General features: G+C 61.2%; 57 protein-coding genes, 1 tRNA gene and 5 pseudogenes (2 of these 63 cut by a window edge). 27 read left to right on the forward strand and 36 right to left on the reverse strand.

Annotation, left to right across the window (positions count from 1 at the left end; translation table 11 throughout):
- The 5 genes from pilQ to ACG33_RS14475 all read right to left on the reverse strand — a co-directional run.
- Positions 1–484 carry the beginning of a type IV pilus secretin PilQ gene (gene pilQ, locus ACG33_RS14455; RefSeq protein WP_237392639.1) on the reverse strand. The gene continues 1,742 nt to the left of window position 1, outside the view, so the window shows 484 of its 2,226 coding nt (coding positions 1–484); the start codon lies at positions 482–484; its stop codon lies beyond the left edge, outside the window.
- A 32-nt stretch (positions 485–516) separates the two neighbouring features.
- Complete coding sequence (locus ACG33_RS14460; RefSeq protein ID WP_066922227.1) at positions 517–1,047, reverse strand: pilus assembly protein PilP; 531 nt, start codon at positions 1,045–1,047, stop codon at positions 517–519.
- A 120-nt stretch (positions 1,048–1,167) separates the two neighbouring features.
- Positions 1,168–1,824, reverse strand: a complete 657-nt coding sequence (locus ACG33_RS14465; protein ID WP_066922229.1) for a type IV pilus inner membrane component PilO — start codon at positions 1,822–1,824, stop codon at positions 1,168–1,170.
- A complete protein-coding gene (locus ACG33_RS14470; protein ID WP_066922231.1) occupies positions 1,821–2,420 on the reverse strand; it encodes a PilN domain-containing protein in 600 nt (199 codons plus the stop codon). Before ACG33_RS14470 ends, ACG33_RS14465 begins: the two co-directional genes overlap by 4 nt.
- 1 nt (position 2,421) lies before the next feature.
- The gene (locus ACG33_RS14475) at positions 2,422–3,483 is read right to left on the reverse strand and encodes a pilus assembly protein PilM (protein ID WP_066922233.1); all 1,062 of its coding nucleotides are present in this window, start codon (positions 3,481–3,483) and stop codon (positions 2,422–2,424) included.
- A gap of 393 nt (positions 3,484–3,876) precedes the next feature.
- Between ACG33_RS14475 and ACG33_RS14480 the strand changes: the two genes are divergently transcribed.
- Together ACG33_RS14480 and ACG33_RS14485 are read left to right on the forward strand one after the other, a co-directional pair.
- Positions 3,877–6,387, forward strand: coding sequence for a penicillin-binding protein 1A (locus ACG33_RS14480; protein WP_066922235.1), 2,511 nt, complete (start codon positions 3,877–3,879; stop codon positions 6,385–6,387).
- Entirely contained in the window at positions 6,356–7,012 is a 657-nt protein-coding gene (locus ACG33_RS14485) for a hypothetical protein (RefSeq protein ID WP_066923533.1), read from the forward strand. The genes ACG33_RS14480 and ACG33_RS14485 overlap by 32 nt, the downstream gene beginning before the upstream one ends.
- Positions 7,013–7,017: 5 nt before the next feature.
- Here the strand turns inward: ACG33_RS14485 and ACG33_RS14490 are convergent, their stop codons facing one another.
- From ACG33_RS14490 to ACG33_RS14525, 8 genes are all read right to left on the reverse strand, one after another.
- Entirely contained in the window at positions 7,018–8,316 is a 1,299-nt protein-coding gene (locus ACG33_RS14490) for a citrate synthase (RefSeq protein ID WP_066923536.1), read from the reverse strand.
- 266 nt (positions 8,317–8,582) lie between these two features.
- Positions 8,583–10,157 carry a M48 family metalloprotease gene (locus ACG33_RS14495; protein WP_066922237.1) on the reverse strand — a complete coding sequence of 525 codons (1,575 nt, stop codon included), beginning with the start codon at positions 10,155–10,157 and terminating at the stop codon, positions 8,583–8,585.
- Positions 10,158–10,478: 321 nt separating this feature from the next.
- Positions 10,479–10,679: a 50S ribosomal protein L31 gene (gene rpmE / locus ACG33_RS14500; protein WP_066922239.1), complete on the reverse strand. Its 201-nt coding sequence runs from the start codon at positions 10,677–10,679 to the stop codon at positions 10,479–10,481.
- A gap of 449 nt (positions 10,680–11,128) precedes the next feature.
- Complete coding sequence (gene hemW, locus ACG33_RS14505; RefSeq protein ID WP_066922241.1) at positions 11,129–12,307, reverse strand: radical SAM family heme chaperone HemW; 1,179 nt, start codon at positions 12,305–12,307, stop codon at positions 11,129–11,131.
- A gap of 67 nt (positions 12,308–12,374) precedes the next feature.
- The gene (gene ilvD, locus ACG33_RS14510) at positions 12,375–14,210 is read right to left on the reverse strand and encodes a dihydroxy-acid dehydratase (protein ID WP_066922243.1); all 1,836 of its coding nucleotides are present in this window, start codon (positions 14,208–14,210) and stop codon (positions 12,375–12,377) included.
- 81 nt (positions 14,211–14,291) lie between these two features.
- On the reverse strand, positions 14,292–14,918 hold the full coding sequence (gene rdgB / locus ACG33_RS14515; protein WP_066922245.1) for an RdgB/HAM1 family non-canonical purine NTP pyrophosphatase: 627 nt from the start codon (positions 14,916–14,918) through the stop codon (positions 14,292–14,294).
- Between the two features lie 6 nt (positions 14,919–14,924).
- Positions 14,925–15,650, reverse strand: a complete 726-nt coding sequence (gene rph, locus ACG33_RS14520) for a ribonuclease PH (protein WP_066922247.1) — start codon at positions 15,648–15,650, stop codon at positions 14,925–14,927.
- 72 nt (positions 15,651–15,722) lie between these two features.
- Positions 15,723–16,466 (reverse strand): PP2C family protein-serine/threonine phosphatase, encoded by a 744-nt coding sequence (locus ACG33_RS14525; protein ID WP_066922249.1) that lies wholly within the window; start codon positions 16,464–16,466, stop codon positions 15,723–15,725.
- Between the two features lie 321 nt (positions 16,467–16,787).
- Between ACG33_RS14525 and ACG33_RS14530 the strand changes: the two genes are divergently transcribed.
- From ACG33_RS14530 to gmk, 5 genes are all read left to right on the forward strand, one after another.
- A complete protein-coding gene (locus ACG33_RS14530) occupies positions 16,788–17,654 on the forward strand; it encodes a YicC/YloC family endoribonuclease (protein ID WP_066922251.1) in 867 nt (288 codons plus the stop codon).
- A gap of 258 nt (positions 17,655–17,912) precedes the next feature.
- A complete protein-coding gene (locus ACG33_RS14535) occupies positions 17,913–18,188 on the forward strand; it encodes a type II toxin-antitoxin system TacA family antitoxin (RefSeq protein WP_066922253.1) in 276 nt (91 codons plus the stop codon).
- Positions 18,181–18,666, forward strand: coding sequence for a GNAT family N-acetyltransferase (locus ACG33_RS14540; protein ID WP_066922255.1), 486 nt, complete (start codon positions 18,181–18,183; stop codon positions 18,664–18,666). The genes ACG33_RS14535 and ACG33_RS14540 overlap by 8 nt, the downstream gene beginning before the upstream one ends.
- A gap of 569 nt (positions 18,667–19,235) precedes the next feature.
- Entirely contained in the window at positions 19,236–21,272 is a 2,037-nt protein-coding gene (locus ACG33_RS14545) for an outer membrane protein assembly factor BamB family protein (protein ID WP_066922257.1), read from the forward strand.
- Positions 21,273–21,436: 164 nt separating this feature from the next.
- Positions 21,437–22,093: a guanylate kinase gene (gene gmk, locus ACG33_RS14550; protein ID WP_066922259.1), complete on the forward strand. Its 657-nt coding sequence runs from the start codon at positions 21,437–21,439 to the stop codon at positions 22,091–22,093.
- A gap of 110 nt (positions 22,094–22,203) precedes the next feature.
- Here the strand turns inward: gmk and ACG33_RS14555 are convergent, their stop codons facing one another.
- From ACG33_RS14555 to ACG33_RS15900, 5 genes are read right to left on the reverse strand one after another with little or no spacing between them, the layout of a single operon-like run.
- Positions 22,204–22,419: a hypothetical protein gene (locus ACG33_RS14555; RefSeq protein WP_066922261.1), complete on the reverse strand. Its 216-nt coding sequence runs from the start codon at positions 22,417–22,419 to the stop codon at positions 22,204–22,206.
- Positions 22,412–22,738 (reverse strand): metal-sulfur cluster assembly factor, encoded by a 327-nt coding sequence (locus ACG33_RS14560; RefSeq protein WP_066922263.1) that lies wholly within the window; start codon positions 22,736–22,738, stop codon positions 22,412–22,414. The genes ACG33_RS14555 and ACG33_RS14560 overlap by 8 nt, the downstream gene beginning before the upstream one ends.
- Entirely contained in the window at positions 22,735–23,283 is a 549-nt protein-coding gene (locus ACG33_RS14565; RefSeq protein ID WP_066922265.1) for a DUF2249 domain-containing protein, read from the reverse strand. The genes ACG33_RS14560 and ACG33_RS14565 overlap by 4 nt, the downstream gene beginning before the upstream one ends.
- Positions 23,284–23,296: 13 nt before the next feature.
- Positions 23,297–24,685: a hypothetical protein gene (locus tag ACG33_RS14570; RefSeq protein ID WP_210399102.1), complete on the reverse strand. Its 1,389-nt coding sequence runs from the start codon at positions 24,683–24,685 to the stop codon at positions 23,297–23,299.
- Between the two features lie 28 nt (positions 24,686–24,713).
- On the reverse strand, positions 24,714–24,971 hold the full coding sequence (locus ACG33_RS15900; protein ID WP_083537028.1) for a DUF2249 domain-containing protein: 258 nt from the start codon (positions 24,969–24,971) through the stop codon (positions 24,714–24,716).
- A 222-nt stretch (positions 24,972–25,193) separates the two neighbouring features.
- Here ACG33_RS15900 and ACG33_RS14585 point away from each other — a divergent pair, with 222 nt between their 5' ends.
- Entirely contained in the window at positions 25,194–25,952 is a 759-nt protein-coding gene (locus ACG33_RS14585) for an SIMPL domain-containing protein (protein WP_083537030.1), read from the forward strand.
- Between the two features lie 23 nt (positions 25,953–25,975).
- On the opposite strand, the gene ACG33_RS14590 is transcribed toward ACG33_RS14585, so the two are convergent.
- The 4 genes from ACG33_RS14590 to ACG33_RS14605 form a co-directional block, all read right to left on the reverse strand.
- Positions 25,976–26,263, reverse strand: a complete 288-nt coding sequence (locus ACG33_RS14590; protein ID WP_066922275.1) for an NfeD family protein — start codon at positions 26,261–26,263, stop codon at positions 25,976–25,978.
- Between the two features lie 189 nt (positions 26,264–26,452).
- The gene (mnmG, locus tag ACG33_RS14595) at positions 26,453–28,477 is read right to left on the reverse strand and encodes a tRNA uridine-5-carboxymethylaminomethyl(34) synthesis enzyme MnmG (RefSeq protein ID WP_066922277.1); all 2,025 of its coding nucleotides are present in this window, start codon (positions 28,475–28,477) and stop codon (positions 26,453–26,455) included.
- 190 nt (positions 28,478–28,667) lie between these two features.
- Entirely contained in the window at positions 28,668–29,129 is a 462-nt protein-coding gene (gene azu, locus ACG33_RS14600) for an azurin (protein WP_066922279.1), read from the reverse strand.
- A 197-nt stretch (positions 29,130–29,326) separates the two neighbouring features.
- Positions 29,327–29,755 carry a PAS domain S-box protein gene (locus tag ACG33_RS14605; protein WP_210399103.1) on the reverse strand — a complete coding sequence of 143 codons (429 nt, stop codon included), beginning with the start codon at positions 29,753–29,755 and terminating at the stop codon, positions 29,327–29,329.
- Positions 29,756–30,007: 252 nt separating this feature from the next.
- Here ACG33_RS14605 and ACG33_RS14610 point away from each other — a divergent pair, with 252 nt between their 5' ends.
- From ACG33_RS14610 to gcvA, 6 genes are all read left to right on the forward strand, one after another.
- The gene (locus tag ACG33_RS14610) at positions 30,008–30,865 is read left to right on the forward strand and encodes a TetR/AcrR family transcriptional regulator (protein ID WP_066922283.1); all 858 of its coding nucleotides are present in this window, start codon (positions 30,008–30,010) and stop codon (positions 30,863–30,865) included.
- Positions 30,866–30,896: 31 nt separating this feature from the next.
- A complete protein-coding gene (locus tag ACG33_RS14615) occupies positions 30,897–32,444 on the forward strand; it encodes a TolC family protein (protein ID WP_066922285.1) in 1,548 nt (515 codons plus the stop codon).
- Positions 32,445–32,446: 2 nt separating this feature from the next.
- Positions 32,447–33,610: an efflux RND transporter periplasmic adaptor subunit gene (locus ACG33_RS14620; RefSeq protein ID WP_066922287.1), complete on the forward strand. Its 1,164-nt coding sequence runs from the start codon at positions 32,447–32,449 to the stop codon at positions 33,608–33,610.
- Positions 33,607–36,687, forward strand: coding sequence for an efflux RND transporter permease subunit (locus tag ACG33_RS14625; RefSeq protein WP_066922289.1), 3,081 nt, complete (start codon positions 33,607–33,609; stop codon positions 36,685–36,687). Before ACG33_RS14620 ends, ACG33_RS14625 begins: the two co-directional genes overlap by 4 nt.
- A 236-nt stretch (positions 36,688–36,923) precedes the next feature.
- Entirely contained in the window at positions 36,924–38,054 is a 1,131-nt protein-coding gene (locus ACG33_RS14630) for a trans-sulfuration enzyme family protein (RefSeq protein WP_066923539.1), read from the forward strand.
- 229 nt (positions 38,055–38,283) lie between these two features.
- Complete coding sequence (gcvA, locus tag ACG33_RS14635) at positions 38,284–39,237, forward strand: transcriptional regulator GcvA (RefSeq protein ID WP_066922291.1); 954 nt, start codon at positions 38,284–38,286, stop codon at positions 39,235–39,237.
- A gap of 75 nt (positions 39,238–39,312) precedes the next feature.
- On the opposite strand, the gene ACG33_RS14640 is transcribed toward gcvA, so the two are convergent.
- Positions 39,313–40,290, reverse strand: a complete 978-nt coding sequence (locus ACG33_RS14640; RefSeq protein WP_066922293.1) for a glutathione S-transferase family protein — start codon at positions 40,288–40,290, stop codon at positions 39,313–39,315.
- A gap of 326 nt (positions 40,291–40,616) precedes the next feature.
- On the opposite strand from ACG33_RS14640, the gene ACG33_RS14645 reads away from it, so the two are divergent.
- Entirely contained in the window at positions 40,617–40,985 is a 369-nt protein-coding gene (locus tag ACG33_RS14645; RefSeq protein ID WP_066922297.1) for a GIY-YIG nuclease family protein, read from the forward strand.
- On the opposite strand, the gene ACG33_RS14650 is transcribed toward ACG33_RS14645, so the two are convergent.
- From ACG33_RS14650 to ACG33_RS14660, 5 genes are all read right to left on the reverse strand, one after another.
- Positions 40,957–41,943 (reverse strand): LLM class flavin-dependent oxidoreductase, encoded by a 987-nt coding sequence (locus tag ACG33_RS14650; RefSeq protein ID WP_066922299.1) that lies wholly within the window; start codon positions 41,941–41,943, stop codon positions 40,957–40,959. The genes ACG33_RS14645 and ACG33_RS14650 overlap by 29 nt on opposite strands.
- A complete protein-coding gene (locus ACG33_RS17135) occupies positions 41,898–42,065 on the reverse strand; it encodes a DUF2726 domain-containing protein (protein ID WP_407696503.1) in 168 nt (55 codons plus the stop codon). Before ACG33_RS17135 ends, ACG33_RS14650 begins: the two co-directional genes overlap by 46 nt.
- Positions 42,066–42,114: 49 nt before the next feature.
- On the reverse strand, positions 42,115–42,333 hold the full coding sequence (locus ACG33_RS16865) for a DUF2726 domain-containing protein (protein ID WP_157071817.1): 219 nt from the start codon (positions 42,331–42,333) through the stop codon (positions 42,115–42,117).
- 21 nt (positions 42,334–42,354) lie between these two features.
- Positions 42,355–43,881: a Fic family protein gene (locus ACG33_RS14655; protein ID WP_066922301.1), complete on the reverse strand. Its 1,527-nt coding sequence runs from the start codon at positions 43,879–43,881 to the stop codon at positions 42,355–42,357.
- 95 nt (positions 43,882–43,976) lie between these two features.
- Entirely contained in the window at positions 43,977–44,318 is a 342-nt protein-coding gene (locus tag ACG33_RS14660; protein ID WP_237392732.1) for an AlbA family DNA-binding domain-containing protein, read from the reverse strand.
- Between the two features lie 108 nt (positions 44,319–44,426).
- On the opposite strand from ACG33_RS14660, the gene ACG33_RS14665 reads away from it, so the two are divergent.
- Positions 44,427–44,690: a type II toxin-antitoxin system ParD family antitoxin gene (locus ACG33_RS14665; protein ID WP_066922305.1), complete on the forward strand. Its 264-nt coding sequence runs from the start codon at positions 44,427–44,429 to the stop codon at positions 44,688–44,690.
- Positions 44,690–44,896: pseudogene (locus ACG33_RS16825) on the forward strand (type II toxin-antitoxin system RelE/ParE family toxin); the annotation flags it as partial. The gene ACG33_RS14665 and the pseudogene ACG33_RS16825, both read left to right, overlap by 1 nt.
- A 371-nt stretch (positions 44,897–45,267) precedes the next feature.
- Here the strand turns inward: ACG33_RS16825 and ACG33_RS15915 are convergent.
- A pseudogene (locus tag ACG33_RS15915) lies at positions 45,268–45,381 on the reverse strand (transposase domain-containing protein); the annotation flags it as partial.
- On the opposite strand from ACG33_RS15915, the gene ACG33_RS16620 reads away from it, so the two are divergent.
- From ACG33_RS16620 to ACG33_RS14680, 3 genes are all read left to right on the forward strand, one after another.
- The gene (locus ACG33_RS16620; RefSeq protein WP_210399105.1) at positions 45,375–45,521 is read left to right on the forward strand and encodes a hypothetical protein; all 147 of its coding nucleotides are present in this window, start codon (positions 45,375–45,377) and stop codon (positions 45,519–45,521) included. The pseudogene ACG33_RS15915 and the gene ACG33_RS16620 sit on opposite strands and share 7 nt — an antisense overlap.
- Positions 45,522–45,591: 70 nt before the next feature.
- On the forward strand, positions 45,592–45,921 hold the full coding sequence (locus tag ACG33_RS14675) for a type II toxin-antitoxin system RelE/ParE family toxin (protein ID WP_066922308.1): 330 nt from the start codon (positions 45,592–45,594) through the stop codon (positions 45,919–45,921).
- Complete coding sequence (locus tag ACG33_RS14680) at positions 45,914–46,210, forward strand: helix-turn-helix transcriptional regulator (protein WP_066922310.1); 297 nt, start codon at positions 45,914–45,916, stop codon at positions 46,208–46,210. The genes ACG33_RS14675 and ACG33_RS14680 overlap by 8 nt, the downstream gene beginning before the upstream one ends.
- Positions 46,211–46,315: 105 nt before the next feature.
- Here the strand turns inward: ACG33_RS14680 and ACG33_RS17140 are convergent.
- Positions 46,316–46,510 (reverse strand): annotated as a pseudogene (locus ACG33_RS17140) (antirestriction protein ArdA); the annotation flags it as partial.
- A 140-nt stretch (positions 46,511–46,650) separates the two neighbouring features.
- Here ACG33_RS17140 and ACG33_RS14690 point away from each other — a divergent pair.
- Positions 46,651–47,271 (forward strand): annotated as a pseudogene (locus tag ACG33_RS14690) (integrase core domain-containing protein); the annotation flags it as partial.
- 44 nt (positions 47,272–47,315) lie between these two features.
- Here ACG33_RS14690 and ACG33_RS14695 read toward each other — a convergent pair.
- Positions 47,316–47,392, reverse strand: a tRNA-Arg gene (locus ACG33_RS14695).
- Between the two features lie 153 nt (positions 47,393–47,545).
- Here ACG33_RS14695 and ACG33_RS14700 point away from each other — a divergent pair.
- Entirely contained in the window at positions 47,546–48,079 is a 534-nt protein-coding gene (locus tag ACG33_RS14700) for a c-type cytochrome (RefSeq protein ID WP_066922312.1), read from the forward strand.
- A gap of 94 nt (positions 48,080–48,173) precedes the next feature.
- Here ACG33_RS14700 and ACG33_RS14705 read toward each other — a convergent pair.
- Together ACG33_RS14705 and ubiK are read right to left on the reverse strand one after the other, a co-directional pair.
- Positions 48,174–49,665: pseudogene (locus tag ACG33_RS14705) on the reverse strand (YifB family Mg chelatase-like AAA ATPase).
- A 66-nt stretch (positions 49,666–49,731) separates the two neighbouring features.
- Positions 49,732–50,019 (reverse strand): ubiquinone biosynthesis accessory factor UbiK, encoded by a 288-nt coding sequence (gene ubiK, locus ACG33_RS14710; RefSeq protein ID WP_066923542.1) that lies wholly within the window; start codon positions 50,017–50,019, stop codon positions 49,732–49,734.
- Between the two features lie 532 nt (positions 50,020–50,551).
- Here ubiK and ACG33_RS14715 point away from each other — a divergent pair.
- The 4 genes from ACG33_RS14715 (at position 50,552) to ACG33_RS14730 (ending at position 54,637) form a co-directional block, all read left to right on the forward strand.
- Positions 50,552–51,772, forward strand: a complete 1,221-nt coding sequence (locus tag ACG33_RS14715; protein WP_407696504.1) for an ammonium transporter — start codon at positions 50,552–50,554, stop codon at positions 51,770–51,772.
- A gap of 323 nt (positions 51,773–52,095) precedes the next feature.
- A complete protein-coding gene (locus tag ACG33_RS14720) occupies positions 52,096–52,599 on the forward strand; it encodes a DUF4124 domain-containing protein (RefSeq protein ID WP_066922314.1) in 504 nt (167 codons plus the stop codon).
- A 48-nt stretch (positions 52,600–52,647) separates the two neighbouring features.
- Positions 52,648–53,736, forward strand: a complete 1,089-nt coding sequence (locus ACG33_RS14725; RefSeq protein ID WP_066922316.1) for a sensor histidine kinase — start codon at positions 52,648–52,650, stop codon at positions 53,734–53,736.
- Positions 53,737–53,899: 163 nt separating this feature from the next.
- Positions 53,900–54,637, forward strand: a complete 738-nt coding sequence (locus tag ACG33_RS14730; protein WP_066922318.1) for a LytR/AlgR family response regulator transcription factor — start codon at positions 53,900–53,902, stop codon at positions 54,635–54,637.
- A 28-nt stretch (positions 54,638–54,665) separates the two neighbouring features.
- On the opposite strand, the gene ACG33_RS14735 is transcribed toward ACG33_RS14730, so the two are convergent.
- From ACG33_RS14735 to ACG33_RS14745, 3 genes are all read right to left on the reverse strand, one after another.
- Positions 54,666–54,962 carry a YqjK family protein gene (locus ACG33_RS14735; protein WP_066922320.1) on the reverse strand — a complete coding sequence of 99 codons (297 nt, stop codon included), beginning with the start codon at positions 54,960–54,962 and terminating at the stop codon, positions 54,666–54,668.
- Between the two features lie 120 nt (positions 54,963–55,082).
- Entirely contained in the window at positions 55,083–55,484 is a 402-nt protein-coding gene (locus ACG33_RS14740; protein WP_066922322.1) for a phage holin family protein, read from the reverse strand.
- 6 nt (positions 55,485–55,490) lie between these two features.
- On the reverse strand, positions 55,491–55,796 hold the full coding sequence (locus ACG33_RS14745) for a DUF883 family protein (RefSeq protein WP_066922324.1): 306 nt from the start codon (positions 55,794–55,796) through the stop codon (positions 55,491–55,493).
- Positions 55,797–56,059: 263 nt separating this feature from the next.
- Here ACG33_RS14745 and hemC point away from each other — a divergent pair, with 263 nt between their 5' ends.
- Positions 56,060–56,678: the 5' portion of a hydroxymethylbilane synthase gene (gene hemC / locus ACG33_RS14750; RefSeq protein WP_066923549.1), read on the forward strand. It continues 323 nt past the right edge of the window; 619 of the gene's 942 nt are visible here — the first part of the coding sequence; the start codon lies at positions 56,060–56,062; its stop codon lies beyond the right edge, outside the window.

The following is a 56,678-nucleotide window of genomic DNA, read 5'->3' on the forward strand; positions in this document are numbered from 1 at the left end:
AACCGCTGCCGGCATCGACGGTCACAATGATGTCATTACCGTTGACACGGGTTTCATACGGCACCAGCGTATCGACATTCAATACCACCCGGGTGCGTCCGCCCGCCTCGGCAACGTTGACTGTATCGAGTACCCCCTGTTTCACATCGATGCGCCGCGAGGCCAGGGCCACTGACGTATCGGGCAGATCCAGCGAAATACGTGCCGGATTGTCCACGGTAAAGCTCAGCGGCGTCGGCGCCGGATCACTCAGGCGCAAGGTCAGCTCCACCTTGTTGCCCGACACCGTGTGCGCCTGGATACTCTCCAGCCGGTTGGCCCCCTGACTCGCCGCCTGAACGAGTGTGAGTGCGCCGGGAGCCGCGAGAATCAGCGCAAACGCCATGAGGCGCCGTGCGAGCACCGGCAGCATGCGAACCGACGTGCCGGAGGTTCTGCCCGCCTGGTCCCGGGGGGCGCGCATGGCAATGAAGGAGGACGACATTCTGGCTTTCTCCCTGGGCATCATTCTGGGGATCATTCTGTCAGTGCCAGCGCGGCTGGACGCTCGATGTACCCGCCAAGACCATCGGGAACGATCTCGATGATAGATATTCTGGTGTTCGTGATGCCGACGATCCGGCCATCGTTCTGTCCCATGAAATTCCCCGGCAGCACGCGGTGGACCAGTCCATCCTTGCCCTGTACCAGGGCGTAGTTGCGGCCCTGCAGCTGCAACGTGCCGACCATGCGCATGGTGTCGAGCGGAAACTGCTCCAGGAATTCGCGCGGACGCTTCACATCGGGACGCACACCCGCGGCCAGATCGTTGCGTACCGGCGCGCTGGGTGTGAACGGCGAGCGCAGGTTCGCGGCGCTGTAGGTGAACGCTTCGTAAGGCTTGATCTCCGGCAAGGGTTCGATACGCTCGCCGGGACGACTCTTGATTTCGGCCACCTGCTGCTGCAGCGCCTGCATGTCATTCGAACAGCCGCTCAGCGATGCCAGTCCCAGGGACATCAAGCCCAGCGGCATCAGTCCGCTGAAGATCCACCGGGGAATTCGCATGGGAATCCGCAACAGCGGCAGCCACGACGATGGCGTTCGAACCCGAATCTGGTGTTCAGGCGACATGAGGGCGGTCATGACTGGTTTCATGGATGACGATCCGAGTGACGTGTCCATGCTTTAGCGCCTGCCTTTGGGCTTGGCGCCAGGTTTCGCCGCAGGCGCAGCGGCAGCCAGTTCGTCCTCGTCCAGGTAACGGTAGGTCTTGGCGGTGACGTCCAGCTGCAACTCGTCCGAGCTTGCGCCCCGGGCGGCGGATGAAATCTCCACGTCGTGCAGGGTGACGATACGCGGCAGTGCAGCAATACCGCTGACGAACGCACCGATCGCGTGATAACTGCCTGTCAGGCGCATCTTGATCGGCAGTTCCGCGTAGAAGTCCCGGATCGCGAGCTGACCCGGTTGAAACAGTTTCTGATCCAGCCCTGCGCCCGCACCCTGCTGGGAAATGTCGGTCAATAGATTGGGCACTTCGGTCTTGTTCGGCAGCTTGCGCAGCATAGCGCCGAAAGACTGCTCCATTTCAGTCAGTTGAGCCTTGTAGGCGTCCAGGTTTGCGGCCTTCTTCGCCTTTTGCTCCAAAGTCGACAGCAACGTCTGCTCTGCCGCGTGCGCCGTGTCGATCTGCGGCTTCTTGGGTTTCCATGCCAGGAAATAGGCCAGGGCGATGACCGCGATCAGGAAAATGATGCTGATCGCCCCCAATCGAAAGGCGATCGGCCAGCGGCCGGGATCATTGGGATCCAGCTCGCGCATCTGTTCGATGAACGTACTCATCGCGCAGTCCTCCTGGCGGCTGGTGCAGCCGGGCTGGCTTCCTTGTCGATCGGTAGCTGCGGATTCTCCTGCGAGGCGCTGAGCGTGAATTCCGAGCCCGCATCACCAGAGCCCTTGGTCTCGAGAATGGTCAATGCCGGATCGGCCAGCCATGCCGATGCGTCGATGTTACGCATGTAGGAAGCCACACGTGTGCTGGACTGTGCCACGCCCTTGATCTGCAGCTTGCGATTCGTTTGTTTCACACCGGTCAAGTAGACGCCATCGGGAATGGTGCGAACCAACTGGTCGAACACATGCACGATCTCGGGGCGGCTGCGTTCGAGCTGCTCGATGACCTGGATACGCGCGCGCAGGCTTTCCTTCTGCTGCTCCAGCGCCAGAATCTCCGTGATCTGCTTATCCAGGCGCGCAATTTCGTCCTTCAAGTACTGGTTGCGCTCATTCTGTTTGTCCAGGGCGGCGCCCATCTGCCAGTTCACCGCCAGCGCAATAACGCCTGCCAGCACCAATGCCCCTGCAATGCCGACACCGAACTCCTGGCGCCGGCGCTTACGCTCGGCTTCCCTCCAGGGAACTAGGTTGATTCTTGGCATGTCAGTCGAAACTCCGTAACGCCAGACCGCAGGCCGTCAACAACGCCGTTGCATCCTTCTTCACGGCCTGTGCCTTGGCTTTCTGGCTGACTTTCATCTGCCCCAACGGATCGCCACGCTGCGCCTCGATACCCACTCGGCTCTGGATCATTTCCGCAACGCCCGGGATGTTGGCGCATCCCCCGCAGATCAGGATCTGCTCGGGCTGCTCGCGGCCGGCACCGGAGGCGAGGAAGAACTGCAGCGAGCGACTGACCTGCTGGCACATGTCATCGATGAACGGCCCCAATACGTCCGTTTCGTAATTGCCCGGCAATCCTCCTTCCTTCTTGGCGCGGCCCGCCTCTTCCATGCTCAATCCATAGGTACGCATGACCTCTTCGGTCAGCTGCTGACCGCCGAAGGCGAAATCTCGCGTGTAGATGACCTTAAGGTCGCGCAAGACGCTGAACGTGGTGCTGCTGGCGCCGAAATCCACGACCGCGATGACCCGGCTGAGCCCCCCATCGGGCATCTGGTGGGTCAGCAGACGGCAGGCATTCTCGAGTGCAAATGCCTCGACATCGACAATCTTCGCCACCAGACCCGCGGCGGCACAGGCTGCCAGGCGCTGCTCGACATTTTCCGAGCGGGTCGCGACCAGCAGTACATCCAACATGTCGGGATCCTTTTCCGAAGGTCCGATGACCTCGAAATCGAAGCTGACCTCTTCCATGGGGAAAGGGATGTACTGGTCGGCCTGCATCTCCACCTGACCCTCGAGCTCGTTTTCGCTCAGGGTACGCGGCATCTGGATGACCTTGGTGATCGCCGCATCGCCGCTGATAGCCACCGCCGCCTCCTTGGCGCGCGCGCCGGAACGCTTTACGGCCCGCTTGATCGCTTCACCGACTGCGCTGGCATCCACGATGGCCTTTTCGTTGATGGAGTTCGGCGGCGTGGCTTCGGCCGCATAGGATTCTACCCGGTACTGGCCGCCACTCATGCTCAATTCAATGAGCTTGACCGATGAGGTCGTTATGTCCAGCCCCAGCAGGGGTCGGGATTTTGCGGTTAAGAGCACGCGGATTCCCTTATCAGATCAGACACTTGGGTGATGATCAGAGATCGGACACGAAACACGGGCAGCAACTATATACAGCCCCGTGTTAAGTTGAATGTGAGCGGGCTCACGAAATACCATCGCGACGTTCTCGAGCAAACTCCTGAAAGTCGGCAGTTGCCTGGCGCCAAGTCGCTGTCTTTGTCGATTCAGGGGCAACCCGACCTCGGATAGGGTTCTCTCCAGAGTCCGATCCGCACGGTATGCCAGGGTACCAGGCGGAACGGCTGACGTTGATCTGCCGCTACCCGTATCATTCCCGACGCACTCCGGCGCCGTTATTTGCAAAGCAATATGGCATGGTCCCATCCGGCAAGGCAAGGATAAAGCAAGGACTTAGGATTTTTTGTTGCTATGCGACGTTACCTTTCTTCACCTCCTCGCGTCCTGGGCGCCATCCTGCTGGCCTTAGTGGGCGCTGCGGCCCTGGCTTTGCTGGGCGCCTATCAGTATCTACATCCGGCCTTGCCGGATGTTTCGGCGATCAAGGATATCCGGCTGCGCGAACCGCTGCGGGTCTACAGCCGCGACGGCAGGCTGATCGCGCAATTCGGCGAGGAACGCCGCATCCCGCTGACCTATACGGCAATTCCCAGGCAGATGGTGAACGCGGTACTGGCAGCCGAAGATGATGACTTTTTCGAGCATGGCGGAGTCGACTACCCGGGACTGGCCCGCGCAACCCTGCGCCACTTGATATCCGGTAACAAGGCCGAGGGCGGCAGCACCATCACGATGCAACTGGCGCGCGGCATTTTCCTGAGTCCCGAAAAAAGCTATCGGCGCAAGCTCCTGGAGATCTTCACCACCTTGCGCATCGAGCAGGAACTCGACAAGGAAGAAATCCTGGCGTTGTATCTGAACAAGATGTTCCTGGGTCAGCGGGCTTACGGCATCGGCGCCGCGGCCGAAGTCTATTTCGGCAAGACCGTCGACCGGCTCACCCTGCCGGAGATCGCTCTGATCGCCGGCACATTCCGACTGCCTTCGCGCGACAATCCGGTGGCAAGCCCCGCTCTGGCGAAACAACGCCGCGCCTATGTACTGCGGCGCATGCGCGAGAAGGGGTTCATTACCCAGGACGAACATGACATCGCCGTGAATGCACCGGTGAAATCGCATCTACATGGCCCGGCAGTACAGGTGGAAGCACCCTATGTCGCCGAAATGGTGCGTGCGGATCTGCTCGAGCGCCTGGGGCCGGAAATCTACACGGCGGGCTATAAAGCCATCGCGACGATCGACAGTCGCCTGCAAGGGGCTGCAGTGCGCGCCTTACGCGGCGCGCTCGTAGAATACGACCAGCGGCACGGCTATCGCGGCCCGGCGGGTCGCACCGCGCTTGAGGCCGACGCCGATGAAAAACAATGGTCGCAGGCATTGAACGAGTATTCGCGGCCGGGCGGACTGGAACCCGCACTGATCCTGTCCGTGGAGGAAAGAAGCGCGGTCGCCTGGACACGGGTGCACGGCCGCCTTGCTCTTGCCTGGAGCGGCATCAGCTGGGCGCGCACGCCGCGAGCCGATGGCAGCGTGGGCCCGGTATTGCGACGTGCCGGCGACGTTCTCGCCCCGGGCGATATCGTCTACATGATCCAGGAACGCTCGGATACATGGCGGCTGGCTCAGTTGCCGGAGGCGCAGGGAGCGTTCGTGGCCGTGGATCCGCGCGACGGCGCGGTAGCCGCCCTGGTCGGCGGGTTCGACTATTACATCAGCAATTACAACCGGGCGGTACAGGCTCGGCGACAGCCTGGTTCGGCGTTCAAGCCGTTTATTTATTCAGCGGCGTTGGATCATGGCTTCACGCCGGCAAGCCTCATCAACGATGCGCCGCTAGTCATCGAAGATGCCGCCATGGAAGGCAGCTGGCGGCCGCAGAACGTCACGCGGCAGTTCCACGGGCCCACGCGCCTGCGCGAGGCGCTGGTACGCTCGCGCAACTTGGTATCGATCCGCATCATGAATGCGCTCGGCCCGGCGTATGCCACGAAGTTCATCGAGCGCTTCGGCTTCACGCAGGCCAGCATGCCGCACAACCTGACGCTGGCATTAGGCACTGCACAGGTGTCGCCGCTGGAAATGGCGCGGGCCTATTCGGTGTTCGCGAACGGCGGCTTCCGCGTCGAACCCTATCATCTGCAGCGAATCATCGGTCCCGATGACGCAGTGATCTACGAGGCGCAGCCGCGCTATGTCTGTGCCGAATGCATGCCTATGCCGGAAATCGAAGCACTTCGGCCCGGTCTTTACCTCGATATGGCGGATGGCAGTCCATGGAACACGCCGGAGGCACCGCAGCCCGGGGTACCGGTCGGTCTGGGTCAGACGAACAGCTCGAGTTACCTGCAGCCGGAACAGTTGGCCGAGGCTGCGATCTCGCCACAGAATGCCTTTCTGATGACTGACATGATGGCCGATGTCATTCGGCGCGGAACGGGGGTACGGGCGCGGCAGTTGAATCGGCGGGATCTTGCCGGCAAGACCGGCACGACGAACGATCGGCGCGATGCCTGGTTCTGTGGTTTCAATTCAGCCCTGGTCGGCGCCGCCTGGGTCGGATTCGACCAGGAGCGTTCGCTCGGGCCGGGTGAGGAAGGCGGCCGCACGGCCTTGCCCATGTGGATCTATTTCATGGCTGACGCACTCGAAGGCCTGCCGGAGCAAAAGCGGGAGATTCCGCCCGAGCTGGTCTCGATGCGCATCTCGGCGGACACCGGGCTGGCCGCACGGCCGGGCGAACCGAATGCCATTTTCGAAACCTTTATGACGGGACATCTACCCGCTGAAGCAGCGTACGACAGCGCCTTGCCCGACCTGAATGGCAATGCCGATGAAGAGCAAAAGGAAGAATCACTATTCTGAACCGCTTCCCGCGGGCCGGCGCATTCACACCCGTGCCGGGCAGTTGCGCGCCACCCTGGCTCAGGAAGCTGCCCGGATCATGTCCGAACAGGGCATCGACGACTATGGCGTAGCCAAACGCAAGGCCGCCGAACGTCTGGGTGCCACGGATGCCTCGGTGCTGCCCAGGAACACTGAGATCGAGGCGGCGCTCGCCGCCCATCATCGCCTGTTCCGTGCCACCACTCATGCTTTGATCTTGAAGCGGCTGCGCTGCTCGGCACTGGAAGCGATGCGTCTGTTGAAGAATTTCGAACCGCGCCTGGTGGGTCCGGTGCTCAGCGGCACAGCCTCGGCACATTCCGAGATCGATCTACACCTGTTCGCCGACGGCGCCGAACCCGTCCTCATGCATCTCCTGGATCTGGGCGTGCCCTATCACATGGCCGAACGCCGGCTGCGCTACGAACCGAATCGGCAGATCACTTATCCGGTGGTGCGCTTCTCCGCGGGAGATCAGGGCGTCGATGCCGTGGTATTCCCGGTCGACGGCATCCGGCAGTCGCCGGCAAGCCCCGTGGACGGCCGACCGATGCGGCGAGCTTCGGCCGGCGAGGTCGAAGCGCTCATCGCCGCAAGCGAATAGCGGAATCAGCCGCGATCGCTCATCTCCATATAGTCGCGCTGCGCCGGACCGGTATAGATCTGGCGCGGACGGCTGATCTTCATGGCGGGATCCGCGATCATTTCCTGCCAATGTGCGACCCAGCCCACGCTGCGCGCGATCGCGAACATCACCGTGAACATGGACTGCGGAATACCGATGGCGCTGTAGATGATGCCCGAGTAGAAATCCACGTTCGGATATAGCTTGCGTTCGACGAAATACTCGTCCTTGAGCGCGATCTCTTCCAACTTCAGCGCCAACTCGAACAGCGGATTATCGGACTTGCCCAGCTTCGCCAGCACCTTGTGGCACATGGTGCGGATGATCGTCGCGCGCGGATCAAAATTCTTGTAAACGCGGTGGCCGAAACCCATCAAGCGAAAATGGTCGTTCTTGTCCTTCGCCTTGGCCAGGTACTTGGGCACATTCTCCACCGTGCCGATCTGCTCCAGCATTGCCAATACGGCTTCATTGGCACCGCCATGCGCCGGACCCCACAGGGCCGAGATGCCCGAAGAGATCGCGGCATAGGGGTTCGTCCCGGTGCTGCCGGCCATACGCACGGTGGAAGTGCTCGCGTTCTGCTCGTGGTCGGCATGGAGGATGAACAGCAAGTCCAATGCCTGGGCAGCCACCGGATCGACGCTGTACTGCTCGCAGGGCACGGCAAAAAACATGTGCAGCAGGTTCGAGCAATAGTCGAGATCGTTGCGCGGATAGACAAAAGGCTGGCCAAGGGAGTGCTTGTAGGCAGCTGCGGCGATCGTCGGGATCTTGGCAATGACGCGATGGGCGAAGATTTCGCGATGACGCGGGTTATTGATGTCCATGGAATCGTGATAGAACGCCGCCATCGAAGCCACCACACCGGACAGCATCGCCATGGGGTGCGCGTTGTACTGGAAGCCGTTGAAGAACCGCAGCAGCGATTCATTGATCATCGTGTGGTATTGCACGGCATGCGAAAACTCGCCCAGCTGTTGAGCCGTAGGCAGTTCGCCGTTGACCAGCAGGTAGGATACTTCCAGGAAGTTGCTCTTTTCGGCCAATTGCTCGATCGGAATGCCTCGATACAGCAGTATTCCTTGATCGCCGTCGATATAGGTGATCTTGCTTTCGCAGGAAGCAGTCGCCATGAAGCCGGGATCGAACGTGAACATGTCGTGATCACGCGCCAAGCTTGCAATATTAAGCACATCCGGACCCAGCGTTCCGCTCTTGATCTCGGCGATCGATTTCTTACCGGTCACCAGGTTGGTCAATTCGAATGCTTTCTCGGCCATGTACAGCGATTCCCGATCAAGATGGATATAGGGCACAAAAAATCAGGACGCGCAGACTTACATGACACTGGCGCTGAATCAAGCATGAAACTTACGCACGGAAGCCTGCTTTTCCGTAATTTTGACGGTCGATCGCCGCCGATGCAGGCCAACCGCAGGCGTTATTCGTCTACCTTATGCCGGCATTCGCCAAGCTTATCGTAGTATTTCAGAAAATCGGCCGGACGTGCCGTGATTCCTGTTTCACCGAAGAAACCTCGAGCACGCTATTGAACGATCTTGAGCAACTGGCCTGGTACCGGCTCCTTGTTTGGATACAGATCGTTCAATAGTCGCAATTGCGCCTCGGCATAGCTAACCAGTGGTGAAGACTTCGCCAGGTCCGCGATGCGGGTGCCACTCTCCACCGGTACGATCTTGATCTTGTAGGGCTCAGCCAGCGTAAACTCATTCTGCCTCAGGCGCCTGAACGTCTTGATGCTCGACATGAAGAGCGGATCCGCCGCCGGCTTACCGTTCGATCCTCGACTCGCGCCGGCAAACACGTATGCCAGATTATTGTAATAAATGACGGCATATCGAGCCGGCACTACGCCCAAGGCCGTTTTAGCCGTACGCACGACCGCCGTATATCCCTGCAGTCCGTTCACCTCGATTGCCTCGGCCGGACCCGCACTGGAGTTTGCCAGCAGGCGCGACAGAAATTCGCGTGGGCCGGTGTTCGGCGGAGGCGCCTGCGTCTGCATCTGCAATACGTGATCCTTTGCAGGAGATACCGCGATCAGGCGATCAGAAAGGTTTCCGACCTGCCAGCCGCTGGGAAAGGCGATCGTCATCCCCAGGTCGGCGTGGTAGAAACGATTGGCTTTAAGCACACCCTGGGCGCGACTTGTTCCCATCGGCAGGCCTGCGATCTGTTGCAGATAGGTCTCGCGTCCCGGATCTCGAACATCGGCCGTGCCGTGCAGCTTGTCGGCGGCCTTGACCACTTGGTTCAAACGCTGGTCGTTGTCCGGATGCGAGGCGAACAGGCCATGATAGACCTGAGGTTTGCGATTCTCCTCGCGGGCTCGCTGAATCTCGAACAATTCCTGATTCTTTAAAAGACGCACTACATCGATCATGTGTTCCGGGGCATAGCCCGCCTTCGCCAGGTACTCCGCCCCCAGACGGTCGGCCTCCAGTTCCTGTTCACGGCCATAGCCGCTGATCAATGCCGCGCCTGCATAATTGGCCAGCCCCGCCAGATCACCACTGCCAGTGGCAATCCCCACCACCGCAGAGCCGATGCCGGCAAGCGTCGATTTACTTTGCTGGCGCACCGGGTGCCGTGCCGTGATATGGCCGATCTCATGTCCGAGCACCGCCGTGAGTTCAGCCTCCGAATTCAGATAATTCATGATGCCGCGAGTGATGTAGACGAAGCCGCCGCCGGTCGTGAATGCGTTGATATCTTCGCTGTCGAGTACCGTAAACGTATATTTCAGATCGGGACGGTGGCTCACCCTGGCGGCACGCTGCCCCACCTCGTCGACGTAGGCCTGCAGCCGCGCATCGTCGTAGGCTCCGCCGAACTGCTGCAGCAGCATCGGATGCACTTCCTGGGCACGCTTGATTTCGCCTGCTTCGCTTTGGAACACCAGGTCAGGACTGCCGGTGACCGGATTCAGCGCGCAGCCGCCCAGGAAAAAAGCCGACAGGAGCAGGGCCGACAGGAGCAAGGCCTCCATGCTTATGGCCCGCCCCGCATGCATGCCTCTCGCGCGGTCCGGTACGCCAAGACGGCGGGTACAGGCAGCCCGAAAAAACACGATGCGACGATTCGGAAGACTCGGCAACATGCTCGTTACCTGAATGGGTGCGCTCACCAATCCTCTATATAGCTCCCTACTTCGGGATGTCACAAGCTTGAGTTATCGCCGAGGACAATGAGGGGCCGAAGGATTCGCATGAACGACGAAGGGCGCCTTGGCGCCCTTCGTCGTTCATGGAACTCGGCCGATCTTGCCCAAGCTCGAGTGGCCCGTCACTGCAATAGCTCATGGGCAATAGCTCATGGGCAATAGCTCATGGGCGATGGCTCATGAGTCATGGCCGTCATGCGGCGGCCGTCCATGAGCGGGCTGCATGGGCAGGGTTGCCGGATTGCAGCGTTGAAGCGATCAGCGAGCGTATTTCTTACGGAATTTATCGACTCGCCCACCCGTATCCACGATCTTTTGCTTACCCGTATAGAACGGATGACAGTTCGAGCATACCTCGATCTGCAGATCGTGACCCAGGGTCGAGCCCGTAACAAACGTGTTGCCACAGCTGCAAGTGACGGTCGTCTCTTTGTATTCGGGATGAATCGCGGCTTTCATTGGATCACGAGCGCCTGGACGGGCACCCTCACAGGGAAAAGGCGCGCAGTGTACGCACCACGCCCCCCCTTCGCAAGCTGATACCTATGGTCTGCGACGGGAGAAATGCCCCGCTCATATAGACCCGGTCCAGGATGAACTCAGAGATGTAGCGGTTTCAGGTATTTGACCTACGGTTATCCACAAAACCTGTGGATAAGTATGTGGATGATCTGGGCGTGCGTCACCTGAGCAAGCTTCAAGTCTATGGCATTGATGTGTTGGTCAATTTTTTACCATAGTATTTCTATCTATAAAAACAATAAGTTACATACCTCTGCTGAAGCTTCGCATGCAAATTAGCCATCAAGATACGGTCACATTGAAAATAGTTCCGCGTGTGAATAACCCTGACACGGCCTGTCGCACCGGGGCCATCGGGCCGATTCTAATTTTGTGCACTGATTCATTCACTTGGGCAGAAACATTTGCTGAAGGTTGTTCAGAAACCTCCGCCCAAACTCGGTCGGGCGCCAGCGGAGGGATTCTTTCTCCGATGCGCTTGGCTCGATCAATCCTCGCTGCTGCGCAGCCGCCAGTGTCGGTATTATCGCCGCGACTCCCAGGCCGGTACGCACCTCGAAATCCCTCTCCTCGAATCCTTCCATCAGCCGCAGTGCATTCAGCATGTACTCGAACGCCAAATCCTCGCCGGGCACCAGACGTCGCTCACAGCGACGCTCCGCGGGCGCCTGCTTCAGATAGGCCCGCGGCATGCGGGTCCGCAGTGTGCGTATCACCTGCACCTTCCCAGACTGAAAGATCGTCAGCTTGCCGTGCGCCCCGGCGCCGATCCCTAGATAATCACCGAACTCCCAGTAGTTCAGGTTATGTCGACTGCGCCGGCCCACTCTGGCATAGGCCGATACCTCGTACTGGTCATACCCTCGTGCAGCCAGGCGCGCCTGGCACTCCAACTGCATTTGCCAGATCAAATCCGCATCGGGCAAGCTCGGAGGGCGATGATAAAAAACCGTCCCCGGCTCCAGCGTCAACTGGTAATGCGAAAGATGGGCAGGCGCCAGTGCCAGCGCCGCCTCCAGATCGGCCAGCGACTGCGCCAGGGTCTGCCCCGGCAGGCCGTACATCAAATCCAAATTGAAGTTCTCGATCTCCGCGCTCAGCAATTCCTCGACCGACCGCGCGATGTCGCCGCTGCCGTGGATACGGCCCAGTGCTTGCAGATGGGCCGGTTCAAAACTCTGCGCTCCCAGCGACACGCGATTCACGCCTGCCGCCCGATAGGCTGTGAAACGGCCGTGCTCGATCGTGCCGGGATTCGCCTCCAGACTGATCTCGATATCCGGATCGAAGTCGATGTAGGCACGCACACCGTCCAGCAGACGTCCTAGTTCTTCGGGCGCGAACAAGCTCGGCGTACCGCCGCCGAAAAAAATCGATCCCAGGGAACGGCCCCGCACATCCGGCAGATCATTTTCCAGGTCCTGCAGCAAGGCATCGATATACTCTCGCTGCGGAATCTGCGCGGGTGCGGCATGCGAATTGAAATCGCAGTAGGGACATTTGCGCACGCACCAGGGCAAATGCACATACAGGCTCAGCGGCAGCGTGAGCGAGGAAGCATTCATCGACAAAGCATGTGCGCGTGGATAGCGGCGACACCCACGGATGCCTGGACCGCCGCCAGGGTGGTATTCAGCCCAACCCGCTGATATCGCGCACCGCACCGCGGTCGGCGCTGGTGGCCATCTTGGCGTAGGCCTGCAGCGCCGTCGATACCTTGCGTGGGCGCGGCGCGGCCGGCTTCCAACCGCGTGCATCTTGCGCGGCGCGGCGCTGAGCCAGTTCCTCATCACTGACCAGCACATCGATGGTGCGGTTGGGAATATCGATCCGGATCCGATCGCCGTTGCGCACCAGACCGATTGCGCCACCCGCAGCCGCTTCCGGCGAGCAGTGACCAATGGACAGACCCGAAGTACCACCGGAAAAGCGGCCATCGGTCAGCAGGGCGCAGGCCTTGCCCAGCCCCTTGGACTTGATATAGGAGGTCGGATACAGCATCTCCTGCATGCCGGGGCCACCTTTCGGACCTTCGTAGCGCACGATCACCACGTCGCCGGCCTTGACCTTGCCCTCGAGGATGTGCCCGACCGCCTGGTCCTGGCTTTCGGTGACGTGTGCCGGACCTTCGAATATCAGCAGCGCATCATCGACGCCCGCCGTTTTCACCACGCAGCCGTCGCGGGCGATGTTGCCATACAGCACCGCCAAACCACCTTCGCTGCTGAAAGCATGGCTTGCGGAACGAATACACCCCCGTTCTCGATCGACATCCAGGCTCGGCCAGCGCGTGCTCTGAGAAAAGGCCTCCTGGGTGGGGATGCCGGCGGGGCCGGCCTTATAGAAGGTTTTGACCGCCTCATCACCGGTCTGCAGGATGTCCCAGCGACACAGTGCTTCCTCCATAGTCTTGCTGTGTACGGTACGTACTTGAGTATGCAGTTTGCCGGCGCGTTCCAATTCGGCCAGGATCGCCATGATGCCGCCGGCACGATGCACATCCTCGACGTGGTATTCCTGGGTATTCGGCGCCACCTTGCACAATTGCGGCACACGGCGCGACAGGCGGTCGATATCCTTCATGGTGAACGACACCTCACCCTCCTGGGCCATCGCCAACAGATGCAGAATGGTATTGGTGGAGCCGCCCATGGCAATGTCGAGGCTCATCGCGTTCTCGAAGGCCGCAAAGCTGGCGATGGAGCGCGGCAGCAGCGAGGCCTCATCCTGCTCGTAGTAGCGGCGGGTGATATCGACGATGAGTCGACCGGCGCGCACGAACAGTTCGCGGCGATCGGCATGAGTGGCCAGTATCGTGCCGTTGCCAGGCAGGCTGAGGCCGAGCGCCTCGGTGAGGCAGTTCATGGAATTGGCAGTGAACATGCCGGAGCAAGAGCCGCAGGTCGGGCAGGCCGAGCGTTCCACCTCGACGACCTCCTCATCCGAGACCCCGGAATCGGCCGCCATCACCATCGCATCGATGAGATCGAGTTTGCGCTCGGCCAGCTTGGTCTTGCCGGCTTCCATCGGACCACCGGAGACGAACACTGCCGGAATGTTCAAGCGCATCGCCGCCATCAGCATGCCGGGGGTGATCTTGTCGCAGTTGGAGATGCACACCATGGCATCGGCGCAGTGGGCATTGACCATGTACTCGACCGAGTCGGCGATGATGTCGCGGCTGGGCAGGCTGTAGAGCATGCCGTCATGCCCCATGGCGATGCCGTCGTCCACCGCGATGGTGTTGAATTCCTTGGCCACGGCGCCGGCCTTTTCGATCTCCCGACAGACCAGCTGGCCCAGATCCTTGAGGTGGACGTGTCCCGGTACGAACTGGGTAAAGGAGTTGACCACGGCGATGATGGGTTTACCGAAATCACCGTCCTTCATGCCGGTGGCTCGCCACAGCGCCCGTGCGCCCGCCATGTTGCGGCCGGCGGTGGAGGTCTTGGAGCGATACTGGGGCATGATGTAAACCTTTCTTAATGGGAGCCGATCTTTGTGCAAGCCAAGCGCGTCCTGCCGTCACGCAGCCAGCGCATGGCGGCCTCAGGCCTCGTCCGCCGTCCCGGCGTCGCCACCGCCGGGTGCATCCGCAAGGCAGGCCACCAATGTCTGCAGGGCGCGTCCCCGATGACTGAGGCGATTTTTTTCCTCTGCCGAGAGCTCCGCGACCGTGAGTCCGCGGCCGGGCAGCTCGAACACCGGGTCATAACCGAACCCGCCGGCGCCGCGCGGCGTCTCGACGATCAATCCTTCCCAGCGGGTCTGGCACAACAGCGGCGCGGGGTCGAGATCCCAGCGCAGATAGGCCAGCGCGCAGCGATAACGCGCCGTACGTTGCGCAAGCGGAACATCCCGCAACTGGTCGACCAGCTTGCGCAGATTGTCCAGGTCGCTCGCCTGCGCGCCGGCATAACGAGCGGAATAAATTCCGGGCGCGCCATGCAGGGCATCGACTTCCAGCCCGGAATCATCGGCGATCGCCGGCAGTCCCGAAGCCCGGGCGGCATGCCGCGCCTTGATGATGGCGTTTTCCACGAAGCTCAGACCGGTTTCCGCCGCCGGAACCGCCGTGAACGCCGACTGCGGCAGAACTTCGAACCCCAGCGGCGCCAGCAGGGCCTGCAGTTCTTGGAGTTTGCCGGGATTGCCGGTGGCCAGGACGACGCGCACGAAAACTCAGCCTTGACCCAAGGCTTCGAGCTGCCGCGCCTGGAGTTGGCCAATGCCGATCGCCGCCAGGTTCAGCAGCTCATCCAACTCGTGACGCCGGAAGGCGTGACCCTCCGCCGTCCCCTGCACCTCGATGAAACCGCCGCCGTTGTTCATCACCACATTCATGTCGGTTTCGGCCTCGGCATCCTCGGCATAGTCCAGATCCAACACCGGCTGGCCGGCCCAGATGCCGACCGACACCGCGGCCACCTGGCCGTGCAGGGGACTGTCGCGCAGGACGCCTCGGCGCACCAGCACCTCCACGGCATCCACCAGCGCAACATAGGCGCCGGTGATCGACGCCGTGCGGGTGCCGCCGTCCGCCTGCAGGACATCGCAGTCGATCGTGACCGAGCGCTCACCCAGGGCTTTCAGATCCACGACGGCACGCAGCGCCCGGCCGATCAACCGCTGGATTTCCAAGGTGCGTCCGCCCTGTTTGCCGGTAGCAGCTTCACGCCGGTTCCGAGTATGCGTGGCGCGCGGCAACATACCGTATTCGGCCGTCACCCAGCCCCGGCCCGTGTTGCGCAGAAAACCCGGTACGGACTCCTCGACGCTCGCAGTGCACAACACGCGCGTGTCGCCGCATTCGATCAATACCGAGCCTTCGGCATGACGGGTGAAACGACGTGTAATGCGTACAGGCCGCAGCTCATCGGGGGCGCGGCCGCCGGGTCTGGCCTTCATGAGAACCTCGTCGGACGTAGGAACGCAGGGACGCCTGCGAATTTGGATCTAAAACCGATGTATCGGACGATCCTAACCCAGCCAGCGCAACACCGCCGCAGTGGCATTATCGCTGAAAGGAGCTGATGCCTGCACGGCACGCCGCCCCAGCGCCTCGAGCCAAGCGCGCAGCGGCTGGCTATCGTCCTTGAAAAAACCGGCGATGTCATCATCGCGCAAATTGGCCCAGATACCGTCGCTGCACAGTAGCAGTACGTCGCCGGATTCCAGCACCTGCCGGCGGCCGATCGTCATTTCGGGAATCGCCGGATCCCCGCCAAGGCAGCATTCCACAAAATTGCGCATGGGGTGATTGGCGACCTCTTCTTCCTTGATCTTGCCTTCGCGCAACAGCAATTCCACATGACTGTGGTCCCGCGTGCGCTGCTCGAGCTTGCCGCGGCGGATATGGTAGACGCGGCTGTCGCCCACATGCGCCCAGTAAGCCGCACCATCCTGCACCAGACATACCGCGATGGTGGCGCGCGGACGGGCGTCGATATTCTGGCCGTAGCCCAGACGCGCCACGTCATCATGCGCGCGGCTCAAGGACAGGTGCAAAAACCCCAGCGGATCGAACATGGGAAGCGGGGTTTTCTGGTACGAATCGAGCAGGCTCTGCAATGCCGCGTCCGCCGCGCGGCTGCCGTCGGCATGTCCACCCATGCCATCGATGACGATCAGGAGCGCAGCGTCGTCGTTCGCGGCGATGGCAACGCGATCCTGGTTGTCCTCACGATCACCGATGAGGCTCAATTCAGCATACTCGACGCGCAAGTTGGCCTCCGGTCTAGGACACTTTCCTCTGAATGCATGGTCGCGCCGTGGGCCGGCGCCGTCGCTCGTGTCAGCGGGGTACCCGCGTCTCGACAAGCACGAGGACGCCAGGGCAGCCCGGGAGCGGGACGGCGCGCATACCGCGCACGGCGCGCGCTTTATATCACTGCACGACGCAGCGGCGTAAGGCAGTTTTGCCTGAAGTTCACCATCCACCGGCGGCGACGGACTTGGAATCCACTTCCTGGACCCGCACGCCCGTCTCCTTTACCCTCGCACCCGACACGGCAGGCATCCGGTCACAACGAGAGTTTCACGATCATGATCCGCAGTATGACCGGTTTCGCACGCCGCGAGTGCAAAGGCTCCTGGGGCACGCTGATCTGTGAACTACGCACGGTCAATCACCGCTACCTGGAGATCTCCCTGCGGTTGCCGGACGAGCTCAAGGCGCTGGACAACGATATGCGCCGGATCATCGCCGGCGCGTTGCGCCGGGGCAAGGTGGATGCCGGCTTGTTCCTGAAGTCGGCGGCCGGTGCGCAACGTTCGCTGGATCTCGATCCGGCATTGCTGGATGCGCTGCTGGATCATATCGAACGGCTGCGCACGCGCCTCAAAGATCCCGCGCCGGTCGATCCGGTCGATCTGTTGCGCTGGCCGGGGCTGATCCGCGAAGCCGACATCGACGTCCAGCCGGTGCTGACCGCCTCGCAAGAGTTGCTGCGCGAAGCGCTGCAGGAACTCAACGAAACCCGCCAGCGCGAAGGCCGGCGCATCCAGGAGTTGCTGCTGTCACGCTGCGCCGCCATGCGCGAGCAGGTAGAGGCGGTCAAGCTGCGGCGCCCGGAGGTCATTCGCCGCATGCGCGAGCGCGTCGTCGAAAAAATCTCGCAACTCGGTATCACGACAGACAACGAACGCCTGGAGCAGGAACTCGTACTCTACGTCCACAAGCTCGACGTCGACGAGGAGCTGGACCGTCTGGCCGGGCATCTCGACGAAGTCACCTCGGTGCTGAACGCCGATCAACCCGCCGGCCGGCGCCTCGACTTTCTCATGCAGGAACTCAATCGCGAGGCGAACACCCTGTCGTCTAAGTCCCAGGACAGCGAGACCACCAAGGCAGCCGTCGACATGAAGGTGTTCATCGAACAGATGCGCGAGCAGGTGCAGAATATCGAATAGCGGCCGGTGGCTTCCGAGAACCTCCGCCAAAGTCGTTTTACTACCTGAGTTTTCGGTGTTTTTCACCGAAATCATCCACTACCGTCCAACCCACTCCGACAGCCCAACGCCGGGAAAAGCCTTAAATAAGCAATCCGCTGATATACAAATGTTTTTGCTTGCTGCCGACCGCTGTCACAAGCAATCGCTTGAATAAAAACCCACTTGCCCCGAAGACACCGATACGGTAAATTACCGTACCTTATCGGAGATTGCGCCATGACCTCCACAGTCGCCCGTTTCGATCTCAAGCTGGATTCCAGCGAAAAGAAAGTCGTCGCGCGAGCCGCTGCGCTCATGGGAACGACCATGGCCGGCTTCGTGCGCGCAGCCGCCAAGGAGAAGGCGCAGGCCCTGCTCGAACGTGAAACGCGCATCGTGCTCGGTGAACGCGACTTCGCATGTTTCGCAGCAGCCGTCAGCGGGCCTTTCGAGCCGAACGCGCACCTGTCGCAGGCGCTGAAGGAGGCGCGGCGGAAAGTCCGTCGTGCTTGAGGAGCGCGCGCTCGATGTCACTGTACATGACCGCAACGGCTTCGATTGCGGGGTTCCCGAACTCAACGACTACCTGAAACGCCTTGCCGAACAACATCGGCGCAAGAGCGTGAGCACGCCGTTCGTGCTGGTGGATACCGACACACCGAGCGAAATTCTTGGGTACTACTGCCTGAGTGCAGCCCAAGTGGATACCGCAGAGCTGCGGGAAAGTGACCGCAAGAAACTACCTCGCTACCCGATGCCATGCTTTCGCCTCGGCCGGTTGGCGATCCGCAAGGACCGGCACGGGCAGGGCATCGGGAAGTTGCTGCTCGCCTGCGCCGTCGATCGCTGCCTGAAAGCACGGAACGATGTGGCGGCTTATGCGCTGATCGTGGACGCGAAGGATGGAAACGCCAAGCAGTTCTATGAGCACCACGGGTTCGTCGCATTTGCCGACGAACCTATGACACTCTACCTCGGACTTGGCGGTTGATGGCTGTAGCCAACGCTGTAGCTGAACTGGCTCCGCCCGCCCCGGACAAGCCACCAATGAATCAAAGCGATAGCCGCGCTCCCATCGAGCAGGTGCAAAACATCGAATAGCGGCCGGCGGGAATTCTTTCCTTACGCAGGCTTACTCATCGATTTCAAGCTTTTACATCGCTATATATGGCTATATACAAGCCAACATAGCGATGATTTATACTGCGATTCAGCCGCAGTGACTCGGGCTGCTGCGACCCGGACAGCTGCGACGTGAAGCTGCAAGTCAAGCCGGCATCCCTTGAATGCTCCGAATCGAAATGAACGGCGGCTCTACCGAGAACGTCGACCCTGCGAGAAGGTGAACGGATTTTTTTCTCGAGAGCAGTACCAATGCGCTCCATCGAAGAACCTTCATTCAAGCAAGCGCTGACAGGGACGCTTCATCGCCATTGCAGCGCACACCATGCGGCCGGTTGATTCCGGCGCACGATGCGAGTCAAAGTTCCGTTGATGAGCCGCTTGAATAGATCATGGAGAAATGTTGTGGAAGGAAGAAAAAGATTACTGGCATATGTCGTGGCCTTACTCATCGGCGCCGCATTGGCGATAAACCTGGCCCAGGCCGCACCTGCCGGACAAGACCAGGAGGGTCGACAAGCCTATGACCGCTATTGCGCACAGTGTCATAATGTCAGCTTGCGCGGCAGTGCGCATGGGGCGCCTTTGTTAGGTCCTCATTTCGTTTCGCGCTGGGAGCATAGCGCCACTGTCGATCTTGCCGCCTATCTGCGCAGCAACATGTCGACCACGGTACCGCCGACGACAGGCAATGAAGTGTATGTGGCGATTGCGGCCTACCTTCAGCAAAGCAACGGGATCACACCGGACGAAGCACCGCTTCTTGCAGATACCGGCACATCCACCCCGGACCTGAAACCCGACCTGGAGACGACCGTTCCAGAGCTGGCTAAAACGGCTGGAAGATGGGTCAATCGTGTCATCCCCGAGCTCGCGCCAGTCACCGATGCCCTGCTGCGCAAGCCGCCGGATTCCGACTGGTTGAGCTGGCGACGTACCCAAGATGGCCAAGGGTATAGCCCTTTAGGAAAAATCAATCGCGGTAATGTATCTCGGCTCAAGCTTGCCTGGGTCATCACGATGTATGAAGGCAGCAACCAAGCCACACCGATCGTGCATGACGGCGTCATGTTTTTGACGCATCCGGGCAATATCATTCAGGCCATTGATGCGGCAACGGGTGAGCTTATCTGGGAGTATGCATATCCGTATCCACCCGCATCGCGCACCATGGGTGGCCCCATGCGCAACATTGCAATCTACAAGGATAAGATTTATCTGGCGACCTATGATGCCGCAGTCGTGGCCATCGATGCACGCAGCGGCGTACCTGTCTGGCGTGCCGTCCAGGCTGACTACACCAAAGGCTACACGCATACGATCGGTCCGGTCATTGCCGACGGCGTCGTCGTCAGCGGCATGAATGGCTGTGAGCGCTACAACAATGACGGCTGTTTCATTACCGGCCACGATCCGGAGACCGGCCGCGAATTGTGGCGAACTTCCACGCTTGCCTTGCCCGGCGATCCAAATGAAGCAACCTGGGGCAATGTCCCGCCAGAGCGGCGAGCCGGAGGAGACAACTGGATTCCCGGCACTTTCGACCCCGAGCTTGGCACCTACTTTGTTGGCACATCACAAGCCAAGCCATGGGTGGCCGTCAGCCGAGGTATGACGCCGCTGGATGCAGCGTTATACACCAGCTCGACACTCGCGTTGGACCCTCGTACAGGCCGCATGAAATGGCATTTTCAGCACAATGCCGGCGACTCGCTGGATCAGGATGCTTCCTTTGAGCGTATCTTGATCGATGTCGGTGCGGAAAAGCAGGTCGTGACGATAGGCAAGGATGGAATTCTTTGGAAGCTGGATCGACGCAGTGGCGCATTCCGCGGTGTAGCTGAAACCCTGCCGCAAGACATCTATGCACGCATCGATCACCAGACGGGGCGTCTGGAATATCGTCAGGACATCATCGACGCCAAGATCGATGACGCGGTCACCGTCTGTCCGGGCGCTGCGGGTGGGCACAACTGGCAAGCGAGTGCATACAGTCCCGAAACCGGCGCATTGATCATTCCGCTGATTCAATTGTGTTCCGTAGTCATTGCTGGCGAGGTCGAGCAACAAGGTAGCTACGCAGCCACTATCAATACCATCCCTATGCCTGGCAGCGATAATCAGCTGGGACGCCTGAGCAGTTGGGACGTGGAATCGCTCCAGGAACGCTGGACACATACCCAGCGCGCCATGTTCATGACGGGCGTGCTGACGACTGCCGGCAAGTTGGCTTTCGTCGGCGATGTGGACCGTTACTTCAAGGCCTTCGACGTGGACAATGGCAAGGTCCTTTGGCAGACCCGCCTGGGCGCGCCGCTGCATGGCTATCCGATCGCCTATGCGGTCGACGGCAAACAATACGTGGCGGTACCCACCGGCATCGGTCTGTTGAGGATGCTCACGGCGGAGCAAAGCCCGGAGATTTACCAGCCGATCGGCGGGAATGCTCTGTATGTCTTTGAACTCGCGGAATGAGGACTTGAGACGCACGACATCGTGAATCCGGCAGGAAAGGGTCGTCGCTTTTTCCAGGGAAGCCTATAATCGCCGGCGCCATTCGGTGTCTGCGTCGCTATGCCCGTTAAGTCCAAGATCTTATGTCTCATCCGCGCATGCCTGACGATTCAGTAAGTCAGGGGATGACCGTCTCGCCACGTTGCGCCGGGAAGGAATCGGTCAAAAAACTCCGTGGACAATTGTTCGTCATTGCCGCTCCCTCGGGTGCCGGCAAGACCTCGCTGGTGCGCGCCTTGATGCAGCACCGGCCGGATCTTCGCTTTTCGATCTCCTATACGACCCGTCCGCAGCGACCGAACGAGGTGGATAAGCGGGATTATTTCTTTGTCGATGAGCGGACCTTCGAGCAAATGGCCGCCACGGGTAAATTTCTCGAACATGCTCGCGTGTTTGACCATCACTACGGCACCTCCAAAGCACAGGTCGAGGCCCTGCTGGAACAGGGCGAGAATGTACTGTTGGAAATCGACTGGCAGGGCGCGCAACAAATTCGCCGGGCAATGCCCACATGCCATTCCATATTCATCCTACCCCCCTCACGGGAAGCTCTGGAGCAGCGACTGCGAGGCCGCCAATCGGACAGCGATGAGGTGATTGCGCGCCGACTGCGCGATTCGATCGGGGACATGTCTCACTGGGCAGAATTCGACGCGGTGGTGATCAACGACGACTTCGGTCAGGCTACGAGCGACCTTGCGGCGATCGTGGCAGGCGAAACGCGGCGCTTTTCGCGGCAACGACCCGAACTACGACCTTTGCTGGACCGCCTGCTGAGCTAAGGAATCTCCTATCGCCTGCCGGCTTGTGTCCGAATATTGCCAGGCACCCAGCATTGCCCGGCACTCGAAGCGAACAGGTTGCGTGCGCAGGCGACGTGCGGTGTCCGACCTCAATCCGGTTGCTGCTGCTGTCCGGCCCCGGCGGCGCGCCTGGCCAGACGATGCAGCAGAACATTGTATCGGCTCCAGGCCTCGACGTTCCGGCCCCGATGAAATGCACAGGCACGGCCGGCGAGCCGGCATGCTTCCTCGACCTCCCCCGCTGCGGCCAGCGCTTTCAGGCTCGCGAGCAGGATGTCATCCAGCGCAGGAATGGCCTCAATCATCTGGAATTCCGAAATGCGCCTTGGCTTCCGGCCGCATCATTCCTGGATTCCACGGCGGATCATAAGTCATCTCTACCTCGGCCGAGGTGATGTCATCGGTCGAGAGCGCCGCCTCATAAGCGCCGGTCTGTAGATAATGGGTCGCCGGACAGCCTCGCGTCGTAGTCGTCATCATGATGTGCGCGGCGCCCTCGGCATTGACATCTACGTCATAAATGAGTCCGAGATCGACGATGTTATAGCCCAGCTCCGGGTCGATAACCACGCGCAGCGCCTCCCAGACACGCTGTACCGTCTCCTCACCGGCTGCGCCGCTCACGCCGCCCCCGGCTGCACGGTACCGATGCGAATCAACATTCGGTAAGTCTTGCCGTCGGGCTCAAAGGCACCTTGCCAGCTATGGCCACGCTTGGCGAGTTCCGGAAGCAGAAACACCGGTTCGCGGCACAGCAGCGCCGCCAGCACCTCTCCCTTGGGCATTTCCTCGATGGCTGCGAGTATGCGCACCATGGGCTCGGGCGGATCCAGGTTGCGGTTATCCATCTCGCGTGCCGGGGCGGGCCAGGCATCGTGCTGCTTCGATCCGGCAGGCGCCGCGACAGTCTGTTCAGCACTCACGCCGCCGGCGGCTGGCGCCGCGGGCGTGAATTCGACCTGCCAGTCGCCACCGCTCAGTTCCGTGGCCTCATGATCGAAACCCATGGAACCGAGCACTCGAAACAGAGGTATCGGTTTGAAAGTAGCGAACAGGCGCAGTCCCTGTCCAGGTTCCAGCTTCTTGACTGCACCCAAGATTGCATCAAAAGGTTCACCGCCGGATCGCAGGATCGGACGGACATCGAGTTCAATGAAATTTTCAGACATCGCCTTTTCCTCATCAACTGGCGACTAGAGTAAACAATAGTCGCGGCTGGCGCGTGCCGGCGGGCAGACGCCGTGCAGCCTCGACATCAACAAGTCTACGGATACGCACGAGTTCCACTGCTATACCGACGCATGCAATCAGCATGACAGCCGCCGCGGCACGGAAAATCAGCGGCGTCCCGATAAATAGACACAGTACCGCTATATCGACCGCGCCAAAGTAAGCCCAGAACCATTTGCCGGCACGAGGCTCGACGACGAGATCCTGTACGCGCGGCGTCGGCGTCTTTCCCAGCACCGGTCCGTAGCATTCCAGCCATGTCATGAAGGCTGTGATCTTGTAGAGCTTGGCAAGGCCGAGCCCGCTCAGCCAGCCGAAGCACACCAGGAATACCAACGCGCCACTGTACTGCAGGATCACACCTGAGGCAGCACAAATGAGGATCAGCAACGCCGCCACGGCAAGATGCCCCAGCGCCACACCGGCCATGCGGCTGTTCAGTTCGATCACGGGCCGTACGCGCTTGCGGTAAAGCCGCAGTACATCATGTGCATAAAGCACCAGCGAGAAAAGAGCCGCCAGACCGGCGACCGCCAGCACCGGGGTCAGGCTGATGCCGGTGATCGTCGCCACAATGCCGGCACCGATCAGGATCACCATCGACAAAGCGCCCAGATACAACGTCCAGCGTGTCGGTGCGCCGTCCAGTTCCGGCGAGAGCATGAACATCGCGAGCAGTCGATGGCTGACACCCATGGCAGTGAACGTGAGCCAGCCGCCCAGCCCTGCAATCACGTGCAGCGGTACGCCGCGCGCATGGAGTTCCGCCAATAGCGGCATGTTCGCGTAACCGCCGAATCCCAGCATAAAGATGCTACCGAAGGTAACTGTTGCCGCGACGCTGCACAGACCGACGACGACAAAGCATGCTGGCAGATTCAATGGCCTCGCTCTGGCCAATGTGCAGCCGAGTATCCACAGTACGAGCAAAAATCCACTACCGAGGAGTACAGCCGCGGCAAGGAAACAGTGTCTGATGAATGGCAGAACACCGGCGAGTTGCAGGAAACCAGCCAGCAACGCCAGCAGCCCCGCAAGAATCAGCACCAGCGCCAGTAGCGGTAACGAGTTGCTGTAGATGGGTTTGGCCACCAGCACCGGTACGAACTGGAACAGCGCGCCGCACATCAGCAGACTGAGCCAGCCGAGCGTTATGCAGTGGACTAGGAATAGCGTTTGCGGCGCCCGCAGGGGGTGCGCAGGATAACCGACGCCGAAGGTCATCAGCGCTTCCGCCAGCAGCAGAAATACAAATGCGGTCGCGAAATACGACAGCGTCCATCGCGAAAGAGTCGTACCCGCCATGATGATGCTCACCGGCAACGGAGGGTGCGCTTTCAATAGCGCACCCTCCACCGCCAACAGAAACCTATTGAGGTAGTTTGCCGATCCTTACCCGCCAGGCCACCGGACCGGATTCCAAGTAGCTCCAAGAATATTGCTTTGGATGTTCGGCTTCCAGTTGATAATAGAGCGGCTTCGGATCGTGGTCATTGATGAACACGAACGCATCACCCGGCTTCAGGTTATCGACGAGTTCGAATATTTTCGCATGTCGCTGTACCGGGATAAGGCTGCGAATATCTATTTCCTGCTCCTGGTTGGCAGAGGATTGAGGGGCAGACATCACTGACTCCTTCGGGTCACATCGGGGAGCGAAAGCTTTTATTTTTAAACTGGTATTGTCAATACCTATTTGCCATGTCGTGCGTCCGCTGCGTTATATTCTCAGCCGGCTTGTACGGGCTCGCGAGATCCAGCGGCGCCTCGACGGCGATACCGAAGAAGGCGGGCCTCGAACATCCATGAATCGCTGCCCTGCGGCCCGTACCCAAAGGAACCTGTCTGTATGAACTCCAGAAGAATCGTCCACACGAGCCGCACGGCTGTACTGTTTGCGGCAATGACGGCCTGCACCATGCTTTTGTCGGGCATGACCCACGCTGCCGAGGAGGAACGCTTGCGCACAATCACGGTCACCGGCCAGGGAGAGACCCAGGCCGAACCCGACCGTGCGATCGTGCAACTCGGAGTGGAATCGCGCAAGCCTAAAATGGAGGATGCACGCGCCGAGGTAACTAAAACCGTCGATGCAGTACTCAAGCTCACGCGTGAGCTGCAGATCGAATCACGGCACGTGCGCGCCACTCGCATCAACATTCAGCCCGAATACAACTGGGACAACAGCACACGAGAACGCCACTTGATCGGCTACCACGTCTCACGTCAGATCGAAATCGAACTGCGTGATCTGGACAGATTGGGCCACCTGCTGGAGCGATCCTTCGATCTGGGTGTCAATCAGGCTGGCGATCCGCGCCTGGATTCCAGCAAGCGCCGCGATCTGGAACGCGAGGCGCTCGCCAAGGCTGTACGGGATGCTCGCCTGAATGCCGAGGCGGTGGCCAAAGCCGCGGGTGCGCGCATCGGTGCGCCACGCTCGATCTCGGCCGGTTCCGGCTACGTCCAGCCGCCGCTACCGGTACGGATGAAGGCGGTGGCCATGGCCGAATCTGTCGATGCCTCGCAAAGCTACCAGAGCGGGCAAATGACGTTCAACGGCTCGGTTCAGATCGAATACGACCTGATGCCGTTGCCGGGACAATAAATTGCGGGTAAAGGCCGGATTCGCTAGGTGGTAACGCGATCCAGCAACAGTACCGTGCCATCGACACCGGTCACCCGGACTTTGGCGCCCGCCGGCAAGTCCGGGCCGCGTACCAGCCAGTCGCGGTTGCCCAGTCGCACCCGGCCGGCACCGTTCTCCAATGCCTGCTGCAGAACGATGATCTGGCCGATATGACTATGCCCCGAACGATGACTGGCCAGGGGACTGTCAAACTCGCGCTGACGCTGACGGTACTGGCGCCAGAAGTACAGCGAAAATACGGTACAGGCAAAGATGAGGAACCAAGTCATGGAAGATTTCCTACGCTGTGCGCCCACCCTAGCAGCCCGGCAGCCCGGGAATCGATGAGGGAATTCACATCTATGCCGGCAGACTTCATCCGAGCGACGGGTTTCTGCGCCGGACTCGTCCATCCTGCCTGGTCTTGCACACCTGCCGGATCCCTCACCCGTCCGCCCCCTCGAGCACCGATCTTGCGCTCAGACGGCGGTGCGGGCGCCTCGACCGTTATTACGCTTCAAATGCACCAGCAGCAGGGAGACCGCAGCCGGTGTCACGCCCGGCAGACGCGCAGCCTGTCCCAGGGTGGACGGCCGAGCCTGCTGCAACTTCTGACATACCTCGATCGATAGACCGCGGACCTGCGCATAATCCGTATCCGGTGGCAGCTGCATTTCCTCATGCCGCCGCTGCCGCTCGATCTCTTCTCGTTGGCGATCGATATAGCCGGCGTACTTCGCCTGTACTTCCACCTGCAGTTGCACCTGCTCGACGAGTCGCGCATCGGTGCGCCCATCCGGTTCCTCCAGGTACGGATTCGACCGTCCGGCCAAACGCTGCGGATGGTTGCATGGCTGCGCGCCCGGATCATCTCGTGCTCCCGCCGCTGCGTTCATCATCCAGGCCGGCAATCCCACGGACGGGATGCAGGTCAGGGACGCATAACGCACTTCCGGCCGACGCAACAGATCAAAGCCGCACATCTCGCGGCTCAAGGTCGGGCCCAGCGGCTCGAGCGCCTGTGCCGCGGACGACAAATGATGCGGATGCACCATCGTCTGCTGCAAGCGCCGTACCTCCGCCGAAATGGCCGTGCGCTTGCTTTCAAAAAAGCGCCAGCGCTCATCATCGACCAGTCCCAGCTCGCGTCCCTTCGGCGTGAGGCGCAGGTCCGCATTGTCCTCGCGCAGCAACAGCCGGTATTCAGCACGACTAGTGAACATCCGATACGGTTCGCTGACGCCACGCGTGATCAAATCATCCACCAGTACGCCAATATAGGCTTCATCACGGCGTGGTGACCAGGGTTCACGTTCCTGCACACGCAAGGCGGCATTCAAACCGGCCAGCAGCCCCTGTGCAGCCGCCTCTTCGTAGCCGGTCGTACCGTTGATCTGACCTGCAAAAAACAATCCCTCGATGAATTTCGTCTCCAGGGTTCTGCATAGGTCGCGCGGATCGAAGTAGTCGTATTCGATCGCATACCCCGGGCGGGTGACATGGGCGCGTTCGAGCCCCTTGATGGAGCGCACCAGCGCCAATTGCACATCGAAAGGCAGGCTGGTCGAAATGCCGTTCGGATAGACCTCATGAGTCGAAAGTCCCTCGGGCTCGATGAATATCTGGTGCGAAGTCTTGTCCGCGAAGCGATGCACCTTGTCCTCGACGGAGGGACAGTAGCGCGGCCCGACACCTTCGATCACCCCGGTGAACATCGGCGAGCGATCGCAGCCGGCACGAATGATTTCATGGGTGCGTTCATTCGTCGCCGTGATGTGACAGACCACCTGCGCCGGATGATCGCTACGGCGCCCGAGGTATGAGAATACCGGAACCGGCTCATCACCCGGCTGGTGAATCAGCCCTTCGTAGTCGATGGTGCGTCCGTCGATGCGCGGCGGCGTGCCAGTCTTCAGCCGGCCCACCCGAAACGGTAGCCGGCGCAGTCTGGCCGCCAGGCGACTCGATGCCGGATCACCCGCCCGCCCCCCCTGGTAGTTGGTCAGGCCGACATGAATTTTTCCGCCCAGAAACGTACCCACGGTCAACACGACGGCACGAGCGTGGAACTCGATGCCGGTCTGAGTCACGACGCCGCACACCCGATCACGGTCGATCAGCAGATCGGCGACTTCCTGCTGGAACACGCTCAGATTCGATTGGTTCTCCAGCAACCAGCGGATGGCTTGACGATAGAGTTGCCGGTCAGCCTGTGCCCGCGTCGCCCGTACCGCCGGGCCTTTACTGGCGTTCAAGGTCCGGAACTGGATGCCCGCCCGATCCGCGGCCCGCGCCATGGCGCCGCCTAAGGCGTCGATCTCGCGAACCAGATGACCCTTGCCGATACCGCCGATCGCCGGATTGCAGCTCAGCTGACCCAGCGTCTCCACGCTCTGGGTGAGCAGCAAGGTACGCGCACCCATGCGCGCCGCGGCCAGAGCGGCCTCGGTGCCGGCATGGCCGCCACCGACCACGATGACATCGAACTCGTCCGGAAAACGCATGACAAACCGACCGCCCGGCCGAACCGGGTGTTGGGGGGCGGCTATTTTAGATCAATCCAGGCCGAATCCATCAAGGGATCTTGATGCCGACGGGTCGGAACTCTCAGCCCGGATCTAAACGACATCGAGGCATTGACGATCTCACGGGGCGGCAACTCGCAGCCGCCCCGTGATCGTCGTCAGGATCGAATCACTCGAATTTGAACTTGCCTTTCATGACCGCCCAATGCCCGGGGAAGGAGCAGAAAAAGGTGTAATCCCCTCCCTTCTTGAGGGCCGCCGTGGAAAACTTGATGCTCGTGCTCTCCCCACCGCCGACGAGTTTGGTGTGCGCCAGCACACGTGCATCGCCCTTCGGCACATAGTTTGCGGCCGGACCTGCGGAAGCACCCGCGGTCGCTACCGCCTGGAAGGCGGATGTTTCCGTCAACACCCAATTATGCCCCATGGCCGCAACCGGCAGTTTACCCGCGTGTTTGAGCGTCAGATTGACCTCGGTGCAATCTGCAGCTACGGCGATCTCCGCCTTGTCGAACTTCATCCGGTCATCGCCTTCGATGGTGACATCGCAGGTCTTGGCCATGGCCATCGAGCTGACGGCGGTCAGCAGGCTGGCGGCAATCGCAATGCGGGCAGATCGTGAATTGAGCATGTGAACACCTCGGTGTGGGAAATGAGTTCTGATTCTACGCGGTCTCGTGTGCATTGCCGGGACCGACGTCTTTGCATTCAAGACTGAATATCCACCTTCATAATCGTACAAGACACCTGCGGCCATCTAATCGCAGGTTGACTGAATGCCGCGTGAATGCGTCATTCACCCGTACCACGACCGGCAGGAAACGCAACTCAGCGGTTCGCCGCCTCCAGTGCCGCCAGCCGCTGACGCAGGGAATGCTCCTCCTGCCATCGCTGCGTCTCATCTCGAACCGTCGCCACGATCAGCCGGTCCTGTCCGGCAGCGGACATCAAAGTCACCGTGAACGCAATGGACAAGGTATGACCATCCTTGTGCACAGCCGGGACACGCAATACATCCGCACCATACTTCGTGACACCCGTGCGCATCACTTGGGCATAACCTTCCGCATGCCGCCGGCGCAAACGTTCCGGAATGATGATATCCAGGGCTTGCCTTACGGCCTCATCACGGCCATAGCCGAAAATGCGCTCCGCCGCCGCATTCCAAAAAACGATCGAGCCCACGGCGTCTGCCACAATGATCGCATCCGCCGCTGCTTCCACGAACTGATCTGGATCAAATAATGAACGATTCAATACTGCTCCCTTTGCTTGACATCCCTCAGTCCAGCGCTCTTTTTCACGAGGGCTCCCAGTATCGATCGATGCTCTGGACGGCGCATCCGCAAAGTCCGCGGCCTTCATGCGCCGCGCCGATACAAGCCCCGATGGATGGGATACCGCCATTCGACGGTAATTCTCCGCCATGGGGCGACGGCATTCAGCAGCCTATTTATAGACATCCATATATTTATTGACATACCGTCAATGAATAAATAGCATTTCAGAATGTCTTATATCGATAGGCGTCGACAGGAGGAAAAAGACCGCCGGCGCAATGAAATCGTCACTGCGGCCGAAGAAATGTATCTGGAACTGGGTTGGGATGCGGTGACGATGGACGGTATCGCGCGCCGCGCAAGGCTCAGCCGCGCCCTGGTGTACGTGTACTTCAAGGACAAGCACGATCTGCATTTCGCCATCGTCCTGCGTGCTCTGGACATTTTGCGCGGGCGGTTCGAAACCGCTATCGGCCAGGCGTGCACCGGCCTCGAAAAGATCGAGGCGATCGGGCGTGCCTACTTGGCTTTCGCTCAGGAATACCCGCACTATTTCGCTGCCTGTGCGCGCCTGGAGGCCCAGGCTCCTCACCCATCCTCGAGTCCGCCCACTCCAGCCGCCCCGTCGCCAGGCAGCCAGCCGCCTGTACATCGCCTGCAGGACGCCTTCGCCCCGCATACGCCGATCCAGGTTTCATCTTCGCGACTGCAGACCCAGGCCGCCGCCGTTGTCCAGACACCCGAGAACACCGGCGTCGATCCACGGCAGATCTCGATGTTCGAAGCGAGCCGGCCGATACACGAAATCGTGGTTGCCGTGCTTGGCGACGGCCAGCGCGACGGCACGATTCGCCAGGATATCGGTGACCTGGTGGTGACTTCACATGTGTTATGGGGATTCACCCACGGAACGATTCAAATTGCGATTACCAAGGCCGCGCAACTAGCCGAGGCGGGCATCAGCGCGGCACGGCTGATCGAACACGCCGTGGCCCTGACCCTGAAGATGCTGACGAATACGCAAACTTCTCGCCCCGTTGACCTGTCCTTCGCGGAATCCGGCCACGAAACGTTCACCGATCCCTGACGGAATTCAACATAAACGACGATCAAGACGGATGAATACCGACATCCGCCGGAAAAAGAATCCCGCACAGCCTGCCGGAGTGCACATGCCCCACCGGCGCATCGGACCGATACGACCGCGCACCCCCCTGTATGCAGGCTGTATCATCGCCGCGCTTGGCCTCCTTGCAAACCTCCGCCCGGCGAATGCCCAGGATGTGCGAACGAATGCATCGCGAACGGCGGCACCGTTCACGGGCGAGCAGGCGGTCTTCGACCAGCAGCTCGAGCGCTATGTCGCGCAAGGACTGCACAGCAACCTCGCCTTGCGCGATGAATCACTCGAGGTCGAGAAGGCCGTGCAGGCACTCGCTGCCGCCCGCGCCCGATACCTGCCGGAGCTGTCATTGCAGGCGCGCTACACACGCGCCCAGGGCGGCCGTGAATTCGAGATACCCATCGGCACGGCGCTCAACCCCGTGTACTCCACCCTCAACGACCTATTGGAGGCGCAGGACCAGCCCGCCCCATTCCCTCGCATCGAGGATACGACGGTAAAATTCCTGCGCAGCGAAGAACAGGACACTCGTCTGGTCGCGCGCCAGCCCCTATATGCACCTGCCCTGCCCGCCGCCGTGCGCGCCCAGCGCGCCCTGCTGGACGCGCGCCGTTTCAATCGTATGGCACTCGCCCGCGCCCTGCGCCGCGACATCACCCTCGCCTACATCGCCTGGCTCAAGGCGCGCAACTCCAGCGGTATCGTGGCTGCCTCGCAGGCATTGCTGAGCGAAAACCTGCGCGTCAACGAGTCGTTGTACAAAAACGGCAGGATCACCGAGGACCAAGTCCTGCGCGCCCAGGCGGAATTGCTCGAAGTGCAGCAGCAACGAAGTGAAATGGACAATCTCACGACCCGGGCACGGAGTTTGTTCAATTTCCTGCTGAACCGCGACTTGCGCGAGCCCATCATGCCCAGTGCCGCCCCCGCCAACCCTGCGGCAACAATCGCCGCTGTGGAGTTGCTGTGGTCTGCAGCACTGGAACGCAGACCGGAAATCTCCCGTCTCGAGGAACTGCGTCAGGCCAGTGAAGCGCGATTAAACGTCGCGCGCAAACAAAGATGGCCGGTCTTGTCGCTGGGTCTGGACGCCGGCACGCAGGGCGAGGAATACCGCTTCGGCGACGGCTACAACTTCGGCACCGTCTCGTTGATCTTCACCTGGAAACTGTTCGACGGCGGCGGCGACTCGGCGCGCGTGCATCAGGCGCGCGCCGAGCAACGTCAACTGGTGCTGCGCCAGGAAGGCATTGCGCAACAGATTCGCCTGGAAGTGCAGCAGGCTCATGATCGCCTGGTCAGCGCACATGAGTCGCTCGCCACCGCCGAGGCGCGTAGTCAGGCTGCACGTGCCGGCTTCCGTATCGCCAGCCGTAAACGCGACGAAGGTGTCATCAATCAGGTGGAATTCATCGACGCTCGCAGTGCATTGACCCGTGCCGAACTCAATTTGAACCTCACCCGCTTCGAGGTGCTGGAACGCCGCGCCGAACTCGAATATGCGACCTCGGCAGGCGACATTCCGCTCGATCCTGGAACCTGATCATGCATGACGACATCGATTCCGTGGCGGCGCCGTTCGAGCATGCGGCGACTTCATTCGCCGGCCGGCAACGACGGCGGAGTATGCCGGGGGCGTTGATGCCGGTGATAGTGGGCGTCGTCTTGTCCCTGTCCGGCTGCGGGCGCGATGCGACATTGAACGACGCAGCGGAAAGTACGCCAGTACGTGTTGTTCTTGCGGCCACCGGCCCCGCCACTGCGACGATACGCTCGCACGGACTGATTGCGAATCGAGACCAGGTTCGCCTGGCGTTCAAGATCAGCGGCATCGTCCGTGAAATCACCGTCGTGGAAGGCGCTCAGGTCCGTCGCGGCCAGAAACTAGCCGTGCTGGAACAGACCGAGATCGATGCGCAAGTGGAACAGGCGCGCCAGGAACACGACAAGGCACAACGGGATTTGAACCGCGGAAAGCGCCTGCATGCCGATCAAGTCATCAGCCTGGAACAGTTGCAGGATCTTCGCACACGGGCGGCGATAGCCAGGGCCGCACTCAAGACGGCACGATTCAATCGAACCCATGCGGTAATCGTCGCACCACGCGATGGCACCATTCTGCACAAGCTGGCTGAGGAACGCGAGATGGTATCGGCGGGCGAACCCGTCTTGATACTGGGCACGCAGGACGAAGGCTACATCGTGAATGCCGGCCTGGCCGACCGCGAGATCGTGCAGGTGAAATACGGCGATGTCGCGCAAGTTCGCCTGGATGCCCTCCCGGAAGCGTTGCTCACCGGCACGGTGACCCAGATTGCCGCTGCAGCGGATCCATCCGGCGGTCTGTTTCGCATCGAGGTGTCGCTCGCGCCGAACGAATTACCGCTGCGCAGCGGCATGGTTGCCCGCCTCGCAATCGTACCCTCCTCCGCGCATGCCGGCGAGCGGGTCTATGTACCGATCGGTGCGATCATCGAAGGTCGCGGCCACGATGCGCATGTTTTCGTGCTGGAACCTGGCGAAAAAAACACAGCCGGTGCGCAGGCGCACCGCCGCAAGGTTCGTATCGCCTTCATCGAGGGCGAAGAAGTGGCACTCGCCGACGGCTTGTCCGCTGGTGAACATGTGATCACCGACGGAGCCGCCTATCTCGAGGACGGTGCCGCCGTTTACATAGTCGGCCCGGAGTCTCCGGGAGCCGCTCCATGAGTTTTCTGGAGTTTCCGATACGACGCTACCAATTCACCCTGGTGGCATTCGCGATGCTGGTGGCGCTGGGCATCACCTCATTCCTGAACATCCCGCGCCAGGAGGATCCCTATTTTCCCTTGGCCGCGTTCCAGATCACCGCCATCTACCCGGGCGCCGAGCCCCAGGACGTGGAACGCCGGATCGCCAAGCCGATCGAGGATCGCCTCAGCGAATTAGACGATCTCAAGTCGGTGGAATCGCACAGCAAGGACGGCGTCGCCGTCATTCTCGCCGAGTTTTACAGTCTCGTGGACGCGGACAGGAAATACGACGAAGTCGTGCGAGAGATCAATGCGCTGCGTGTACTGCTGCCGCCGGAGCTGGCGAAGCTGGAAATTCGCAAGATCAATCCTGGCCTGGTCAACATTGTGCAATTTGCTCTGGTTTCCGCAGATGCGTCCTACCGTGAACTCGAGGATCAGGCGCGCAATCTCAAGGACACACTCAAATCTGTCGATGGCGTACGTACGGCCGAGACCTGGGCCTATCCGCCACGGGAGCTGCGCATCGCGCTGGACCTGCCGCGCATGGCCGAGTTGCAGCTGAATTCGGAACAGGTACTGCAGGCACTGCAAGGCGCCAATGCGAACGTGCCAGGCGGCTCGATCGACATCGGCAGCCGCAATTTTACCCTGAAGACCTCGGGAAGCTATAAATCCTTGGAAGAAGTACGCGACACGGTCGTGGCGGTCACGCAGCACCGCATGGTACGAGTTCGCGATATCGCCGAGGTCAGCTGGAACACTCAGGAACATGGCTACGTCGGCCGCTACAACGGACAGCGCGCCGTATTCGTCACTGCGAATCAGAAGGACAGCTACAATATCTTCGGCGTTCGCGATCGCATCCTGGAAGCCGCACAGCAGTTCCAGGAGCAACTGCCCAGGCATATTCGCCTGGAACTGGGTTTCGATCAATCGCGCAACGTAGCCAGTCGTCTCAATCGCTTGTCGGCCGATTTCGCCATCGCGATCGCACTGGTTGCCATCACCTTGTTGCCGCTGGGTCTGCGCGCTGCGGGTGTGGTGATGATTTCCATTCCGCTGTCGCTCGCCATCGGCATCTCGATATTACATTTTCTAGGTTACTCGCTGAATCAGATCTCGATCGCGGGTTTCGTCGTGGCGCTAGGCCTGCTGGTGGATGATTCCATCGTGGTAGTCGAGAACATCGCCCGCTTCCTGCGTGCCGGCCATTCACGCGTCCAGGCGGCCGTGCTGGCAACGAAACAAATCTTCCAGGCCATCGTCGGCTGTACAGCGACGATCATGTTCGCGTTTCTGCCGCTGATGCTGCTCACCGGAAACGCCGGCAAGTTCATCCGAGTGTTGCCGACGACCGTCGTGGCCACCGTCGCCGCATCCCTGCTCGTAGCTCTGACGATCATTCCTTTCCTGGCCAGCCGCATGCTGAGCGGACACCAGGCGCCCGAGGGAAACCGCGTATTGCAGGCGCTGACCCAAGGTATCCACCGGTTTTACCAGCCGCTGTTGCATCGTGCGCTGGCGCGCCCGCGCTGGACGGTGTGGGGCTCGCTGGCGGTCTGTCTTGCCGTGATGCTCATCGTCGCCGGCATCATCGGCTTCAGCCTGTTTCCGAAGGCCGATACACCGCATTTCCTGGTCGTGGTCGAGACTCCCGACGGCAGCAGCCTGGCCGAAACCGACAAGGCGCTGCGCTTCGTGGAAGCAAGGTTGCAGGACATGCCGCAGGTGGATTGGTTTTTCACTAATCTGGGGCATGGCAACCCCCAGATCTATTACAACGAGATGGGGAACGAAGGTGACGCCAGCTATGGTGACATATTCGTCAGGCTGACATCCTATGACACCCGGAAAACACCTCGCTTGCTGGACGAACTTCGCCAAAGACTCGCCCACTACCCGAATGCGCGTATTTACGTGCGGGAATTCCAGAACGGTCCGCCGATCACCGCGCCGATCGCAATTCGGGTCATCGGCCACGATCTGGATAGGCTGTATGCACTGGCTGCGCAGGTGGAAAAACTGGTTGCCGCGACACCGGGGACGCGTGACGTGGAAAACCCGGTGCGCATCCAGCGCACCAACCTGAAGCTGGAGGTGGATGCCCAGAAAGCGGCTCTGCTCGGCGTCTCCACGGCAGAACTCGATCGCGCCACACGTCTTGCCGTCGCCGGTCTTCCTGCCGGACGTTATCAGGATCTGGACGGCGAACAATATGACATCGTGCTGCGCTCACCCATGAATGCTCGAGCGAGCCTCACGGCGCTGGAACAAGTGCGTGTAGCGACTTCGACCGGGCAAACCTTGCCGCTGAGCCAGTTGGCAGACTTGCAATTCAGCGCCGCGCCTACGCGGATCCATCGCTACAACCGCGATCGCGCCGTGGTGATCAGCGCGGAAGTGCGCAGCGGCTACAACACCGACAAGGTCACCGGTGCCGTGCTGCAGCGACTGAACCAGATGGAATGGCCGCGCGGCTATCACTATGTACCGGGCGGCGAATTGGAGTCACGCACCGAAAGCTTCGACGGCCTGCAATCGGCGACCATCATCGCCCTGCTCGGTATCATCGCGGTCCTGGTACTCGAATTCGGCAGCTTCAAGAGCACGTTGATCGTGCTCACCGTCGTACCGTTCGGTATCGCCGGCGGTATCGTCATGCTGGCACTGACGGGTTATTCCATTTCGTTCACCGCCACGATCGGCTTTATCGCGCTGCTCGGCATCGAGACCAAGAATTCCATTCTGCTGGTGGATTTCACCAACCGTTTACGCGCCGACGGCGTGCCGCTCGACGAGGCGATCGAACGGGCGGGAGAGATCCGCTTTCTGCCCATCCTGCTCACCAGTGCGACCGCGATCGGCGGCCTGATGCCGCTGGCGCTGCAAAATTCCGGCATGTACTCGCCCTTGGCCTGGGTGATCATCGGAGGATTGATCTCCTCCACCTTCGTCGCTCGCATCGTCACGCCGGTGGTCTACAAGCTCATTCCGCCGGCGATCGCAATGAATCCGCACCGGGGCTTGGCGGACACTGCCGTCCTTCGATAGTCCGACCCGCTGGAATACTCGACCCTGCGTTCTTACCGGCGACGAAGCCGAACGTGAGGTCGTGCCGCTTGCCGACGCGGCGTGAGACGCTTCGATGAGGTTCGGCCTGGCAGTTGCAGGCCGGAGATCCACCTGCAGACGACAGGCCTGCAGAACAATCATCCAACGGCAAACCCCACTGCCGACCGCTGCTGCGAGGTTTACACTGACCAACCTCAGTCAGCGGGAGACCAGTGTTGAAAATCGAGACCATGGCGGTGCGGGTCGGGCGCGAGGTGGAGTCCACGACGGGTTCGGTGGCGCCGCCGATGTACCTGAGCACCACGTTCGAGCGCGACGCCGATGGCGCCTTCTCGCGTGGCTATTCTTACGCGCGATCCGGCAACCCTAGCCGGCGCGAACTGGAGGCGTGCATTGCGGCGCTCGAAGGCGGCGCGGAGGCGGCGACATTTGCATCGGGTTCCGCCGCCTCGCTGGCGGTGTTCAGCCTGCTACGGCCCGGTCAGCACGTACTTGCGCCTATCCAGTCGTTTCACGGCACCGCCACCCAGCTGCGTGAAATCATCGCACCCTACGGCATCCAGCATACCTTTGTCGATATGATGAATCTCGATGCCGTCCGTGCCGCGCTGAGGGCGAACACGCGGCTGGTATGGATCGAGACCCCCTCCAATCCGATGCTGAATCTCAGCGACATCGAGGCGATCGCAGCATTGGCGCATGAACGCGATGCGATCGTCTGTTGTGACAACACTTTCGCGACACCGATCTGGCAGCGGCCCCTTGAACTTGGCGCCGACCTGGTGATGCATTCGAGTACGAAGTATTTCGGTGGGCATAGCGACCTCGTGGGCGGCGCCGTCGTCAGCCGCGACACGGGGGAACTGGCGAGCGCTCTGCGCTATTATCAGGAAACCGCCGGCAACATACCCTCGCCATTCGACTGTTGGCTATTGAGGCGTAGCCTCACGACGCTCGCCTGTCGCGTGCGCACCCAGACCGATAATGCAGAACGCCTCGCCTCGTTCCTGAGTACGCATCCGGCGATCGAGCGTACCTTCTATCCCGGCCTGGAATCACATCCCGGGCATGCACTTGCGCGCCGGCAAATGCACGGCGGATTCGGCGCCATGCTGTCCTTCTGCGTGCGCGGTGGCCGCGACCAGGCCATCGCCATCGCCGCACGCACACGGTTGTTCACCCGCGCCACCAGCCTCGGCGGCGTGGAATCGCTGATCGAGCATCGCGCCTCCATAGAAGGTCCGCATTCGGTGACGCCGCAGAATCTGCTACGCCTGTCCGTAGGACTCGAAAACGCCGAAGACTTGATCGCCGATCTGGAGCAGGCACTGCACGCTCCGGCCTGAGAATTCTGATGAACACTTGCCGGCGATCCACTCCCGCCGGCCACATCCATGGGCGTCTTCAATGTCCTGGCTCGGAGCCGAGCTGTCGGCGGGTGGTTCGATCCGCCGAGCCTCAGGCCTTTGCAGGCATGTCGGCAGTCCGGATACCCACGTCTTATATAATTAATATTATCTTTATATACTCACCGGAATAACGTATTAATACTATGAATTAGTAAAATTATCCTTAATGATGAATGATCCGGCGAAACTTCCTTTGAACGCTTTGCGGGCATTCGACGCGGTCGCCTCCCATCTGAGCTTCACGGCGGCGGCACAATCCCTGAATGTCACCACCGCCGCGGTCAGCTCCCATATCAAGTCGCTGGAAGGGTTTCTCGAAACCCCCTTGTTCATCCGCCACAGCCGCAGCGTGCGCCTGACGCCGCAGGGCGCCCGCCTGCTGCCGGGTATCCAGCGCGGTCTGGCCGAATTGACGCGCGCGGTCGGGCAACTGCGCCAGGATCTCAGCAGCGGCCTGCTCAATATCAGTCTGCTGGGTTCCTTCCTGCAGCAATGGCTGCTGCCGCGCCTGGGCGATTTTTACCGGAAGCATCCGGAAATCGATCTGCGCTTCAACAGCAGCCGGGAGCTGATCGACTTCATGCAGACCGATTTCCATGCCGCGGTCCGTTACGGCGGCGGCGAATGGCCGCAGTTGCGCGCCGAGAGGATGCTGGATGACTGGGTGTTTCCTGTAGCCAGTCCCACCCTGCTGGAGACGCTGGGTCCGATCGAGACCCTGGGAGATTTGCGCAAGTATCCCCTGCTGCACAGTACCCACGAACCCTGGGTGGACTGGCTGCGGCGGGTGGGCGGAGACACGACCCGCCTCGAGGGAGGACCGATGCTGGACGATTCGGCGTCGGTACTCGCGGCCGCCGAACAGGGTCATGGCCTGGCGCTGGCGCGCTGGTCGCTGGTGGCTGGCGATCTGGCCGCAGGGCGGCTGGTGCGCGCCAGCGGACAAAGCGTGCGGCAGCATCATGCCTATTATTTCGTGGCGCCGGCACATCACTTCGAACTCCCGAAGGTGATTCGTTTTCGGGATTGGCTCGGCGAGGTATGCCGCCGATTCGAGCCCCCGGAGGGCGAGCGCCTGGAGCCGCTGCCAGTCTCGCAGGAATCGGCTGCGACCCACTGATCGGCGCGGTCCTGCCGGGACACTGCAGGACTGGTGCTACCGTGGCATTTCGCCGGCTACGGATCCGATCGCCCTTCAAAGTACCCCACGGCCGTGAGAAGCGGCGAAATCCGGAGCGGGTCCGATAGGCACCACGCCGGTGGGATTGATGGTCTGATGGCTCTCGTAATAATGGCGCTTGATATGCTCCATGTTCACGGTTGCCGCGATACCGGGAAGCTGGAAAATCTCGCGCGTGAAGCCCCAAAGATTGGGATAGTCGACGATCCGGCGCCGGTTGCATTTGAAGTGGCCGTGATAGACCTCGTCGAAGCGTACGAGCGACGTGAATAAGCGGATGTCGGCCTCGGTCAGTTGCTTACCCAGCAGATAGCGCTGGTGCGTCAGGCATTCCTCCAGCCAATCGAGCGTCTCGAACACTCCGGCAACCGCTTCGTCATAGGCTGCCTGGCTCGTCGCAAAACCTGCCTTGTAAACCCCGTTGTTGAAACCGTCGTAAACCCGCGCGTTCATCACGTCGATTTCCGCGCGCAGATTCACCGGATAATAATCGCCCGGCTTTGCACCGATCCGATCGAAGGCGCCGGTAAGTACCCGGATGATCTCGGAGGATTCGTTGTTGACGATGGTACGTCGTTCCTTGTCCCATAGAATGGGTACGGTGACACGCCCGCTATAGTCCGGCTGCGCAGCCGTATAGACCTGATGCAAAAAGCGGGCGTTGTGCAAACTGTCAGGAATGACGCCGGGGCCTGCCGCGAAGGTCCAGCCATCCTCACGCATCAGCCAGTGCACGATCGACACCGAAATCATGTCCTCGAGTCCCTTCAGCGTCCGCATGATGAGAGCACGATGCGCCCAGGGGCAGGCGAGGCTGACATAGAGATGATAGCGGCCGGGTTCGGCCTTGAATCCGCCCTCGCCGCCGGGGCCTGGGGAACCGTCAGGCGTGATCCAGTGACGGAATTGGCTTTCGCTGCGAATGAAGCGGCCGCCGCTCGCAGCCGTGTCATACCATTGATCATGCCATTGACCGTCGATCAGAAGTCCCATCGGGAGTGTCCTCGCAAGTTACAGACGAACTACGACTCGTCGGCGATCGGCACAGCACCCTTGACGTACGATGCGACCGATGACTATCGAAGCTGCGCGCATTATGAACGCTTAGACCGATTGCGAGGCACATGACGCTTTCGCTATCATAGGTGAATAAGCCGAGCACGACGGCTGTTGAGAGTCGCAGATATAAGGCACGGCCTCTCGCGGAACCTCACCTCCAGCGCAATTGAATTGAATAGAGCCGTTCAGCCTGCGAACACAGACACGCCTCGATGTCCCGCAGGCTCATCCACGGTCGCAGGGGCGGCAGTTGATCGACGATGAATGCACGCCCTGCCGTCAGCTATCAACTCGTGATCGAGGTCACGCGATCTCTGCGCGTACGCGTGGGGCGGCTCGGCACCTTCGAGTTCGCAGCCGGCGTCTATGTGTATACGGGATCGGCAAGACGGAACATCGAGGCACGCATCGCGCGGCATGAGCGAAAGAGCAAGCCGCTGCGTTGGCACATCGATTACCTGCTGGCAGCACGAGGCGTGAGGATACTCAGGGTCGTACGCTCAGGCTGCGCAGAGTGCGCGTTGAACCGGGCGACGGCGGGACAGATCCCAATCGCAGGCTTCGGCGCATCGGATTGCCGTGCGGGCTGCGGCAGCCATCTCAGGTATCTCGGTGTGCAGCCTGGGTGACTGAGGCATAGGCGCGCAGGCGCGGCACGACGTCGGTGAAGAGCCGGTCGATCATGGAACCCGGCTCGGCATCACCGGTCGCGGGACACAGGATGAAGTGGCGCGCACCTGCATCGTAAAACGCACACAGCCGCTCGAGAACCTCGTCGGCCGTTCCGGCAGCCGCCACACGCTCGATCATGGCGCGAAAGTCCTGCGCATAGTTGCCGCCGAGCGACCGTGCCGCCTGCTCGCGTGCCAGACGGCCGTCCGTGCCGACATTGCAGAACACCCAGACGTACCAGCCGAAGCCATCGAGCGCACGCCCGTGGTTCGCCGCGAACTCGCGGATCGAGGTTGCCGAACGCGCATAACGCTCGGGGGAATACAGATACGGGCACCAGCCGTCGCCCAGTGTCGCGGCACGCCGCATGGCCGGTGGCTCCCGGCCGGCGACCACGATCGGCGGTCCACCCGCCTGGATCGGAGCCGGATGAATGCGTACGCTGTCCATCGGATAAAAGCGCCCGTCATGCGTGACCGGCGCACCGCTCCACAAACGGCGGATGAGCGTGATGGCTTCGTCGGTGCGCGGGCCACGCTCGCCGATCGGCACCTGGCATGCACGGAACTCCTCCGGGTACTCGCCACCGACCCCCACCCCGAGGACGATGCGCCCACCACTCGCGCGATCGAGATCGGCGATCTGCTTCGCAACGATTGCGGGTGGATAGAGCGGCAGGAGCAGCACCATCGTGCCGACCTGCACTCGCGAGCTCAGCGCGGCGAGCCGTGCCAGGCCGATCATCGCCTCCGGGCTCCCATTGGGCGCGGCAACATGCCCGCCGGTCCACAGCGAGTCGATCGGGAGCCCTTCGAGCTCGCGTACGGACGGACGGGCGCCAATTGGCACGAAACCGATGTGGATCGAATTCAAGGTCGAGGAAGGATACCTGAGATAGGGGAAGGATACGCGCACAGTGCCGGAATCTGAACTAGCGGAAGAGAAATCGCTTGGCAGAGACCAACGAGAAAGACATCGTGTTCTTGGTGTTGGCGCTGCTGGTGAGTTCTGTCATCAAGCTCGATGGCCGCAACCACCGCAATATCACCTTTTTCGAGCAAAGGATGAAGTCAAGGTGTTTTGCGCTTATACGATGAAGGCGCGCTGCCAAACGCTGCGATCGGACATAGAATTGACGCCGACGATATCGGCCACGCGGACCTTGCCAAAGACCCGATATTCTCCACCGACCGCTTGCTCAAGCATCCCCAGGAAAGAGCGCTCCACAGATATGAACAGCACTTGGTTCTTGTGGTGCGGAAAACCTTCGGTCTTGTGACTCTGTGACTTTAATCTTTGCAGCAAGAACCGCCAGGATGATGGGTCTCAACCCGCTCGAACATCCACCAACTCGGCAAGAAACTTCGCAAAGGGTTTGATGTCGCCATCCACACTGGCGCGTTCCAGCGCGCTCATGTAGTCGGCGCGACGCTCCAACGGCACGATGGTCCACGGATATCCGCCCGAGGCGAACATGAGGTTCATCAGGAACCGGCCCATGCGGCCGTTGCCGTCCATGTACGGATGGATATAGACGAACATAAAGTGGCCGAGCACCACTCGAACCGACGCCTCGGGCTCCCGCTCCAGTAGCTCAAAGAGCGCTGGCATGAGTTCGCGCACAGCCTCGACGGTCGGTGGCGTGTGCATCGAGCGCCGGATGTAGACCGGACCGTTTCGGTATCCAGCCAGATCGGCGGCACGAAGAATGCCCGCCGTCACGCTCGGCCCGAACAATTCGCGGTACCACGTTGCGTGATCCCGGTCGGCGACACGCCCGGCGTTCTCGCTGCTCAAGACCTTCTTGATGCCCTGCTCGACCGCCTGAAACGCTTGCCAATACCCGCGCGCTGCCAGCGCATTGCGGTGTTCCTGATCGCCCTTATCGGTACCGGGGTTCCAGTTGCCTGTACGAACTTTCTCGATGAGGACGGCGCTGACTTTGTAGCCCTCGATGGAGAGGGAGTTATAGGCATCGTCGAGGTAGATTTCTTCGACCTGTTTCAGGTAGGCGGCGGCATCTGCGGGCTGCCCCGGCGCGGTTGGAAATATGCCGCGCACATCCTCACGCATCCGCGCCCAATTCATGCGCATACGGTTAACGTAGGGCGAAGTCTCACGCGCGCTAAACGATACGGGTGAGCGATCTTCGAAAGGATCGCTCTCGCTGACCGTATATCCGGCAGCTTGCATCGCGCCTGTAATGTCATCGGCGATCCGCTCACGGCCAATGTTTCGGAAGGCCGCCGCCAGCCGTCCGGCGATGGTGCTGTGGCCGCCGTCGAGCAAGCGGCTCAACAGGTCCGAGGCATCTAGAATCATGGCGAGCGCCGCTCGCATTTCGGTGGGTCGGGCGGTGAACTGCGCCTGCGAGCACCCCAGCAGTGCAGCGGAAAGCTTGTAGACCCGCACGCCGTCTTTCATGTCCCGGTCGGCGGCGGGCGGCAGTTCCAGACGGACATCGAATATCGACGTGTCGTGAACCAGTCCGGTCGGTTTGTTATTTCCACGCGGGGAGCGCACGAGCAATTGGCGCGGCACGGTCCAATTGCCCGTATGGAGACTGATGGATTGCTCGGGGCTGGCGCACCAATCTTCTGCAAACCGCGACTCTAAATACGACGCGCAGAACGCCCAGAAGGAGGCGTACCACGAGGTACTCTCCCCGGCTGGCTCGTCGGGCCGGAATGAGATGTACCATCCCTTCATCACTTCCTTAATGAACCCGGCCTTGACCAGCCGCTCGCGATGCGTCCGGGTCATGTCACTGGCGCGGAGCGCAACGCGCCCCGCATCCTGAAGCTCCTTCAGGACGGCCAGTGAGGCAGCCAGTTTGTCGGCGGGCGTCGCCATGATCGGTTCCTAAATCAAGGGTTTCGCACAATGCGATATCTAGGTTATTAAGTTCTAATATTTCTAGGTTTTCGTGTCAAGTCATTTCTAGGTTATTACGTAAATACGTATCGAACCCGCGCAGGGCTGGTCAATGGGGGCAAGGGGGAGACGATTTCGATCTCCGGGAGGAGACGCGGCTCGATCGAGTCTGCCACGAGACTTGTAAGCCGCTCCTCGAGATCCAGTAGAGCCTTCACGCCGGTCACGGCCCAGGTGCGGTCTTCCACGCCAATCATGAGCCGGCCGCCGGCCGAGTTGGCAAACGCGACCAGGATGCACAGTACAGGAGCGGGCGAGGAAAGATCTCGCTTGAACATGAAATGGCGCGCCCGAGAGGACAAACTTCGAACTCTTTGCTGGACATGCTGATTGACTGGAATGCCCATCTTGAGCACTGCTTCCAAAGTCCAAGGTCCGCTTGGCCCAAATCAAGGCGGGCTTGCAGTTCAACCATGGGGGCGTATGATTAAATATCTATTATTAACAATTAGTGGATATCAGCCATGCCCACCAGTGTAGCTCTCGGTAATCACTTCGAGGAGTTCATCAAGGAACAGCTTGACTCAGGGCGTTTCAACAACGTCAGCGAGGTCGTGCGCGCCGGGTTAAGGTTGCTTGAGGACGAGGAAAAGCTGCGTCAGATTCGTCACGCGGAGCTCAAGGCAGCAATCCAGGAAGGGATCGACAGCGAAGGCGCCGGCACGATTGAAGAAGTCATAGCCAAAAACCGTGCGCGGCGGCAAGCACGCGCGACACCGAGCAAGTAGTGCGTGTCCGGCTGTCGCGTCGGGCGGAGACGGATCTCATCGAGATAACGGACTTCATCGCTCTCGATAATTCCGAACGCGCCAGTGAGTTTGAAGACGGACTGCTTGAGCACGCCCACAAAATTGCCCAGGCACCGCTTGGCTACGTCGAACGACCAGAGTTGAAGAAGGGAATTCGGTCCTGCGCTCACGGCGCCTACGTCATTTTCTTTACGATCGACGATCAGGGCGTACGCATCGAGCGTATCCTGCATGGTGCGCGCGATCTGGGATCTTCTCGTGACTCAGTCGCGCCTCGAACTTCAGACGCAGAACTTCTTTGATTTTGCGCATGGCACCCCGTTTGGCTGGCATCGGCTCCCCAATCAAAAAAATCGGGCAGCTTAGCCAGAAAAATGTAAGTTCCAGCGCAGAACTGGCTTCATTCCGCTCGAAGATGACCGAGGATTCCGGCCAATGCCGGAAATCGGTCATCTTCAATCGGAATCGCCGGTCACGTTCGGCCGGGACGACCGGCCACGTTCAATCGGAATCAGCGGTCAACTTGGTCCGGAATACGCACTTGCCCGGGTGGCAATCAGTTGATCTCGATCGGCACCCACTGATGCGGTAGTAACGCTGAGATCTGGCTAGCCCGCTGGGTCGGCAGGCGCTGCAGGACGTCCTTCAGGTATCGGTAAGGCGATGGGCCGCCGCCGCACGATCAGCCCGGAGACGGTGGATCGGGCCGTTCTTCTTCTGCGTGACCTTCCGCTGCAACGGGTGGCGGAGGCATTGCAGGTGAACCGCACGACGCTGGGGCGTGCGGTGGAAGAGCGGCGGGCGGCCTAGCAGGTCGCACGGCCGGGAGTTCCCGCTTTGGCGCTTGACAACGAGTTATCAATTATGATAACTTTTGAATATGGCATGGACGATCAGTTTCTTCAGTTCCAAGGTCGAGCAAGAGACGTTGACTTTGCCGAAAGGAATATTGGCGTCGTTCCTTCGTGTCGTGGAGCTGATCGAGGAATTCGGCCCGACGATTGGCAGGCCGCATACCGCGCCCCTCGGCGGCGGATTATTCGAGATTCGCGCCAAGGGTCGCGAAGGCATTTCCCGCTCTGTCTTCTGCACGCTCAAGAGGCAGGAGATTGTGGTTTTGATAACGGTGATCAAGAAGGGAAACACGATCCCGGCCCGCCATATGGATACGGCACGCAAACGCATGAAGGAGGTACAGGACAATGACTAGACCGACATTCGACCAGTTTCGCAAGAAGGCGCTCAGGAAGCCCGGCGTGAAGGCCGAGTACGAGGCGCTCGCCACGGCATTCGAGATGAAGCGGCGCATGATCGCGCTCCGCCGGGCGGCAGGACTGACGCAAGAACAGATGGCGGAAAAACTCGGGACCCGGAAGAGCAATATCTCCCGGCTTGAGAGCGTGAATTCGGACGTGTCGCCCCGCCTCTCGACGCTGGAGAATTACGCCCGCGTTCTCGGGTATCAGCTCGTGGTCGAGTTCGAGCCGCGCGCCCGCTGATCAGTCGCGGCAGCCTGACGGGCAAAGTGAAAAATTGAATGAAGAAAGTGCGAAGCGCTCCGCATCCGGCGTCCATGCCGTAACGCGAAGCGCTCCGCGCAGCGATCAGTGGTTCCAGAAGACGTGAACCTCCTGATATCCGGTTTCGACGGTGAACACGTCGCCACCTAGTTCCATGTCGCGCCCCATCTTTTCGTAGTCGATGTAGTAGCGCAGCGATTCCGGGATTTCGGTCGTCTCTTCCGTCAGTTCCTGTGCGTAGTCCGCGAGCGAGTGATGCGATCCGCAGTAGCTGTTCTTCCACTTCCCCCTATGCCATCCCCCTGCGCCAAGGCTTCGGGCGACTAAGAGGCTTCGGAGGACAGGGTCGTTTCAGTTCTGTCGAATGCATCGCGGCGTCTTCATGCCTGCCGCCCGCATCACAAGCCGTCAACCCCCCCGTCATCGAGGCCTTCCTACGCCTGTTCAGAGAGCGCGGCCTGCCAACAGCGATCAGAAGCGACAATGGCCTGCCCTTCGCAAGCCCCAACGGCCTCTACAACCTCTCCAAGCTCTCCGTGTGGTGGCTGAGGCTGAACATCGCCCTGGAGCGCATCAAACCGGGCAACCCGCAGCAGAACGGCCGGCACGAGCGTATGCACCGTACCCTCAAGGCACAGACCACCCGCCCGCCAGGCATGAACGTCCTGCAGCAGCAAGCCAGGTTTGATGCTTTCATCAGCGAATTCAACGAGGAACGCCCTCATGAGGCGATCGACATGAAGGTGCCCGCCGAACGGTATACACCCTCTCCAAGAGCCTATGAGGGCCTACCAGAACTCGCCTACCCCTTCCACGACCGCGACATCCTCGTCACCGCCTGCGGCCGTATTTGCTTGCATCGAAAGAAGATTAATGTCTCCACCGTGCTCGCCGGTCAGAGACTGGGCATCAAGGAGGTCGACGAGGACATTTGGCTGGTGAGCTTCATGCACTATGATCTGGGATATATCGACCTGGAACAGAGAACCCTACAGACCATCGACAACCCGTTCGGCACGAGGTTGTCACCCATGTCTTAGGTACAGTCTGTTACCCATGTCTCCGGGCTGTACAAGAAATGAGTTGGCGCGCCCGACTGGATTCGAACCAGTGACCCCTGCCTTCGGAGGGCAGTACTCTATCCAGCTGAGCTACGGGCGCCGCGGGAGGAGAGTTTAGAGGGTCCGGGCGCCCGCTTCCAGCAGCCTTTTTCGCCGGCCTCGGCGGCTCGAGTTTATCGGCGACGCGGCCGCCGCTATACTGCGCGCCTCTTCGACAGGCGCTCGTTAAGCCGCCATCTCCTTGGGAGCCGCTGTGACTGCTGATCACGACAAGAAGTTCTACAACACGTTTACGGTCGTCCTGGGCCTGCTGGTCGTGGTCGCCCTCCTGCTCATCGGGCTGGCACGCTTCGTCGGGAAAAAGCAGTATGCGGTGACGCAGGCGGATCCGGCGGTCGAAGCCGCCATCGCCGAACGCATTGCCCCCGTCGCCAAACTTGCGATTGCCGGTGAAGACAATTCCGCGTTGGTGACGCCTGACCAGCCTGCCGAACCCGAGCAACCCGTCCAGCAAGCCGCCGCCCCGGCCGAGGGCACGGCGGGCAAGGAAACTTACAATATGGCCTGCGTAGCCTGTCACGGCGCCGGCATAGCGGGTGCTCCCAAGTACGGCGATGCCGCCGTCTGGGCGCCGCGTATCGCCAAGGGCATGGACACGCTCCACAAGCATGCAATAGAAGGCTTCCACGGCGATGCCGGCTTCATGCCCGCAAAGGGCGGGCGCGTCGATCTGTCCGATCAGGTCGTCATGGACGCCGTCGATTACATGGTGGCCGGCTCCAAATAATCCGGCCGACATAACCCGACAGCCCGCTCCGGCAATCCACTGCAACGATCCTGAGCCGCCGGCGCCGGCTCGATGCGGATTCCTCGAATCCGACTCAGATCCGATCCAGATGACGCAGCGCCATCGCCTCGCTGATCTGCGCCTGATCGATGCATTCGGCGCCTGTCAGGTCGGCGATGGTGCGTGCCACTCTCAGGATCCGATGATAGGCGCGTGCTGACAGTCCCAGGGTAACCGACGCACGCTCCAGCAACCTCAGCGCCGCCGGGGTGGCACGGCAGAAGCGCTCCACCTGTTTTTCGCCGAGACAGGCGTTCGTAATCCCCTGCCGCGCCTGCTGGATACTGCGGGCGCAACTCACTCTTTTCGCCACCGTGGCACTCGATTCCACATCGTCCACCGGCTGCCGCAGCACCCCTGCCGGAACCCGCGGTACTTCCACATGCATGTCCAGCCGATCCAGCAACGGTCCCGACAAACGCGCCCGGTAGCGCCGCACTGCAGATACACTGTCCCTGCGGATCGCCTAGATACCCGCAAGGACAAGGGTTCATTGCAGCGATGAGTTGAAAGGCCGCCGGAAACTCCGCCTGACGGGCGGCGCGTGAAATCATCACAGTGCCCGTTTCCAAAGGTTCGCGCAGTGACTCTAGTACCCGCCGATCGAATTCGGGCAGCTCATCCAAAAATAAAACACCGTGATGCGCCAGCGAAATCTCCCCCGGCCGAGGCCGCGAACCGCCGCCCACCAGCGCCACTGCCGAGGAGGTATGATGCGGGCTACGAAACGGCCTGACACGCCAATTTGCGGCCGGCGTCGGCAGCCCCGCCACACTGCGCACTGCCGCCACTTCCAGTGCTTCCGCCTCCCCTATCATCGGCAGTACACCCGGCAGGCGCTGCGCCAGCATGCTCTTGCCCGTACCGGGCGGACCGACGAGCAGAAGACTGTGCTGTCCGGCGGCGGCGATCTCGACTGCCCGGCGAGCCAGAAACTGGCCACGGACATCACGCAGATCCAGTCCGGGCACAGGCATGAGCGGCGGCGGCGCACCGATCACGGCAGGCAGCTGACACACGCCGCGCGCATGCGCCACGATCTGGCTCAAATGGGTGGCTGTCAGGATTCGGCAACCGGATACGAGAGCGGCCTCGGCGGCATTCGCCGCCGGCAGGAGCAGCCGATGGCCGGCGCGGCTGGCCGCCAGCGCCGCGGGCAAGGTGCCCCGCACGGGGCTCAACTCACCACTCAGGGACAGTTCACCGTAAAGCTCCACTTCGTCCAGGCATCCCTGCGGCAACTGCCTGCCGGCCAGCAGAATCCCCATGGCGATCGGCAAGTCGAACCGGCCGCCCTCCTTGGGTAATTCCGCCGGCGACAAATTGACGATGATACGCCCGCCGGGAAAGTCGAAGCCACAGTTCTCCAGCGCGGCGCGTACGCGATCCTTGCTTTCCATGACTACGGCGGCGGGCAGGCCTACGATCGTGAACCGTGGCAAACCACGGCCCAAATCCACCTCCACCCGCACCAACGGTGCATCCATGCCATGCTGCGCACGGCTCAAGACCGTTGTCATTGTCATCTCGCACTCCCTGCGTTCATTCGTCGTATCCGCCCGGCGCTGCAATCCTGCTACCGGGATCTCGTCTCAGGCTCCAGGTGCCGGAACGTCCTGACTGCCCGAACCGGTCGGCGGCCTGGGGGATGCCTCCAGCGCGGCGAGCCGCGCCTCGAGTGCATCCAGTTTTTCACGAGTACGCCGCAGCACCCCGGCCTGCACATCGAACTCCTGACGCGACACCAGGTCCAGCCGGGACAGCCCCGATTGAAGCACGGCCTTGAAATTCTGCTCCAGGTCACGGCGCATGGCGATGAGACCGGGAGGGGCAGCGGCGGAAAGCCGCCGCGCCAGATCGTCGATGAAACGTGGGTCCACGTCGAAACTCTGAGCTGCTGAAAGAAAAACGTCGGCGACCAATGTAGAACGCCCCGCGCCCCGAGATCAAGCGTGCCCGCATAGTGCATTCGCGAAGTCCTGCCCGCGGGCAAGACGGACGAGATGGTCGGCCCGCAAATGAACCGGCGTCCGTGAATGAAGCGATCCGCTACAGCGCGGCCGCTCCGGCACATCCGGCGCACCAGCCCGGTGCGGCATCACGCCAAGCTGGCGCCGCCACAGTGCAAGCACGGCGCCATCGCCGAGGTATCACGGTGCAAACCACCCTGCCGGAGCGGCATGACGCATGCTGGCATGGAAGATGCAAAACCATTTGCAGTGTAAGTGGTCTCCCAACCACACGACGCCCGTCCACAGGAGAACGACAGTGAAGACGCCTTTGGCAACGAGCCGCCCGTGGGCTCCCACCCACGTCTGGAGCGCGAGCCTGGTCGCACCGGCGTGCGCCGCGCCGACGCTCGCAAGGGCGCAGGAAGCCCTTCCCGTGCTGGATTCCGGGGATACCGCGTGGATGCTGACCGCCACGCTCCTGGTGTTGTTCATGACGCTTCCCGGCCTGGCGCTGTTCTATGGCGGCATGGTGCGATCCAAGAACATCCTGTCGGTGCTCATGCAGTGCTTCGCCATTGCCGGGCTCATCACTCTCTTGTGGACCATCTACGGCTACAGCCTCGTATTCGATACGACGGGCATGCAGGCCGGCGTGCTGAATCCGTCGTCGTTCTTCGGCGGTCTGGACAAGTTCATGCTGTCCGGCATCACGCTGGAGTCGCTCGTCGGAACGGTCCCCGAGTCGGTGTTCGCCACATTCCAGATGACATTCGCCATCATCACCCCGGCGTTGATCGTCGGCGCCTACGCGGAACGCATGAAATTTTCCGCGACACTGCTGTTCATGATCTTGTGGTTCACGATCTGTTACGCGCCCATGGCACACATGGTATGGAGCGGCGACGGCGCGCTGATGTGGGACTGGGGCGTACTGGACTTCGCGGGCGGCACGGTCGTGCACATCAACGCGGGCGTCGCCGGGCTGGTGGCGGCGCTGGTGCTGGGCAATCGCAATGGCTATGGCACGACCATCATGGCGCCGCACAACCTGGGTCTGACGATGATCGGCGGCGCAATGCTGTGGGTCGGCTGGTTCGGCTTCAATGCGGGCAGCGCGGTGGCCGCCGGCTCGGCCGCCGGCATGGCCATGCTGGTCACGCAGATCTGTACGGGCACCGCGGCACTGTCATGGATGTTCGCGGAGTGGATCACTCACGGCAAACCCTCGTTGCTGGGTGTGGTCTCCGGCGCGATTGCGGGACTGGTCGGCATCACGCCCGCCTGCGGCACGGTCGGGCCGGCAGGCGCCCTGGTGATCGGCGTGATGGCCGGTGTACTGTGCTTCTATGCCGCGACGGCGCTCAAGCGCAGGCTCGGTTACGATGATTCACTGGACGTTTTCGGCGTCCACTGCGTCGGCGGCATCGTCGGCGCCGTGCTCACCGGAATATTCGCCTTCCCGAGCATGGGCGGCGTGTGGGAGCCCGCGGAAAGCGCCACGATCGTCGGCCAGCTGTGGATCCAGACCAAGGGCGTTCTGTTCACGCTGGTGTACACGGGCGTGTTGACCTGGATCATCCTGAAGATCGTCGATGCGATCGTGGGTCTGCGCGTGAGCGCGGAACAGGAAGAGGAAGGCCTTGATCTCAGCCTGCACAACGAGCGCGGCTACATCCTGTAGCCCAAGTTGCAACGCCGAGCGGGGCCTGCCAGGCGCGCGAGTTCATGCGCAAGGGATGTCCTGCAGCCCAGGTGGCGGCACCGAGCAGCGCTCCGCTCTATCCGGTTATCCGGATGCCCGCCGGATTCCCGACAACTTCGGCCAGAGGTTCCAGCCGAATGTTCCATCCGAAGATTCCACCCGGAGGTTTCGTCCAGCTTCATCCGAAAGCGTGATGCAGCCCTCATTCCCGGGGTGGACGAGGGCACCGCCGAACCCGTATTCAGAACCTTCCTGATACACTCCCGTGAACGGATTCGCAGGCGACCGCCGAGAGAAAACCCATGCCGCGAGCATCTTTACCGAGCATTGTCGCGCCCGCGATAACCCAGATCGTGGCCTGGACGACGGCTTTGACCCTGTCCTGCACCCTGCTGGCGGGCGCCGCAGCCGCCGACGTATACAAGTACCAGGATGAATTCGGCAATGTCCTGTACACCGACAAACCGCGCACCTTACCGGCGGAACGCCTCAATGTGCAGTCGAAAAAGACGGACATGGTGGCCGTGCAGGCACGACAGGACGCGGAAATGCAGCGTCTGCAGGAACAGGAACAGTCCCGGCACCAGGCTGCGGCAAACCGCGGCGAGGAGCAAGCTGCGGCGCAGCTCAGCGCCAAGGACAAGGCCGAGCGTTGCATCAAGGCTCGCGAACGCTACGAGACCTATATCAATTCCCAGAAACTGTACGAACAGCTGCCCGACGGCGAGCGGCGCTATTTGGACGACAGCGAATTGGCAGCGGCGCGTGCCGCGGCTAAGGCATCGATGGATCTGATGTGCCAATAGACAGTCCTGCGCAAGACCCCTCTTGCGCGGCGACAAGAGCGGCGCACCGTGGCTGAGAAGTCCTCGCGGGAACATCGCACCGGCAGCACCGCATCCACGCTATCCCTGCCCGATTTCTGTCATCCGCGGGCGGTGCTGGCGGTAGTGCTGATCGTCGAATTGGTGGCATTGATTTTCGCAATCGCGCGCCAGACCTTGCACAAGGATTTCTGGCTGGATCTCGCCAGCAGCTCGATGTTCCTGCTATGGATCGGACTGTGCTGTGCGGCGATGCTCTGCCGCGCGCGCGCATGGCTGCATACCCTGCCTGCGGCCCGTGCTGCGCTCGTGGCGATCATTCTGCTGGTCGCGACCATCGGGATCATTTCCGAAAGCGTATTCCAGGTCGGCCAGATCCTGGGTGCCGGCCTGCAGGAAAACCGCTCGCTGTTTCCCAATGACCATGCCGGCTTTCTGCTGCGCAACCTGGCAGTCGGCTTTATCGTGAGTTCGTTGGCATTGCGCTATTTCTACGTCAGCGCACAATGGAAACGCAGTATCGAGCAGGAAGCGCAGGCAAGAGTTCATGCGCTCCAGGCGCGCATACGGCCGCATTTCTTGTTCAACAGCATGAACACCATCGCGGCACTGACACGCACCAATCCCGAGCGCGCCGAACAGGCGGTGGAAGACCTGGCCGACCTGTTTCGTGCCAGCCTCGGACAGCCCGGTCTGCGGATTGCCTTGAGCGACGAACTGGATATCGCGCGCACGCATCAGCGCATCGAACAGCTGCGTCTCGGCGACCGGCTGAAAGTGCATTGGGATATCGACGAACTGCCGCTGCGCGCGCGAATCCCGAGCCTGATTTTGCAACCCTTGCTGGAAAATGCCGTCTATCACGGCATCGAGATGCTGCCCCGGGGCGGTACCGTGTCCATCGTCGGACGGCGTGAAGGCAACCGCATCCGAATCGATGTACGCAATCCGGTTGCCTCATCGGCCGGCTATGCCGAACGCGACGGCAACCGCATGGCGCTGGAAAATATCGCTCAGCGTCTGGAACTTGCCTGGCCTGGCCAGGCACGCCTGGAAACACACCGGAGCGATAAGGAGTTCTGTGCCTCGCTGGTATTCCCATGCGAGGAGGGCACCTGATCTTTCCGGCTCGCCATGATCTACCCGGCCGGGTCGATCGGCAGCGCGCTGCCGACATTCACGCGTTGCGGCCTGCGGCAAATCCAGGCCACGTGCAGACTTGCGCCACGCGCCTGGCCGCGGCGGTGTGGCCTTGCGGGCAAATCGGCGGCACACTTGCCCCATGAGAGTATTGATCGTCGACGACGAACCTCCCGCGCGCGAGCGGCTGCGCCGCCTGTTGGATGAAATCGAAGACTACGAGATCGTCGGCGAAGCCGGCGACGGCCAGGAAGCGCTCGATCGCTGCGGCGAGTTGCAACCCGATGTGGTACTCCTGGACGTGCGCATGCCGGGACTGTCCGGAATCCAGGTCGCACGCCACATCGATACACTCGAAGATCCGCCGGCCGTCATTTTCACGACGGCGTATGACCAGTACGCGGTCGACGCCTTCGAAACCGAAGCGGTCGGCTACCTGCTCAAACCGGTACGCAAGGAGAAGCTGGCCCACGCGCTGCGTCACGCCTCGCGCGTATCTCCCAGCCGGCTGGTCAAAGTGGCACAAGCCGCACGCATCGAACACCGGCGCGAACAAATCTGCGCCCGCCATGGCGAGCAGCTGCGCCTGATCCCGGTCGACGATATCCGCTACTTTCTCGCGGATCAGAAATACGTCACGGTGAAGCACCAGCACGGCGAATGTCTGATCGACGAATCGCTCAAGGCGCTCGCGGAGGAATTCTCTCCCGACTTCGTACGCATCCATCGTAATGCACTGATCGCCGAGAAATACATCTCGGCAGTGGAACGCACGGACTCAGGTCAGTATACCGTGCGTGTACGAGACTGCGGCGACGTGCTGGAAGTGAGCCGGCGCCACTCGGCTGCATTGCTGCGCAGAATCCGCGGCGAAAACTAAAACCCGAAGCTCATCCAAACCCCGGGACTCAGTTCTCCTTGCGGCGCCCGAGCCGCAGAAAGCGGCTCGCCGTCGTATAGAACATGGCGCCGCGTCCGCCCAGGCGCCACAGGCGCCGTGGTCCGATCAAGGCGATGACGGCAAGTCCTCCCGCGATCAGCAACGGACTTCGTGCCAGCGCGCGTATCTTGTCGATGGCACGGTCGACGCCGGCAAGCTGCCGTTCGAGCTGCCTGCTCATAGCCGACATCTGTCTGCGCTGCGCATCACTGCGGGCGAGCAGCTCCTGGTGCTGCGCCATGAGTTGATCGAAACGTTCACTCACCGGCTGACCTCGACACCCGATTGCCTGCGGCATGGGTGGAACCGCCGTTCCGGGCGGCCCCTGCGGGCTGACTCTCCGCCCCGGGGAGCCGGCCGAACGGCGCACGCTGCGAATGCAAACTCATGATCGCCCCCGTAATTGATCACGATCCTTGGCCAATTCGGCCAGGGTATCGCCGAGCAGGGGTGGCTTGCGGCGCAGCTTGTTCATCAGCCTCCATGCCGCGCCCGTGGCGATCACCACGAACAGCGCAAGCATCCCCAAGGTGGCGGTCATGCGGTGGGTGTCCCAGAACGCAAAAATGACCGCCAGCGCACCCAGGAACAGCCCCAGCATTGCCGCGAATGTACAAATGAAAGCCCACAGCAGGATCGCGCCGACCTGACGTACTTCCTCCTGCAGTTCGGTCGTCAACAGCTGCAGGCGCGTATGTACGATCTCGATCGCGGTACCGGCGAACTGGCGAACTGAATGCAGCAGGCTGGCGACCGGCCGGCCTTGCCGCTGCCGACCGTCTTTCATGCCGGCTCAGCGCCGGCCCAGAAGCAGGCCGAGCAGCAGACCGGCACCGGCGGCGATGCCGACCGACTGCCAAGGATTGTCGCGCACATAGTCTTCCGCGGAATCGGAAATCTCGCGCGCCCGCCGCAGAGCCTCCTGCTCGACATCGCTCAGACGCGCCCGGGCGTGCCGCAAAGATTCCTCCGCCTGCGCGCGTATCTCCTGGATCTTTTCGCCGGTCTGCGCCGAGGTGGCCTTGAGCAGCGCCTCCGCATCCTGCATCACCGCCTTCAAGTCGGCCACCAGCTGGTCAGTCGTCACTTCGGTATTCATGGTATGTCCTTGCGGTTCATTTACCGGGATGTTAGCCCCGGCCGCAGGACTGGGCAACGCGTCCGTCCGGAAGACCTATGGAGCTTCGCGCGGCCGGGCTGGGCAGGTGCCGGCATGCCGCCTTGGCCAGAGAGTCGCTACGATGGCGCGGGCTCCGTAGAATGGGTACAGCCCTGACGGGTTGCAGGGGATGCAGATGTTCCTGCCGAAGTTTTTCGCCGGGCCGAATGTCGGCCGATGGGTTCGAGAACCGAGTGACCAGAATGAGCAGCTCCCCTCCCGCGCTTCGCATTGCAACACGCCGCAGCCGTCTCGCCTTGTGGCAGGCGGAGCATGTCGCCGCACGGCTGCGCGCCGCACATACGGATCTGGAAGTGACGCTGGTGCCCATGACCACCCAGGGTGACCGGATCCTGGATCGTTCGCTGGCCACGATCGGCGGCAAGGGGCTGTTCATCAAGGAACTGGAAGTGGCGATCGCAGCAGGACGGGCCGATATCGCCGTCCATTCCATGAAGGACGTACCGGGCGACATGCCGCCCGGCATGGTGCTGGCCGCAATGTTGAATCGCGAGGATCCGAGCGACGCTTTCATATCCATGCGGCATGGGCGGTTCGAGGACTTGCCCCCCAATGCAACAGTCGGCACGTCCAGCCTGCGCCGCCAGTGCCAGCTCAAGGCGCTGCGCCCGGACCTGCAGCTCGCAACCTTGCGCGGCAATGTGGAAACCCGGCTGCAACGGCTGCAGGAGGGCGCGTACGACGCCATCATTCTGGCCACGGCCGGCCTGAAGCGTCTGAGACTCGAGAACCGGATCACGCATCGTTTCGACCTGGAACGCTGCGTGCCCGCCGTAGGTCAGGGCGTCATCGGCATCGAAT

Origin of the sequence: Steroidobacter denitrificans (assembly GCF_001579945.1) — a bacterium.
Lineage (GTDB): Bacteria > Pseudomonadota > Gammaproteobacteria > Steroidobacterales > Steroidobacteraceae > Steroidobacter > Steroidobacter denitrificans.

Bases quoted from the DNA above. Each gene is read 5' to 3' on its own strand.
- ACG33_RS14460 (WP_066922227.1), bottom strand. From the start codon at position 1,047: ATGCGAATTCCCCGGTGGATCTTCAGCGGACTGATGCCGCTGGGCTTG.
- ACG33_RS14465 (WP_066922229.1), bottom strand. From the start codon at position 1,824: ATGAGTACGTTCATCGAACAGATGCGCGAGCTGGATCCCAATGATCCC.
- ACG33_RS14470 (WP_066922231.1), bottom strand. From the start codon at position 2,420: ATGCCAAGAATCAACCTAGTTCCCTGGAGGGAAGCCGAGCGTAAGCGC.
- ACG33_RS14480 (WP_066922235.1), top strand. From the start codon at position 3,877: ATGCGACGTTACCTTTCTTCACCTCCTCGCGTCCTGGGCGCCATCCTG.
- ACG33_RS14485 (WP_066923533.1), top strand. From the start codon at position 6,356: ATGAAGAGCAAAAGGAAGAATCACTATTCTGAACCGCTTCCCGCGGGC.
- ACG33_RS14490 (WP_066923536.1), bottom strand. From the start codon at position 8,316: ATGGCCGAGAAAGCATTCGAATTGACCAACCTGGTGACCGGTAAGAAA.
- ACG33_RS14495 (WP_066922237.1), bottom strand. From the start codon at position 10,157: ATGTTGCCGAGTCTTCCGAATCGTCGCATCGTGTTTTTTCGGGCTGCC.
- rpmE (WP_066922239.1), bottom strand. From the start codon at position 10,679: ATGAAAGCCGCGATTCATCCCGAATACAAAGAGACGACCGTCACTTGC.
- hemW (WP_066922241.1), bottom strand. From the start codon at position 12,307: ATGAATGCTTCCTCGCTCACGCTGCCGCTGAGCCTGTATGTGCATTTG.
- ilvD (WP_066922243.1), bottom strand. From the start codon at position 14,210: ATGCCCCAGTATCGCTCCAAGACCTCCACCGCCGGCCGCAACATGGCG.
- rph (WP_066922247.1), bottom strand. From the start codon at position 15,650: ATGAAGGCCAGACCCGGCGGCCGCGCCCCCGATGAGCTGCGGCCTGTA.
- ACG33_RS14530 (WP_066922251.1), top strand. From the start codon at position 16,788: ATGATCCGCAGTATGACCGGTTTCGCACGCCGCGAGTGCAAAGGCTCC.
- ACG33_RS14535 (WP_066922253.1), top strand. From the start codon at position 17,913: ATGACCTCCACAGTCGCCCGTTTCGATCTCAAGCTGGATTCCAGCGAA.
- gmk (WP_066922259.1), top strand. From the start codon at position 21,437: ATGACCGTCTCGCCACGTTGCGCCGGGAAGGAATCGGTCAAAAAACTC.
- ACG33_RS14555 (WP_066922261.1), bottom strand. From the start codon at position 22,419: ATGATTGAGGCCATTCCTGCGCTGGATGACATCCTGCTCGCGAGCCTG.
- ACG33_RS14565 (WP_066922265.1), bottom strand. From the start codon at position 23,283: ATGTCTGAAAATTTCATTGAACTCGATGTCCGTCCGATCCTGCGATCC.
- ACG33_RS15900 (WP_083537028.1), bottom strand. From the start codon at position 24,971: ATGTCTGCCCCTCAATCCTCTGCCAACCAGGAGCAGGAAATAGATATT.
- ACG33_RS14585 (WP_083537030.1), top strand. From the start codon at position 25,194: ATGAACTCCAGAAGAATCGTCCACACGAGCCGCACGGCTGTACTGTTT.
- ACG33_RS14590 (WP_066922275.1), bottom strand. From the start codon at position 26,263: ATGACTTGGTTCCTCATCTTTGCCTGTACCGTATTTTCGCTGTACTTC.
- mnmG (WP_066922277.1), bottom strand. From the start codon at position 28,477: ATGCGTTTTCCGGACGAGTTCGATGTCATCGTGGTCGGTGGCGGCCAT.
- azu (WP_066922279.1), bottom strand. From the start codon at position 29,129: ATGCTCAATTCACGATCTGCCCGCATTGCGATTGCCGCCAGCCTGCTG.
- ACG33_RS14610 (WP_066922283.1), top strand. From the start codon at position 30,008: ATGTCTTATATCGATAGGCGTCGACAGGAGGAAAAAGACCGCCGGCGC.
- ACG33_RS14615 (WP_066922285.1), top strand. From the start codon at position 30,897: ATGAATACCGACATCCGCCGGAAAAAGAATCCCGCACAGCCTGCCGGA.
- ACG33_RS14620 (WP_066922287.1), top strand. From the start codon at position 32,447: ATGCATGACGACATCGATTCCGTGGCGGCGCCGTTCGAGCATGCGGCG.
- ACG33_RS14625 (WP_066922289.1), top strand. From the start codon at position 33,607: ATGAGTTTTCTGGAGTTTCCGATACGACGCTACCAATTCACCCTGGTG.
- gcvA (WP_066922291.1), top strand. From the start codon at position 38,284: ATGATGAATGATCCGGCGAAACTTCCTTTGAACGCTTTGCGGGCATTC.
- ACG33_RS14640 (WP_066922293.1), bottom strand. From the start codon at position 40,290: ATGGGACTTCTGATCGACGGTCAATGGCATGATCAATGGTATGACACG.
- ACG33_RS14645 (WP_066922297.1), top strand. From the start codon at position 40,617: ATGAATGCACGCCCTGCCGTCAGCTATCAACTCGTGATCGAGGTCACG.
- ACG33_RS14655 (WP_066922301.1), bottom strand. From the start codon at position 43,881: ATGGCGACGCCCGCCGACAAACTGGCTGCCTCACTGGCCGTCCTGAAG.
- ACG33_RS14665 (WP_066922305.1), top strand. From the start codon at position 44,427: ATGCCCACCAGTGTAGCTCTCGGTAATCACTTCGAGGAGTTCATCAAG.
- ACG33_RS16620 (WP_210399105.1), top strand. From the start codon at position 45,375: ATGGGCCGCCGCCGCACGATCAGCCCGGAGACGGTGGATCGGGCCGTT.
- ACG33_RS14675 (WP_066922308.1), top strand. From the start codon at position 45,592: ATGGCATGGACGATCAGTTTCTTCAGTTCCAAGGTCGAGCAAGAGACG.
- ACG33_RS14680 (WP_066922310.1), top strand. From the start codon at position 45,914: ATGACTAGACCGACATTCGACCAGTTTCGCAAGAAGGCGCTCAGGAAG.
- ACG33_RS14715 (WP_407696504.1), top strand. From the start codon at position 50,552: ATGCTGACCGCCACGCTCCTGGTGTTGTTCATGACGCTTCCCGGCCTG.
- ACG33_RS14720 (WP_066922314.1), top strand. From the start codon at position 52,096: ATGCCGCGAGCATCTTTACCGAGCATTGTCGCGCCCGCGATAACCCAG.
- ACG33_RS14730 (WP_066922318.1), top strand. From the start codon at position 53,900: ATGAGAGTATTGATCGTCGACGACGAACCTCCCGCGCGCGAGCGGCTG.
- ACG33_RS14740 (WP_066922322.1), bottom strand. From the start codon at position 55,484: ATGAAAGACGGTCGGCAGCGGCAAGGCCGGCCGGTCGCCAGCCTGCTG.
- ACG33_RS14745 (WP_066922324.1), bottom strand. From the start codon at position 55,796: ATGAATACCGAAGTGACGACTGACCAGCTGGTGGCCGACTTGAAGGCG.